The 55,004-nt window shown below is 64.6% G+C and carries 57 protein-coding genes and 1 riboswitch (1 of these 58 running past the window's edge); of the genes, 38 read left to right on the top strand and 19 right to left on the bottom strand.

Annotated features, from left to right (window positions below; all coding sequences use genetic code 11):
• Both QZ497_RS02680 and QZ497_RS02675 read right to left on the bottom strand, forming a co-directional pair.
• On the bottom strand, window positions 1-517 hold the 5' portion of the coding sequence (locus QZ497_RS02680; protein ID WP_295470809.1) for a Yip1 family protein. Its footprint begins 83 nt before the window's first position; 517 of the gene's 600 nt are visible here — the first part of the coding sequence; its start codon is at window positions 515-517; its stop codon lies beyond the left edge, outside the window.
• 122 nt (window positions 518-639) lie between these two features.
• Window positions 640-789 carry a hypothetical protein gene (locus QZ497_RS02675; RefSeq protein ID WP_295470807.1) on the bottom strand — a complete coding sequence of 50 codons (150 nt, stop codon included), beginning with the start codon at window positions 787-789 and terminating at the stop codon, window positions 640-642.
• On the opposite strand from QZ497_RS02675, the gene ttcA reads away from it, so the two are divergent.
• Window positions 788-1,612 carry a tRNA 2-thiocytidine(32) synthetase TtcA gene (ttcA, locus tag QZ497_RS02670; protein WP_295470805.1) on the top strand — a complete coding sequence of 275 codons (825 nt, stop codon included), beginning with the start codon at window positions 788-790 and terminating at the stop codon, window positions 1,610-1,612. The genes QZ497_RS02675 and ttcA overlap by 2 nt on opposite strands.
• 1 nt (window position 1,613) lies before the next feature.
• On the opposite strand, the gene QZ497_RS02665 is transcribed toward ttcA, so the two are convergent.
• The 3 genes from QZ497_RS02665 to arsC form a co-directional block, all read right to left on the bottom strand.
• On the bottom strand, window positions 1,614-2,285 hold the full coding sequence (locus QZ497_RS02665) for a DNA-3-methyladenine glycosylase I (protein WP_295470803.1): 672 nt from the start codon (window positions 2,283-2,285) through the stop codon (window positions 1,614-1,616).
• A 158-nt stretch (window positions 2,286-2,443) separates the two neighbouring features.
• Complete coding sequence (gene wrbA, locus QZ497_RS02660) at window positions 2,444-3,049, bottom strand: NAD(P)H:quinone oxidoreductase (protein WP_295470801.1); 606 nt, start codon at window positions 3,047-3,049, stop codon at window positions 2,444-2,446.
• Window positions 3,046-3,399 carry an arsenate reductase (glutaredoxin) gene (gene arsC, locus QZ497_RS02655; protein ID WP_295470800.1) on the bottom strand — a complete coding sequence of 118 codons (354 nt, stop codon included), beginning with the start codon at window positions 3,397-3,399 and terminating at the stop codon, window positions 3,046-3,048. Before arsC ends, wrbA begins: the two co-directional genes overlap by 4 nt.
• A 127-nt stretch (window positions 3,400-3,526) precedes the next feature.
• Between arsC and QZ497_RS02650 the strand changes: the two genes are divergently transcribed.
• Entirely contained in the window at window positions 3,527-3,994 is a 468-nt protein-coding gene (locus QZ497_RS02650) for a TlpA disulfide reductase family protein (RefSeq protein ID WP_295470798.1), read from the top strand.
• Window positions 3,995-4,260: 266 nt separating this feature from the next.
• Here QZ497_RS02650 and QZ497_RS02645 read toward each other — a convergent pair whose 3' ends face one another.
• From QZ497_RS02645 to QZ497_RS02635, 3 genes are all read right to left on the bottom strand, one after another.
• The gene (locus QZ497_RS02645; protein WP_295470797.1) at window positions 4,261-4,659 is read right to left on the bottom strand and encodes an META domain-containing protein; all 399 of its coding nucleotides are present in this window, start codon (window positions 4,657-4,659) and stop codon (window positions 4,261-4,263) included.
• Window positions 4,656-5,093 (bottom strand): hypothetical protein, encoded by a 438-nt coding sequence (locus tag QZ497_RS02640; RefSeq protein WP_295470795.1) that lies wholly within the window; start codon window positions 5,091-5,093, stop codon window positions 4,656-4,658. The genes QZ497_RS02645 and QZ497_RS02640 overlap by 4 nt, the downstream gene beginning before the upstream one ends.
• An 80-nt stretch (window positions 5,094-5,173) precedes the next feature.
• Window positions 5,174-7,927, bottom strand: coding sequence for a response regulator (locus QZ497_RS02635; protein ID WP_295470793.1), 2,754 nt, complete (start codon window positions 7,925-7,927; stop codon window positions 5,174-5,176).
• 358 nt (window positions 7,928-8,285) lie between these two features.
• On the opposite strand from QZ497_RS02635, the gene cysM reads away from it, so the two are divergent.
• The 5 genes from cysM to QZ497_RS02610 all read left to right on the top strand — a co-directional run bounded on the left by cysM (window position 8,286) and on the right by QZ497_RS02610 (window position 14,434).
• The gene (gene cysM / locus QZ497_RS02630) at window positions 8,286-9,188 is read left to right on the top strand and encodes a cysteine synthase CysM (protein ID WP_295470792.1); all 903 of its coding nucleotides are present in this window, start codon (window positions 8,286-8,288) and stop codon (window positions 9,186-9,188) included.
• Window positions 9,188-10,543 carry a 23S rRNA (uracil(1939)-C(5))-methyltransferase RlmD gene (rlmD, locus tag QZ497_RS02625; protein WP_295470790.1) on the top strand — a complete coding sequence of 452 codons (1,356 nt, stop codon included), beginning with the start codon at window positions 9,188-9,190 and terminating at the stop codon, window positions 10,541-10,543. The genes cysM and rlmD overlap by 1 nt, the downstream gene beginning before the upstream one ends.
• 166 nt (window positions 10,544-10,709) lie before the next feature.
• Window positions 10,710-12,950 (top strand): GTP diphosphokinase, encoded by a 2,241-nt coding sequence (relA, locus tag QZ497_RS02620; protein WP_295470789.1) that lies wholly within the window; start codon window positions 10,710-10,712, stop codon window positions 12,948-12,950.
• A 70-nt stretch (window positions 12,951-13,020) separates the two neighbouring features.
• Window positions 13,021-13,854 (top strand): nucleoside triphosphate pyrophosphohydrolase, encoded by an 834-nt coding sequence (gene mazG, locus QZ497_RS02615; protein ID WP_295470787.1) that lies wholly within the window; start codon window positions 13,021-13,023, stop codon window positions 13,852-13,854.
• A gap of 40 nt (window positions 13,855-13,894) precedes the next feature.
• Window positions 13,895-14,434: a DUF2058 domain-containing protein gene (locus QZ497_RS02610; RefSeq protein ID WP_295470786.1), complete on the top strand. Its 540-nt coding sequence runs from the start codon at window positions 13,895-13,897 to the stop codon at window positions 14,432-14,434.
• Window positions 14,435-14,552: 118 nt separating this feature from the next.
• On the opposite strand, the gene QZ497_RS02605 is transcribed toward QZ497_RS02610, so the two are convergent.
• The 4 genes from QZ497_RS02605 to purM all read right to left on the bottom strand — a co-directional run bounded on the left by QZ497_RS02605 (window position 14,553) and on the right by purM (window position 17,454).
• Window positions 14,553-14,741, bottom strand: a complete 189-nt coding sequence (locus QZ497_RS02605) for a DUF3110 domain-containing protein (protein ID WP_295470785.1) — start codon at window positions 14,739-14,741, stop codon at window positions 14,553-14,555.
• A 270-nt stretch (window positions 14,742-15,011) separates the two neighbouring features.
• Window positions 15,012-15,725, bottom strand: a complete 714-nt coding sequence (locus QZ497_RS02600) for a DUF3108 domain-containing protein (RefSeq protein WP_295470783.1) — start codon at window positions 15,723-15,725, stop codon at window positions 15,012-15,014.
• 8 nt (window positions 15,726-15,733) lie between these two features.
• Window positions 15,734-16,396, bottom strand: a complete 663-nt coding sequence (purN, locus tag QZ497_RS02595) for a phosphoribosylglycinamide formyltransferase (protein WP_295470781.1) — start codon at window positions 16,394-16,396, stop codon at window positions 15,734-15,736.
• Window positions 16,396-17,454, bottom strand: a complete 1,059-nt coding sequence (purM, locus tag QZ497_RS02590; protein WP_295470779.1) for a phosphoribosylformylglycinamidine cyclo-ligase — start codon at window positions 17,452-17,454, stop codon at window positions 16,396-16,398. The genes purN and purM overlap by 1 nt, the downstream gene beginning before the upstream one ends.
• Window positions 17,455-17,756: 302 nt before the next feature.
• Between purM and QZ497_RS02585 the strand changes: the two genes are divergently transcribed.
• The 6 genes from QZ497_RS02585 to QZ497_RS02560 all read left to right on the top strand — a co-directional run bounded on the left by QZ497_RS02585 (window position 17,757) and on the right by QZ497_RS02560 (window position 22,984).
• Window positions 17,757-18,803 (top strand): DUF2066 domain-containing protein, encoded by a 1,047-nt coding sequence (locus QZ497_RS02585; RefSeq protein WP_295470777.1) that lies wholly within the window; start codon window positions 17,757-17,759, stop codon window positions 18,801-18,803.
• Between the two features lie 98 nt (window positions 18,804-18,901).
• Complete coding sequence (locus tag QZ497_RS02580) at window positions 18,902-19,975, top strand: AI-2E family transporter (RefSeq protein WP_295470775.1); 1,074 nt, start codon at window positions 18,902-18,904, stop codon at window positions 19,973-19,975.
• Window positions 19,976-20,134: 159 nt separating this feature from the next.
• On the top strand, window positions 20,135-20,839 hold the full coding sequence (gene hda, locus QZ497_RS02575; protein WP_295470773.1) for a DnaA regulatory inactivator Hda: 705 nt from the start codon (window positions 20,135-20,137) through the stop codon (window positions 20,837-20,839).
• Window positions 20,833-21,609 (top strand): NAD-dependent deacylase, encoded by a 777-nt coding sequence (locus QZ497_RS02570; RefSeq protein ID WP_295470772.1) that lies wholly within the window; start codon window positions 20,833-20,835, stop codon window positions 21,607-21,609. Before hda ends, QZ497_RS02570 begins: the two co-directional genes overlap by 7 nt.
• A gap of 76 nt (window positions 21,610-21,685) precedes the next feature.
• The gene (locus QZ497_RS02565) at window positions 21,686-22,372 is read left to right on the top strand and encodes a C40 family peptidase (protein ID WP_295470770.1); all 687 of its coding nucleotides are present in this window, start codon (window positions 21,686-21,688) and stop codon (window positions 22,370-22,372) included.
• Between the two features lie 72 nt (window positions 22,373-22,444).
• The gene (locus QZ497_RS02560) at window positions 22,445-22,984 is read left to right on the top strand and encodes a C40 family peptidase (RefSeq protein WP_295470768.1); all 540 of its coding nucleotides are present in this window, start codon (window positions 22,445-22,447) and stop codon (window positions 22,982-22,984) included.
• 90 nt (window positions 22,985-23,074) lie between these two features.
• Here the strand turns inward: QZ497_RS02560 and QZ497_RS02555 are convergent, their stop codons facing one another.
• Window positions 23,075-24,394, bottom strand: coding sequence for a sorbosone dehydrogenase family protein (locus QZ497_RS02555; protein ID WP_295470767.1), 1,320 nt, complete (start codon window positions 24,392-24,394; stop codon window positions 23,075-23,077).
• A gap of 105 nt (window positions 24,395-24,499) precedes the next feature.
• Window positions 24,500-24,732: riboswitch (cobalamin riboswitch) on the top strand.
• An 88-nt stretch (window positions 24,733-24,820) separates the two neighbouring features.
• Here QZ497_RS02555 and cobO point away from each other — a divergent pair.
• From cobO to QZ497_RS02490, 13 genes are all read left to right on the top strand, one after another.
• Window positions 24,821-25,432, top strand: coding sequence for a cob(I)yrinic acid a,c-diamide adenosyltransferase (cobO, locus tag QZ497_RS02550; RefSeq protein ID WP_295470765.1), 612 nt, complete (start codon window positions 24,821-24,823; stop codon window positions 25,430-25,432).
• On the top strand, window positions 25,429-26,742 hold the full coding sequence (locus tag QZ497_RS02545; RefSeq protein WP_295470763.1) for a cobyrinate a,c-diamide synthase: 1,314 nt from the start codon (window positions 25,429-25,431) through the stop codon (window positions 26,740-26,742). The genes cobO and QZ497_RS02545 overlap by 4 nt, the downstream gene beginning before the upstream one ends.
• Window positions 26,739-27,389, top strand: coding sequence for a 5,6-dimethylbenzimidazole synthase (gene bluB, locus QZ497_RS02540; protein ID WP_295470761.1), 651 nt, complete (start codon window positions 26,739-26,741; stop codon window positions 27,387-27,389). The genes QZ497_RS02545 and bluB overlap by 4 nt, the downstream gene beginning before the upstream one ends.
• Complete coding sequence (gene cbiB, locus QZ497_RS02535) at window positions 27,386-28,294, top strand: adenosylcobinamide-phosphate synthase CbiB (protein ID WP_295470759.1); 909 nt, start codon at window positions 27,386-27,388, stop codon at window positions 28,292-28,294. Before bluB ends, cbiB begins: the two co-directional genes overlap by 4 nt.
• The gene (gene cobD / locus QZ497_RS02530; protein WP_295470757.1) at window positions 28,287-29,288 is read left to right on the top strand and encodes a threonine-phosphate decarboxylase CobD; all 1,002 of its coding nucleotides are present in this window, start codon (window positions 28,287-28,289) and stop codon (window positions 29,286-29,288) included. The genes cbiB and cobD overlap by 8 nt, the downstream gene beginning before the upstream one ends.
• On the top strand, window positions 29,285-30,760 hold the full coding sequence (locus QZ497_RS02525) for a cobyric acid synthase (protein ID WP_295470756.1): 1,476 nt from the start codon (window positions 29,285-29,287) through the stop codon (window positions 30,758-30,760). The genes cobD and QZ497_RS02525 overlap by 4 nt, the downstream gene beginning before the upstream one ends.
• Window position 30,761: 1 nt before the next feature.
• The gene (cobU, locus tag QZ497_RS02520; protein WP_295470754.1) at window positions 30,762-31,283 is read left to right on the top strand and encodes a bifunctional adenosylcobinamide kinase/adenosylcobinamide-phosphate guanylyltransferase; all 522 of its coding nucleotides are present in this window, start codon (window positions 30,762-30,764) and stop codon (window positions 31,281-31,283) included.
• Window positions 31,280-32,332, top strand: a complete 1,053-nt coding sequence (gene cobT, locus QZ497_RS02515) for a nicotinate-nucleotide--dimethylbenzimidazole phosphoribosyltransferase (RefSeq protein ID WP_295470752.1) — start codon at window positions 31,280-31,282, stop codon at window positions 32,330-32,332. Before cobU ends, cobT begins: the two co-directional genes overlap by 4 nt.
• Complete coding sequence (gene cobC, locus QZ497_RS02510; RefSeq protein ID WP_295470751.1) at window positions 32,329-32,895, top strand: alpha-ribazole phosphatase family protein; 567 nt, start codon at window positions 32,329-32,331, stop codon at window positions 32,893-32,895. The genes cobT and cobC overlap by 4 nt, the downstream gene beginning before the upstream one ends.
• Window position 32,896: 1 nt before the next feature.
• On the top strand, window positions 32,897-33,628 hold the full coding sequence (locus QZ497_RS02505) for an adenosylcobinamide-GDP ribazoletransferase (RefSeq protein ID WP_295470749.1): 732 nt from the start codon (window positions 32,897-32,899) through the stop codon (window positions 33,626-33,628).
• A gap of 120 nt (window positions 33,629-33,748) precedes the next feature.
• Entirely contained in the window at window positions 33,749-34,960 is a 1,212-nt protein-coding gene (locus tag QZ497_RS02500; protein WP_295470747.1) for an MFS transporter, read from the top strand.
• A complete protein-coding gene (locus QZ497_RS02495) occupies window positions 34,957-35,079 on the top strand; it encodes a hypothetical protein (RefSeq protein ID WP_295470836.1) in 123 nt (40 codons plus the stop codon). The genes QZ497_RS02500 and QZ497_RS02495 overlap by 4 nt, the downstream gene beginning before the upstream one ends.
• A gap of 59 nt (window positions 35,080-35,138) precedes the next feature.
• Window positions 35,139-35,702: a glutathione peroxidase gene (locus tag QZ497_RS02490; RefSeq protein WP_295470745.1), complete on the top strand. Its 564-nt coding sequence runs from the start codon at window positions 35,139-35,141 to the stop codon at window positions 35,700-35,702.
• A gap of 61 nt (window positions 35,703-35,763) precedes the next feature.
• On the opposite strand, the gene QZ497_RS02485 is transcribed toward QZ497_RS02490, so the two are convergent.
• From QZ497_RS02485 to QZ497_RS02475, 3 genes are all read right to left on the bottom strand, one after another.
• Window positions 35,764-37,038: an outer membrane protein transport protein gene (locus QZ497_RS02485; protein ID WP_295470744.1), complete on the bottom strand. Its 1,275-nt coding sequence runs from the start codon at window positions 37,036-37,038 to the stop codon at window positions 35,764-35,766.
• 153 nt (window positions 37,039-37,191) lie between these two features.
• Window positions 37,192-37,671: a hypothetical protein gene (locus tag QZ497_RS02480; RefSeq protein ID WP_295470742.1), complete on the bottom strand. Its 480-nt coding sequence runs from the start codon at window positions 37,669-37,671 to the stop codon at window positions 37,192-37,194.
• A 233-nt stretch (window positions 37,672-37,904) separates the two neighbouring features.
• Window positions 37,905-38,132 (bottom strand): hypothetical protein, encoded by a 228-nt coding sequence (locus QZ497_RS02475; protein WP_295470741.1) that lies wholly within the window; start codon window positions 38,130-38,132, stop codon window positions 37,905-37,907.
• A gap of 1,062 nt (window positions 38,133-39,194) precedes the next feature.
• Between QZ497_RS02475 and rmuC the strand changes: the two genes are divergently transcribed.
• Window positions 39,195-40,559 (top strand): DNA recombination protein RmuC, encoded by a 1,365-nt coding sequence (rmuC, locus tag QZ497_RS02470; RefSeq protein ID WP_295470834.1) that lies wholly within the window; start codon window positions 39,195-39,197, stop codon window positions 40,557-40,559.
• A 191-nt stretch (window positions 40,560-40,750) separates the two neighbouring features.
• Complete coding sequence (locus QZ497_RS02465) at window positions 40,751-40,876, top strand: PA1414 family protein (RefSeq protein WP_295470739.1); 126 nt, start codon at window positions 40,751-40,753, stop codon at window positions 40,874-40,876.
• A gap of 70 nt (window positions 40,877-40,946) precedes the next feature.
• Here the strand turns inward: QZ497_RS02465 and QZ497_RS02460 are convergent, their stop codons facing one another.
• Window positions 40,947-41,237 (bottom strand): hypothetical protein, encoded by a 291-nt coding sequence (locus QZ497_RS02460; RefSeq protein WP_295470737.1) that lies wholly within the window; start codon window positions 41,235-41,237, stop codon window positions 40,947-40,949.
• 146 nt (window positions 41,238-41,383) lie between these two features.
• Between QZ497_RS02460 and QZ497_RS02455 the strand changes: the two genes are divergently transcribed.
• Both QZ497_RS02455 and QZ497_RS02450 read left to right on the top strand, forming a co-directional pair.
• A complete protein-coding gene (locus QZ497_RS02455; protein ID WP_295470736.1) occupies window positions 41,384-41,974 on the top strand; it encodes a DTW domain-containing protein in 591 nt (196 codons plus the stop codon).
• Between the two features lie 157 nt (window positions 41,975-42,131).
• Window positions 42,132-43,091 carry a DMT family transporter gene (locus QZ497_RS02450; protein WP_295470735.1) on the top strand — a complete coding sequence of 320 codons (960 nt, stop codon included), beginning with the start codon at window positions 42,132-42,134 and terminating at the stop codon, window positions 43,089-43,091.
• Here the strand turns inward: QZ497_RS02450 and QZ497_RS02445 are convergent.
• Together QZ497_RS02445 and QZ497_RS02440 are read right to left on the bottom strand one after the other, a co-directional pair.
• Window positions 43,084-43,698, bottom strand: coding sequence for an NAD(P)H-dependent oxidoreductase (locus tag QZ497_RS02445; RefSeq protein WP_295470733.1), 615 nt, complete (start codon window positions 43,696-43,698; stop codon window positions 43,084-43,086). The two genes, QZ497_RS02450 and QZ497_RS02445, sit on opposite strands and share 8 nt — an antisense overlap.
• Entirely contained in the window at window positions 43,691-45,085 is a 1,395-nt protein-coding gene (locus tag QZ497_RS02440) for a class II fumarate hydratase (RefSeq protein WP_295470731.1), read from the bottom strand. The genes QZ497_RS02445 and QZ497_RS02440 overlap by 8 nt, the downstream gene beginning before the upstream one ends.
• Window positions 45,086-45,285: 200 nt before the next feature.
• On the opposite strand from QZ497_RS02440, the gene QZ497_RS02435 reads away from it, so the two are divergent.
• The 8 genes from QZ497_RS02435 to QZ497_RS02400 all read left to right on the top strand — a co-directional run bounded on the left by QZ497_RS02435 (window position 45,286) and on the right by QZ497_RS02400 (window position 54,822).
• Window positions 45,286-45,807, top strand: coding sequence for a DUF2059 domain-containing protein (locus QZ497_RS02435; protein ID WP_295470730.1), 522 nt, complete (start codon window positions 45,286-45,288; stop codon window positions 45,805-45,807).
• A 15-nt stretch (window positions 45,808-45,822) separates the two neighbouring features.
• Window positions 45,823-46,119, top strand: coding sequence for a BolA family transcriptional regulator (locus QZ497_RS02430; RefSeq protein ID WP_295470728.1), 297 nt, complete (start codon window positions 45,823-45,825; stop codon window positions 46,117-46,119).
• A gap of 282 nt (window positions 46,120-46,401) precedes the next feature.
• Window positions 46,402-47,346, top strand: a complete 945-nt coding sequence (locus tag QZ497_RS02425) for a rhodanese-related sulfurtransferase (protein WP_295470833.1) — start codon at window positions 46,402-46,404, stop codon at window positions 47,344-47,346.
• Between the two features lie 3 nt (window positions 47,347-47,349).
• Window positions 47,350-47,982: a DsbA family protein gene (locus tag QZ497_RS02420; protein WP_295470727.1), complete on the top strand. Its 633-nt coding sequence runs from the start codon at window positions 47,350-47,352 to the stop codon at window positions 47,980-47,982.
• Window positions 47,975-49,804 (top strand): ABC transporter ATP-binding protein, encoded by a 1,830-nt coding sequence (locus tag QZ497_RS02415; RefSeq protein WP_295470725.1) that lies wholly within the window; start codon window positions 47,975-47,977, stop codon window positions 49,802-49,804. The genes QZ497_RS02420 and QZ497_RS02415 overlap by 8 nt, the downstream gene beginning before the upstream one ends.
• Window positions 49,805-49,983: 179 nt before the next feature.
• Window positions 49,984-52,416: an EAL domain-containing protein gene (locus QZ497_RS02410; RefSeq protein WP_295470724.1), complete on the top strand. Its 2,433-nt coding sequence runs from the start codon at window positions 49,984-49,986 to the stop codon at window positions 52,414-52,416.
• Window positions 52,417-52,758: 342 nt separating this feature from the next.
• The gene (locus QZ497_RS02405; RefSeq protein ID WP_295470723.1) at window positions 52,759-53,544 is read left to right on the top strand and encodes a TenA family transcriptional regulator; all 786 of its coding nucleotides are present in this window, start codon (window positions 52,759-52,761) and stop codon (window positions 53,542-53,544) included.
• A 171-nt stretch (window positions 53,545-53,715) separates the two neighbouring features.
• A complete protein-coding gene (locus tag QZ497_RS02400; RefSeq protein WP_295470721.1) occupies window positions 53,716-54,822 on the top strand; it encodes an NADH:flavin oxidoreductase/NADH oxidase in 1,107 nt (368 codons plus the stop codon).
• Window positions 54,823-55,004: the final 182 nt, after the last annotated feature.

Raw genomic sequence — 55,004 nt, 5'->3', positions numbered from 1 at the left:
CCGAGAGCACCGCACTGGCGAACATGAAGCCTTCCTCGGGTGGGACCCTCATGAACGTCGGCAGGCCGGTGTACAGCAGGTACACCGTGTAGGCGATGGCCGCCGTCCCGGCCAGCATGCCCAGCCACAGGTGCGGATAGAGCGCCGCCAGGCCGCCGATGAACAAGGGTGTAGCGGTGTAAGTGGCAAAGGCGACGCAGCGCGCCAGGGTGGGATTGGCATCGTAGGTGCGCGCCATCCAGTGGATGAACCCGCCCATCACCGCGACCCCGGCGAGCATGGTCAGGTACGACAGCAAGGCCATCGTCAGCGCGCTACCCGGGGTCAGCAGCACCGCCGGGCGGTCGTCGATGACCCAGCCGACCTGCGTGGTGCCGATGAACGCACAGACCGGCGGGATGGCCGCCAGCACCAGCGTATGGGTCAGGTACAGGTGGCCGATGCTCTCGTCTTCCTGGCCGATGGCCCGCCATTCGCGTTGCGGATGGGTGAACAGGCCCCAGACATGATTGATCACGGTATCTCTCCTCACCGGCGCACCTTTTGGCCACCGATCGTCGGGTCACAGACTCCATTGGCAAGTATAGAAAGCGCGGCAATGCCCCGGAGCCAGGGCTTAGAGCGTTTGGCAATCGGTCGTCAGGCGCTAATAGCTGGCACCAAGCGTAGCGGCATGTTCAATGATGCGAAGGTTGTGCGTAAAATGTCGGCCCTTTCAGCGGCGCGGCGGCCAATTCCAGCCAGCGCTGCCATGTTGTCGAACCTTGCAGCGGAAACCACCAGCATCATGGGCACTCTTTCAGTCAATCAGAACAAACTGCAGAAACGCCTGCGTCGGCTGGCCGGCGAAGCCGTCGCCGACTACAACATGATCGAGGACGGCGACAAGGTCATGGTCTGTCTGTCCGGTGGCAAGGACAGCTACACCATGCTCGACGTGCTGATGCACCTGCAGAAGGTTGCGCCGATCAAGTTCGACATCGTGGCGGTGAACATGGATCAGAAGCAGCCGGGTTTCCCCGAGCACGTGCTGCCGGCTTACCTTGAGACCCTGGGCGTCGAGTACCACATCGTCGAGAAAGACACCTACTCGGTGGTCAAGGAGCTGGTTCCGGAAGGCAAGACCACCTGTTCGCTGTGCTCGCGCCTGCGCCGTGGCACCCTGTACACCTTCGCTGACGAAATCGGCGCCACCAAGATGGCCCTGGGTCATCACCGCGACGACATCGTCGAGACCTTCTTCCTCAACATGTTCTTCAACGCCTCGCTCAAGGCCATGCCGCCCAAGCTGCGCTCCGACGACGGGCGCAACGTGGTGATCCGCCCTCTGGCGTACTGCCATGAGAAGGACATCCAGGCCTATTCGAACTTCAAGCAGTTCCCGATCATCCCCTGCAACCTGTGCGGCTCGCAGGAGAACCTGCAGCGCCAGGTGGTCAAGGAGATGCTTCAGGAGTGGGAGCGCAAGACCCCGGGCCGGGTCGAGAACATTTTCCGCGCCCTGCAGAATGTCCAGCCGTCGCAGCTGGCCGATCGCAATCTGTTCGACTTCGCCAGCCTGCGCATGGACGAAAGCGCAGCGTCGCGCTTCGTCAACGTGGTCAACCTGTGATTCAGTGATTCACCGTGTAGGCCAGCATCGCCGATAGCTGGCACAGTGGCCGGCCGCTCTGCGCCTGCCACTGGTTGAACGCGGCCTGCACGATGGCCTGGTCGCGCTTGCTGGTCGGCACCTTGTCGATGATGTCCTGGGCGCGCAAGGCGGCCACCACGTCATTGCTCGGTACGAAGGTGTCCTTGCCGATCATGCGCAGGAAGCGCGGCGCGGACAGCCCGCCCATCTGGCTGCCGTGCTTGCCCAGGTATTGCCACAGGCCGGTGATGTCGTCCGTCGGCCACTGGGCGATGAAGCGCCCGAAGCTGCCATGTTCACGGGCGATGTCGAGAATCAGCTGGGCATTGCGCGGCACGCTCTTGAGCTTGCCCAGGTGACGGATGATGCGCGTGTCCTGCATCAGCCGCTCCAGGTGGTCGGCGCCCATCAATACGACCTTTTCCGGATCGAAACCAAAGAACACCTGCTCGAAGGCCGGCCACTTGGCGTCCACCAGGCTGTGCTTTAGTCCGGCGCGGAACACCCGTAGCGCCAGGGTGGACAGGTAGCGGTCATCGCCGAGGGCCTCCAGCTGCTGCGTGGTGCGCGGCACCGGCAACTGCGCCTCCAGGGCCTTGGCCGAACCGAAACGGTTCAGGCAGTACTCGTTGAGCCATTGGTAATCGAGCATCGGAACTCCAGGTCAGGGTTTGCACGGCAGGGCTGTCGGGTCGTACAGGCAACGGACGGGCAAGGTGGCATCAGCCGATGAAGCCTTCCCGGCCAAAGCCGGTCCTGCAGGGGGCGGGATCCAGCCCTGTCAGGCACGACTTCGACCAGGCGCTGTGCTCAGGCGGATTGGCCTGACAACGCCACGGCGATTTTCGCCAGGCGCTGGCCCAGTGCGCGGCACAGCTCGGTCTCATGCTTGTCCAGTGGGCGTTTGCCGTCCTGGCCGGCATGGTGACTGGCGCCATAGGGGGTGCCGCCGCCAGTGGTGTCCAGCAGGGCCGACTCGCTGTAGGGCAGGCCGGTGATCAGCATGCCGTGGTGCAGCAGCGGCAGCAGCATGGACATCAGCGTGGTCTCCTGGCCGCCGTGCAGGCTGGCGGTGGAGGTGAACACTGCCGCAGGTTTGCCCACCAGGGCACCGGTCAGCCACAGGTTGCTGGTGCCGTCCAGGAAGTACTTGAGCGGTGCGGCCATGTTGCCAAAGCGCGTCGGGCTGCCCAGGGCCAGCCCCGAGCAGTGCCTGAGGTCGTCGAGGGTGGCGTAGGGCGCGCCGCTTTCCGGTACATCCGGTGCACTGGCCTCGCAGTCGGCGGACACTGCCGGTACGGTGCGCAGCCGCGCTTCCATGCCGCCCATCTCGATGCCACGGGCGATCTGCCGGGCCATCTCGCTGGTCGAGCCGTTGCGGCTGTAGAACAGCACCAGAACGTAGGGCGTGGTCACGGCAGCAGCTCCAGCAGGTTTTCGGTGGGGCGACCAATCGCCGCACGTTCACCGGCGACCAGGATCGGCCGCTCGATGAGTTTGGGGTGGGCGACCATGGCGGCGATCAGTTGCTCGTCGCTCAGCGCCGGGTCGGCCAGGTTCAGGTCCTTGTATTCGTCTTCGCCGCTGCGCAGCAGCTGGCGCGGGGCGATGCCCAGTTTGCCGAGCAGGCTGCGCAACTGGGCGGCGTCCGGCGGGGTCTGCAGGTACAGCACCACCTGCGCGTGCAGGCCGCGGGATTCGAGCAGTTCCAGGGCCGCCCGGGATTTCGAGCAGCGCGGGTTGTGATACAGGGTCAGATCGGTCATTTCAGGTCGCATCTTGTCCAGGGTGGCGCGTATTCTACCCGCGCCATGGTACTGATCGACATAATCGGTGCCGATTGGTTGCATCGAGTGTCATATGCACAGTTCAGAGCGATAGAAGGAAACACAGATGGCAAGGCGATTGGCGGCGGTGGTAGCGCTGGTGGGCAGTATGCTGCTCAGCGGCTGTGGCGTAGACCTGGGCACTGACCAGAATGGCCAGAAGGTTGCCAGCGAGCGCATCGACAAACACTGGCTGGTCATCAATTACTGGGCCGAATGGTGCGGCCCTTGCCGGGTGGAGATTCCCGAGCTGAATCAGTTGGCCGAACAGGTGAAGGATCAGAACGTCACGGTGCTGGGGGTCAACTTCGACAACCTGCAGGGTGATGAGCTGAAAAAAGCCGCCGAGACCCTGGGGATCAAGTTCACCGTGCTGGCCCAGGACCCGGCTGAGCGTTACGACCTGCCCACCGCCGAAGCCTTGCCGGTGACCTACATCATCGATGACAAGGGCAAGATGCGTGAGCAGTTGCTGGGCGAACAGACCGCCGCCGGCGTTACTGCCCGCCTCAAGGCGTTGCGTGGGGAAGGCTAGTCAGTTTACCCGCCAGCCTTTTCGCGGCTGAAGCCGTTGCTACCGGGTAATGCGGTGGGAGAAGCGGATAGCTCCGGCTCTAGCCGCAGTACTGGCAAGTCAAGGCATCCGGGCTTTTGTTGGAGCGAGCTCGCTCGCGAAAAGTCCGGTGAAGCCAGCGAATCTGCTGGGAGCTTGAGGCAGCGATCGCGAGCAAGCTCCAACAAGGTCCGATTACGACCAACTGACCCGTGTTGGCGTCAGCCGGAGTATTTTCCTCTGGCCCGTCAAGGCCAGAAACGCAGCGGCTTGTCCTCGGCTGGCCAGAGGCGCAACTGGCCCATCGGCGAGATATCCCAGCGCTGGATCTTGGGCAGGGTGTCGATGAAGCGCTGCTCCTGTTCCATCAAGGCTTCCACGCACAGCTTGCGGGTGCGGCCGACCGGCCCGAAGGTGATCGACTGCCCCTGCAGGGTGTAGCTGGCGAACCAGTGGTTGCACCCGGCATTGCCATAGGCGCGGCCATCGGCGCCCAGGGTCATGGTCATGCCGCTGCGGTCCACCAGAGGGCGCTCACCGATCCATTCCAGCGCATAGCTGTGCTCATGTTCGATGCGTGGCGCCTCGCTGGCGCAGCCGGCCAACAGCAATGCGCCGGCCAGGAGGGTCAGCCCTACAGGTTTCATTGCGGTTGCACCTGGCACTGGCGGCACACATGGCGGTCGCCGTCGGTTTTCCAGCCCAGCTCGGCAATGCGTGCGACGGCGGCAGGTTTCTGCGCTTTGGCGCCCAGCTTGCTTTCCACCGAGAACTCGAACTTCAGCTCGGCATTGCAGCTGTCGCACTGCACGCTCCACTCATGGATCGCCAGCTCATCGAACACCGGGCCATTGGCCACTGCGACCCACTGCCCTGGCGGGTTGATCAGGTGGCGGACCTTTTCCACGGTGAGGCGCATGTAGAGGCTCTTGCTGCCCTTGAGGGTGACCAGCAGCTGGTCGCCGCCCTGGATCGACCCGCCGTTGCCGGTCACCTGGTAGCGGCCCGGCGCCAGGGTGCGGCACTCGGTGAGGGTGTGTTGAGGGTTGAGCATGCTGTAGCGGAAATCGTGTTCGACCATGGGTCCTCCAAAATGCGGCGGCATCTTAGCATGCCGTCGACCCTCGGGCTCGCCGCCGGACACCTGGCGGCGAGTCAGTCTCAGGCCGATACCCGGGCTTCGGCAGCCAGGCGGGCGATGGCCTTGTCCAGTTCGTCCAGTGCTTCGTCGGCATGCGGGTCGTCCTGCTTGAGCAGGGTCTCGGCACGCTGACAGGCGGCCCGCAATTGCGGTACACCGCAATAGCGGGTGGCACCGTGCAAGCGATGGATGCGTTCGATGAGCGCCTGGATGTCGGTGATCGAGCGGGCTGCGCGAATCGCCTCGCGATCGGCATCCAGCGAAGCCAGGAGCATGGCCAGCATGTCGGCGGCCAGGTCAGCCTTGCCAGCGGCCAGGCGCAGCCCTTCTTCGGGGTCGAGCACCAGCGGGCCCAAGTGAACGACGTCGTTGTCGACCTGGGCTTCCGGGGTGGGCGCGCGCAGCGCCAGGCCGGTCCACTTGAGCACCACCTGGGCCAGCTGGCGCTCGCTGATCGGTTTGGTCAGGTAGTCGTCCATGCCGCTTTGCAGCAGCGAGCGCTTTTCATTGGCCATGGCGTGGGCAGTCAGAGCGACCACCGGCAAGGCGCTGCTCTGCCGCTCGGCTTCCAGCTCGCGGATCGCTTCGGTGGCCTGGCGGCCATCCATGCCGGGCATCTGCACGTCCATCAGCACCATGTCGAAGCGCTCGTGCTGGACCGCCTGCACGGCGGCATAGCCGCTGTCCACCGCGAGTACGTTGGCGCCCATGTCCTCGAGCAGGGTCTGCACCAGCAGCAGGTTCGCCGGGTTGTCGTCCACGCAGAGGATGCGCGGTGCCCGGCTGGGCTGGGGCAGGGCGCTTTCGGTGCGCACATGGCGCGGCTGGATCAGGTCGGTCAGCGCCCGGCGCAGCTTGCGGTCGCAGGCCGGCTTGGCCTGCAGCTGGGTGTAGACATCCGGCACCGAGACCTGGAACAGCGACTGTTCGATGGTCGGGCACAGCACCAGCACCTTGCAGCCGAGATTTTCCAGGTCCCAGATGGACTGGCGCAGGCGTTCGGGCGGAATCTCGCAACTGGTCACGCCGATCACCGCCAGCTCGATGGCCGTGGGGCTCTGGTGCGCAGCCGTAACGCCATTGATCAGGGTTTCCAGGTTCTTGAACACCAGCGGCTCCAGGCCACAGTCCTCCAGCTGATGCTCCAGGGCCTGGCGCGCCAGTTCGTGGCGCTCCATGATCGCCACACGCACCCCTTGCAACGGCTGTACGACCGGGTCCTCGGAGTCGTCGCGGGCCTTGGGCAGCTTCAGGCTGATCCAGAATTCCGAACCCACCCCCGGCGTGCTCTCCACGCCGATCTCGCCGCCCATCTGCTCGATCAGACGCTTGGAAATCACCAGCCCCAGACCCGTACCGCCAGGCTGCCGGGACAGCGAATTGTCGGCCTGGCTGAAGGCCTGGAACAGGGCGCGCAGGTCGTCGCTGGACAGGCCCACGCCGGTGTCCTGCACGCTGATGCGCAGGTGCGCACTGTCGTCGGTCTCTTCCTCGACCATGGCGCGAGCGACGATGGTGCCCTCGCGGGTGAACTTGATGGCGTTGCTGACCAGGTTGGTGAGGATCTGCTTCAGGCGCAGCGGGTCGCCGCTCAGCGCCACCGGGGTGTCGCGGTAGACCAGGCTGACCAGTTCCAGGTGCTTGGCATGCGCAGCCGGGGCGAGGATGGTCAGGGTGTCCTGCAGCAGGTCGCGCAGGTTGAACGGAATGTCGTCGAGCACCAGCTTGCCGGCCTCGATCTTCGAGAAATCGAGAATCTCGTTGATGATGTTCAGCAGGCTGTCGGCGGACTTTTCGATGGTATTGAGGTAGTCGACCTGCCGCGGCGTCAGCTCGCTTTTCTGCAGCAGGTGGGTAAAGCCGACGATGCCGTTGAGCGGGGTACGGATTTCGTGGCTCATGTTGGCGAGGAATTCCGACTTGATGCGGCTGGCTTCCAGGGCCTCCTTGCGGGCCAGATCCAGTTCGATGTTCTGGATCTCGATGGTTTCGAGGTTCTGGCGCACGTCTTCGGTGGCCTGGTCGATGCTCTGCTGCAGTTCTTCCTGGGCATGCTGCAGGGTCGAGGCCATGCGGTTAATGCCCGAGGCCAGTTCATCGAGTTCCTGGCTGCCCAACGGCGGCAGGCGGGTTTCCAGATGGCCTTCCTTGAGCTGGCTGACCGCCTGCTTGATGCGGCTCAACGGCTCGTTGATGCTGCGGCTCATGCGCAGCGCCAGGATCGCGGTGATGCCCAGCCCCGAGAGGATCAGCAGCAGGCTGGCGAACAGGCTGCGATAGCCACGCAGCAGGGTGCCATTGTGCGAGATTTCCATTTCCACCCAGCCCAGCAGGCGGTCGGCCTCTTCGGGCACGATGGGGCTAGTGAGGTGCCGCTGGCTGCCGAACACCGGCAGCAGGTAACGGGTGGCGTCGCTGCCGGTGCTGTTGAGCAGTTGCGTGCCCTGGCCGGTGGGTGCCGGGTTGAGCATGCTGGGGCCCGCGTGAGCCAGGACGTTGCGGTCGGCATCCAGGAAGGTCACCGCGCGCACGTCGGTTTCTTCCAGGCACTGGGTGGCGATGCGGTTGAGGATGCTCTTGTCCTTGTGGCCCAGCGCCGGGGCCGCGAGGGGCACCAATTGGCGGGTGATCATCTCGCCGCGCACCAGCAGCTGGTTCTGCAATTCGTACAGTTGCATCCAGGTGAAATAGCCGCCCAGCACCATGGCCATCAGGCTGGTGGGCAGAATGGTCAGCAGCAGAACCCGGCTCTTGATTCCCAGCTTGGTCAGCACATGCGTTCTCCAGCGCTCCGGGCATTCCGGAAGGTCATGTTCGTGCCGCATGCCGAGGGTCGCGGACCGCCGGCACAGGGCAGTGTAGCCATTGAATGGCAGGCATATTACATGCCTGGCCGCCTGGCAGTCGCATCCTTGGACGGCTCGGTAACCACCGGTCGTATGGCGGACGGCAGCCGGTGTGCCGGCGACTCTCGCCGGGTGGCGGGACAGCGGGGGCCAGAGCGGGCGCGTCGTGGAATTGGCGCAGGCCGTTATGTCGTTTGGTGATAAGCGCCTCACTTTGCGTGATATGGGCTTTGGGCGTTTGCCGGTATGATAGGCGGCCCCCGCAGTCTGGATTGCGAAAGACGCCATGACCCTGCCGTATCAAACCATTGCCGATTGCGTCGGCAACACCCCGCTGGTGCGCCTGCAGCGCCTCGGCGGCGAGACCAGCAATACCCTCCTGGTGAAGCTCGAAGGCAACAACCCGGCCGGTTCGGTGAAAGACCGCCCGGCGCTGTCGATGATCACCCGCGCCGAGCTGCGTGGCCAGATCCAGCCGGGTGACACCCTGATCGAAGCCACCTCCGGCAACACCGGTATCGCCCTGGCCATGGCTGCTGCCATCAAGGGCTACCGAATGATCCTGATCATGCCCGACAATTCCAGTGCCGAGCGCAAGGCGGCGATGACCGCCTATGGCGCCGAGCTGATCCTGGTCAGCAAGGACGAAGGCATGGAAGGCGCTCGTGATCTGGCCGAGCGCATGCAGGCCGAAGGCCGCGGCAAGGTGCTGGACCAGTTCGCCAATGGCGACAACCCCGAGGCGCACTACGCCGGCACCGGCCCGGAAATCTGGCGGCAGACCGGCGGCACCGTCACCCATTTCGTCAGCTCGATGGGCACCACCGGTACCATCATGGGCAATTCGCGCTACCTCAAGGAGCAGAATCCCAACGTGCAGATCGTCGGCCTGCAGCCGATGGAAGGCGCGGCCATTCCGGGTATCCGTCGCTGGCCTGAAGAGTACCTGCCGAGCATCTACCAGGCTTCGCGGGTCGACCGGATCATCGACATGGGGCAGGCCGAAGCCGAGGACGTCATGCGCCGCCTGGCCCGTGAAGAAGGCATCTTCTGCGGCGTGTCCTCTGGCGGCTCGGTGGCCGGCATGCTGCGCCTGAGCCGCGAGGTAGAAAACGCCGTGATCGTCGCCATCATCTGTGACCGCGGCGACCGCTACCTGTCGACCGGCGTCTTCGACGCGCCCAACTGATGGCCCGTCAGCAACGAGGGCTGCGTTTTCAGCCCGCTGGTGGAGTCAAGAGTGCCCAGGTGCCGACCGGCAAGAAACAGCGCCTGGTCGTCGAGCGGCTGGCCAATGACGGCCGTGGCATCGCCTTCGCCGAGGGCAAGACCTGGTTCGTGGCCGGCAGCCTGGCCGGTGAAGAAGTCGAGGCGCGGGTGCTGGGCGCGCGCGGCAAGGTGGTCGAGGCGCGCACCGAAAGGGTGCTGAGTGCCAGCGCCGCGCGCCGTGCCCCGGCCTGCGAATACTTCGGCCGCTGTGGCGGCTGCAGCGTGCAGCACATGCCTCACGACCAGCAGCTGGCGTTCAAGCAGGCCATGCTTGCCGAACAGTTGCAGCGCGTGGCCAGCGTGGAACCCGAACAATGGGCCGCACCGCTGGTCGGCAGCGAGCTGGCCTACCGCCGTCGTGCACGGGTCGCCGTGCGCTGGGACCCGAAGGCCCGTCAGCTGGACGTCGGCTTTCGCGCCGCCGCCAGCCAGGACATCGTCAATGTCCGCCACTGCCCGGTGCTGGTCGCCGAGCTGCAGCCGCTCATGGCACAGCTGCCTGAGTTGTTGCGCGGACTCGGCAAGCCGCAGGCAGTCGGTCATGTCGAGCTGTTCAGTGGCAGCGCCCTGGCGCTGCTGGTGCGACACACCGCGCCATTGTCCGACGCTGACCTGCAAATCCTTCACGATTTTTGCACGCGCAACCGCGTACAACTCTGGTTGCAAGGCGAGGGTGAACCTCGGCCGGCCGATCCGGTCCATGCCCTGGGTTATCGCCTGGAGCCCTGGAATCTGCAACTGGCCTGGCGGCCGGGGGATTTCATCCAGGTCAATGCCCAGGTCAACGAGGCGATGATCCGCCAGGCACTGGAGTGGCTGGCGCCACAGCCGGGCGAGCGGGTCATGGACCTGTTCTGCGGGCTGGGCAACTTCGCCCTGCCGCTGGCCGCACAGAGCGGCGAGGTGGTGGCGGTGGAAGGCGTGCAGGCGATGGTCGAGCGTGCGGCGCTCAATGCCCGGGACAACGGCCTGGAGAACGTGCAGTTCTTCCAGGCTGACCTTTCCCGGCCATTGACGCAGGCTGACTGGTCTGTAAAAGGATTTTCTGCGGTACTCTTGGACCCGCCGCGTGATGGCGCCTTCGAGGTGGTTCGGCAGATCGGCCAGTCCGGTGCCCGGCGGTTGCTGTATGTATCCTGCAACCCCGCCACGCTGGCGCGTGACACCCTTGAGCTGGTCAACCAGGGTTACCGCTTGAAACGAGCCGGGATTCTCGACATGTTTCCTCAGACGGCGCATGTCGAGGCTATGGCGTTATTTGAAATGAAAGAATGAGTGAGTGGGTGGCGGTTCAGTGGAACGAACCGGCTGCCGACAGGGAATCTCGTTTAATCAGACCGGCCCGCGAATGCCGGTACTTGCTGGCCCTGCAAGTGGCATTCGCATCAAAAGGCCGGCGACTTTCGGCGCCATTCATCGCGCCGTAGGGAAGGTAAGCAGCATGGTACAGGTGAGAGCACACCAGCCGGTCAACACCGACGGCAGTATCAACCTCGACGCTTGGCTCGACCATATCGTCAGCGTCGACCTGATTCTCGATCGTCAGGCCATGAAAGAGGCCTGCGAATTTGCCAGACAGGCCGAGGCGCAGAGCAACACCCGGCGCAACGACTGGGCCGATGGTACTTCCACGTTCCAGACCGGCCTGGAGATCGCCGAAATCCTCGCCGACCTCAAGCTCGACCAGGATTCGCTGATCGCTGCGGTCATCTACCGCGGCGTGCGCGAGGGGCTGATTCCCCTGCCCCAGGTCGAGGAGCGCTTCGGCGCCACCGTAGCCAAGCTCATCGAGGGCGTGCAGCGCATGGCGGCCATCAGCGCCAGCCTCAGCCCGCGCCAGTCGCTGGTGCTGGGCAGTCAGACGCAGGTCGAGAACCTGCGCAAGATGCTAGTGGCCATGGTCGACGACGTCCGCGTCGCGCTGATCAAGCTGGCCGAACGCACCTGCGCGATTCGTGCGGTGAAGAACGCCGATGAGGAAAAACGCAACCGCGTCGCCCGCGAAGTCTTCGACATCTACGCCCCCCTGGCCCATCGCCTGGGCATCGGCCACATCAAGTGGGAACTGGAAGACCTGTCGTTCCGCTATCTGGAGCCTGATCAGTACAAGCAGATCGCCAAGCTGCTGCACGAACGGCGCCTGGATCGCGAGCGCTTCATCACCGACGTGATGACCCAGCTCGACAACGAACTGCAGGCCACGGGCGTCAAGGCCGACATCAGCGGCCGGGCGAAACACATCTATTCCATCTGGCGCAAGATGCAGCGCAAGGGCCTGGCCTTCAGCCAGATCTACGACGTGCGCGCCGTGCGCGTGCTGGTGCCGGAAATGCGCGACTGCTACACCGCGCTCGGCATCGTGCACACCCTGTGGCGGCACATTCCCAAGGAGTTCGACGACTACATCGCCAACCCCAAGGAGAACGGCTACCGTTCCCTGCACACGGCGGTGATCGGCCCGGAGGGCAAGGTGCTGGAGGTGCAGATCCGTACCCACGCCATGCACGAGGAAGCCGAGCTGGGGGTCTGCGCGCACTGGCGCTACAAGGGCACCGACGTCAAGTCCAGCTCCAACCACTACGAAGAGAAGATCTCCTGGCTTCGCCAGGTGCTGGAGTGGCACGAAGAACTGGGCGACATCGGCGGCCTGGCCGAGCAGCTGCGCGTCGATATCGAGCCCGACCGCGTCTACGTGTTCACCCCCGACGGCCACGCCATCGACCTGCCCAAGGGGGCCACGCCACTGGACTTCGCCTATCGCGTGCACACCGAGATCGGCCACAACTGCCGGGGCGCGAAGATCAACGGGCGCATCGTGCCGCTCAACTACAGCCTGCAAACCGGCGAGCAGGTGGAGATCATCACCAGCAAGCAGGGCACGCCGAGCCGCGACTGGCTGAACCCCAACCTGGGCTACATCACCACCTCGCGGGCGCGCGCCAAGATCGTTCACTGGTTCAAGCTGCAGGCCCGCGACCAGAACGTCGCTGCCGGGCGCAGCCTGCTGGAGCGTGAGCTGGCGCGCATGGCGCTGCTGCAGGTCGACTTCGAGAAGCTGGCCGAGAAGGCCAACTACAAGACCGGCGAAGACATGTTCGCCGCCCTGGGCGCCGGCGACCTGCGCCTGACCCAGCTGGTCAACCTCGCCCAGCAGCAGGTCGAACCCGAGCGCATGGATGCCGTGGAGCTGATCCCGCGCAAGGCCACTGGCTACAAGCCGGGCAAGCGTGGCGACATCCAGATCCAGGGCGTGGGCAACCTGTTGACCCAGATCGCCGGCTGCTGCCAGCCGGTGCCGGGCGATGCCATCGTCGGTTACATCACCCAGGGGCGCGGAGTCACCATTCACCGTCAGGACTGTGCCTCGGTATTGCAGCTGGGCGGCAAGGAGCCGGAGCGCATCATCCAGGTCAGTTGGGGGCCGGCGCCGGCGCTTACCTACCCGGTGGATATCCTCATCCGGGCCTACGACCGTTCGGGGCTGCTGCGTGACGTCACCCAGGTGCTGCTCAACGAGCGTATCAACGTGCTGGCGGTCAACACCCGCTCCAACAAGGAAGACAACACCGCACTGATGTCGCTGACCATCGAGATCCCCGGCCTCGACGCCCTGGGGCGCTTGCTGGGGCGGATTTCCCAGCTGCCCAACATCATCGAGACGCGGCGCAACAAGACGCCATGAACGACAGCTTCAAGGGGGCGGCGGATCGTAATCGGCCGGCCCCTTGAAGCTGGCGACCTCGGGAGCCCACATGTACACACTCGACGACCTGCTGCACCTCATGGCCCGTTTGCGCGACCCGCAGTACGGCTGCCCGTGGGACTTGAAGCAGACCTACGCCAGTATCGTGCCGCACACCCTGGAAGAAGCCTACGAAGTGGCCGACGCCATCGAGCGCGGCGATTTTGCTCATCTGCAGGGTGAGTTGGGCGACCTCATGTTCCAGGTGGTGTTCTATGCCCAACTGGCCCGGGAGGAGGGGCGCTTCGACTTCAATGCGGTGGTCGATGGCATCACCCGCAAGCTGCTGCGCCGCCATCCCCATGTGTTTCCCACCGGCGAGCTGCATGCTGCACCGGAAGCCCCGCGCCTGAGCGAAAGCGAGATCAATCGCCGCTGGGACGAAATCAAGGCCCAGGAGCGCGCTGAGCAGGCCACGGCACCTGAACAGCTTTCCCTGCTCGATGACGTGCCGAGCGCGTTGCCGGCGTTGTCGCGGGCCAGCAAGCTGCAGAAGCGCGCCGCTCAGGTGGGCTTCGACTGGCCGGAGGCGCTGCCGGTGGTCGACAAGGTCCGCGAGGAACTCGACGAAGTGCTGGAGGCCATGGCTGGCGGTGCAACGGCTGAGATGGCCGAGGAAATCGGCGATCTGCTGTTTTCGGTGGTCAATCTGGCCCGGCACCTTAAAGTCGACCCGGAAACTGCGCTACGCTCCGCCAACGGCAAGTTCGACCGGCGTTTTCGTTTCATCGAGTCGGTGGTGCGTGACCAGGGGCGGGCTCTCGAAGGCTGCAGCCTGGAAGAACTCGACGCCCTGTGGGGCGAAGCCAAACGACAGGAAAAGAACCCCGCCGCTTGCGGTTGACCGAACTGCAAGCGGCTGTACTGTATCAAGCGAGTAGACAATGAGCCTTTCCCTACGCGACCAGCTGCTCAAGGCTGGCCTGGTCAACGAAAAGCAGGCCAAACAGGTCAGCAAAGCCAAGCAGAAAGAACAGCGTCTGGCCCACAAGGGGCAGATCGAGATCGACGACTCGCAGAAGCGCGCCGCCCAGGAAGCCATGGCCGAAAAAGCCAAGCGCGACCAGGAACTCAATCGCCAGCAGCAGGAGAAGGTCGAGGCCAAGGCGCGCGCTGCGCAGATCAAGCAGTTGATCGAAGTGTCGCGCCTGCCCAAGATCAACAGCGAGGATTACTACAACTTCGTCGATGACAAGAAGGTCAAGCGCATTGCGGTGAATGCCTTGATGCGTAACAAGCTGAGCAGCGGCTCGCTGGCCATCGTGCATCACGGTGGCGGCTACGAGATCATCCCTCGCGAAGCGGCGCTGAAGATCCAGGAACGCGACCCGAAGCGTATTGTGCTGCTCAATACGCCTACCGAGGCCCCGGATGCCGACGATCCGTATGCGGCCTACCAGATTCCAGACGATCTGATGTGGTAACCACCTCGCCAGAAGCGCGCTGAACCTGTAGGGGCGACTGCAACCGCGAAGCTCTTCGCGGCTGCAGTCGCCCCTTTGAATGGCTGGCAGGGCCGGGGCCCTACGCACGCAGCAGAATTCAGCGGTGTTCGGCGTGGGCTTGATTCTCCTGCGCTTCGAGTTCTTCTTTGTAGCGCTGCGCGTCGGCTTCGTCGTGGAACATTCCGACCAGCTGGTCCTGCTGGCGCACATCCCAGATATGGATGCCGTGGCCGATGGCCTCATGAGAGAGGTGGGCTTCGTCGCGTTCAGTCACTGTTACGGTCATGGTGTGATCTCCCGATTCTGATAACTGCGGCGAGATGTCGCAGGCCTTTTTTATAGTTTTTATTAGCTTGCTAAGTAAATAGCCTCATAAAGTTCCCAGTCCGCTCGAAAGGCTGGACGCCTTGAATGACAAGGCCTTGAGCCACTATGAATGTTTCTTCATGTTTCATGAATTCGCTTCCCGCTCGCCGCGGCACTGGCGCCTGCTTTTCCAGCGCCCACAAAAAAGCCCCTGGTATCGCTACCAGGGGCTTTTCACTGCTATCCCGGTTTAGCGGCCTTTGACCGCCTTGCCGTTCACCGTACCGTCCTGGAGCATGATGTTGTACTCCTTGCCGTCGGTCTCGACCTGTTGCAGGCGCACCAGCAGGTAGTCCCAGTCCTTGGCGAACCAGAGCACGGTGATGCGCTTGCTCTGCGTGGGGTCGCGGACCCGTTCGACCTTGATCGCGTCGATCTGGCCGGCCTTGGTGGACACGGTTTCCGAGCCCAGTACGCGGAAGTCGTAGGTGTCCAGTTCGTCACCGTCGACCACTTGGTAGCTCATGCTTTTCTTGCCGGCGGCCACGTCATGCTGCAGGGCCAGCTGGTAAGTGGATTTGTCCAGCACGCCGCGGTTGATCGGCAGCTTGATCGCGTCGCCGCGGTCGCTGCCGGTCACCACCTTGTTGGTCCAGTCGAAGGCCAGGTCGACCTTTTTCGACTTGCCCAGGCCACTGCGCTCGAAGCTGTAGGTCTGGGGCACCATCACGTCCTTGTCGACCTTCAGGGTGCTCGACTCGGTGAGGCTGGCGATGACCATGGAAGCCTTGAAGTTGAGGTTCCAGGTGCCGTTGGGGCCGGCTTCCAGGCTGCGCTCGGCGGTGCCGCTCATGGGCAGCTGCTTCCAGTCGGCGGTGTAGCTGGCGGAGAACGGCTGAAGTTCGGCTGCCTGGGCAGCAGGCAGGGCGAGCAGGGCGAAAGCGAAGAGCAGTGCGCGACGCATGGGATCTCCTAGTTTCGAATCAGGTGGCCGCTGGCCGGAAGCAACTGGCCATCCAGGCGTGCGCCCTGTTCATCGAGGCGCAGACGGCCTTCGGCGAACCAGCGAATGGCCAGTGGGTAAATCCGGTGTTCCTGGGCGTGGACACGTTGTGCCAGGCTGGCGGGCGAATCATGCAACTCTACCGAAATCACTGACTGTACGACCAGTGGTCCGCCGTCGAGTTCCTCGGTGACGAAGTGCACGCTGCAGCCGTGCTCCCGGTCGCCAGCTTCCAGGGCGCGCTGGTGGGTATGCAGGCCCTTGTAGCGCGGCAGCAGCGAAGGGTGGATGTTCAGCAGGCGGCCCTGGTAGTGGCTGACGAAGCCGGCGCTGAGAATGCGCATGAAACCGGCCAGCACCACCAGGTCGGGGGCGAAATCGTCGATCAGCGCCATCAGCGCCGCGTCGAAGGCTTCGCGGCCATCGAACGTCGCGTGCTCCAGCACGCGGGTTTCGATGCCGGCGTCCCGCGCGCGTTGCAGCCCCAGGGCGTCGGCGCGGTTGGAAATCACCGCGCGAATGCGCGCCGGGCTGTCGCTGTCCTTGAAGCTGTCGATCATGGCCTGCAGGTTGCTGCCGGTACCCGACAGCAACACCACGACATTGCAGGGCGTCTGGGTCGAAGCCGGCATCAATGCGCCTTGAGGTTGTTCAGCTCGACTTGCGCGGCGCCTTCGGCAGCGGCGCCGATCTGGCCGATCACCCACGGCTGTTCGCCGGCTTCACGCAGCACGTTCAGGGCCTGTTCCACCTGGTCCTGCGCCACGCAGATGACCATGCCGACGCCGCAGTTCAGCACGCGATGCATTTCGTGCTCGTCGACGTTGCCTTTTTCCTGCAGCCAGTCGAACACCGCCGGGCGCTCCCAGCTGGCGACATCGATGACCGCCTGGGCGCCGGCTGGCAGTACCCGCGGGATGTTGTCCAGCAGGCCGCCACCGGTGATGTGGGCCATGGCCTTCACCGCGCCGGTTTGCTTGATCAGCTTGAGCAGCGGCTTGACGTAGATGCGCGTCGGGGCCATCAGCAGGTCGGCCAGTGGCTTGCCGCCCAGTTGGGTGCTTTCGATGTCGGCACCAGAGACTTCGATGATCTTGCGGATCAGCGAGTAGCCGTTGGAGTGCGGGCCGGAGGAGGGCAGGGCGATCAGTGCGTCACCGGTGGCGACCTTCGAGCCGTCGATGATCTCGGCCTTTTCCACCACGCCTACGCAGAAGCCGGCCAGGTCGTAGTCTTCGCCTTCGTACATGCCTGGCATCTCGGCGGTCTCGCCACCCACCAGGGAGCAGCCAGCCAGTTCGCAGCCAGCGCCGATGCCGGTGACCACGGTGGCGGCGACGTCGACATTCAGCTTGCCGGTGGCGTAGTAGTCGAGGAAGAACAGCGGCTCGGCGCCGCACACCACCAGGTCATTGACGCACATGGCGACCAGGTCCTGGCCGATGCTGTCGTGCTTGTTCAGGTTCAGCGCCAGACGCAGCTTGGTGCCTACGCCGTCGGTGCCGGAGACCAGTACCGGCTGCTTGTAGCCGGCGGGGATTTCGCAGAGCGCGCCGAAACCTCCCAGGCCGCCCATGACTTCAGGGCGCGCAGTGCGCTTGGCCACGCCTTTGATGCGTTCGACCAATGCTTCACCGGCGTCGATGTCCACACCGGCGTCTTTGTAGCTCAGGGAGGGTTGCTTGCTCATAAAAAATCCAGGCCTTTAGGGGGGATTCGGAAAGAGAATCGACCGCTGCGGTTGGGTCCGGGCCAGTGGCGCGGTGCTGCGCTGCACTGTTTCGGAACCGGTACCATGGTCGGTCTGCGAAGGCGCGCGATTTTAGCAGGCTTGCCGCGCTGGAGCCATCCTTGGCCCGACGGGCAGGGGCTGGCGCACATGAAAGCCGGGGTATGTACAGGCCGGCGCTCTGTACAATCGCGACCCGAATGTGAATGATTGAGCGCATGCTGCTGTCTAGAGCCTGCTTTCTTTCCTTTCAGGACCTGCCCATGCGTTTTTCCAGATTCCTCTTCCTCGGCTGCCTGAGCCTGGCGAGCCTGCCGGTTTTCGCGCAGACCGTGAATGACCTCTACCAAGTACGCGAACCGGTGAGCAGCCAGTCGCCGGACGAGCGCGAGCGCGCTACCCAGGCAGCGCTGCAGACGCTGGTGGGACGTCTCACCGGTAGCACCAAGGCCGCCGAGGGCGCGGCACTGGCCGAAGTGCGCAAGAACCCGCAACAGATCATCAGCCAGTACGGCTACGAGGCCGGGCCGCCGCAGACCCTGCTGGTGGACTTCGACCCGGCCAGCACCGACCGCAGCCTGCGCCAGGCCGGGCTGCCGATCTGGGGCAGCAACCGCCCGAGCATGATCGGCTGGTGGCTGATTGATTCCACCGAAGGTTCCAACCTGGTCGGCGACGGCCAGCCTGCTGCCGAGCCGCTGCGCCGCGCAGCCCAGCACCGTGGGTTGCCTCTGCACCTGCCATTGGCAGACCTCTCCGAGCAGAGCGTGGCGAACGCCAAGAGCCTTTCCGCTGCGGACCCTGCCGAACTCAAACAAGCCTCCGAGCGCTACGGCACCGATGCCATCCTGGCGGTGCATGCCCGTGAAGACGCTGGCAAGTGGCAAGGTGAATGGCGGCTCTGGCTGGGTGACCAGCGCGAGCAGGGCAAGGCTACGGCCGATACCTCTGAAGCCCTGGCCGATGCGGTGCTGCTCGCGGTGAGCGAGCGCCTTGCACCGCGCTTCGCGGTCAAGCCCGGCAGCAGTGCCAGCAGTCAGACGCTTCAGGTGCAAGGCATGAACCTGGAGCGCTACGCGCAGCTGATGCGCCTGCTGGAGCCCTTCGGTGGCAAATTGCTGCTGGTCGAGGGCGACAAGGCCAGCTTCGAGGTCGGTGCCAGTGCCGAGCAGTTGCGCAGCCAACTGTCCCTGGCCCACCTGCAGGAAGTACCCGCCAGTGAGGCCGCCCCGGTTAATGCCGCCGCCACCCCGCAGGCGCCAGGCGCCCCCGTACCTGCCGCAAGCAACACGCTGTATTTCCGCTGGTGATCCGGCGGTGCTGAGCCGGTGTCGCCTGTTGCGGCACTGGCTGCCTGTGCAAGGCCGTCCAGGCCTTGGTTCAAGGGACATCCGATGCAAGGAACATCATGACCGACACTAAACGCTGGTACTGGCTGGGCGGCGCGGCGCTGCTGGTCGCCTTCATCTTTCTGCTGCACCCGATCCTCATGCCGTTCCTGGTGGCGTTGCTGCTGGCTTACATGGGTGACCCGCTGGTCGATCGCCTGGAGCGTCTGCGCCTGTCCCGCTCCTTGAGCGTGGTGGTGGTATTCGGCCTGTTCACCCTGGTGCTGCTGGCCTTGCTGCTGATTCTGGTGCCGATGCTGGTCAAGCAACTGGTGCGCTTGTACGAGCTGGCGCCACAGATCCTCGACTGGCTGCAGCACACCGCCTTGCCCTGGGTACAGGCCAAGTTCGGCCTGGCCGATGGCTTCTGGCGCTTCGACAAGATCAAGGCGGCCCTGGCCGGGCACATGGGCCAGGCTGGGGACATCGTCAGTGTGGTGCTCTCGCAGGCGACGGCGTCGAGCCTGGCGCTGATCGGCTGGCTGGCCAACCTGGTGCTGATTCCGGTGGTGGCCTTCTACCTGCTGCGCGACTGGGACCTGATGATGGCGCGCATCCGCGGCTTGCTGCCGCGTCAGCGTGAGGCGCAGATCGTGCAACTGGCCGGCGAGTGTCATGAGGTGCTGGGGGCGTTCATTCGCGGGCAGCTGCTGGTGATGGTCGGTCTGGGCGTCATCTATGCGGCAGGCCTGATGCTGGTCGGGCTGGAGCTGGGCCTGCTGATCGGCATGATCGCCGGCCTGGCGGCCATCGTGCCGTACATGGGCTTCGTCATCGGCATTGGCTCGGCGCTGATCGCCGGGCTGTTCCAGTTCGGCGGCGACCTCTACCCGATGCTCGGCATCGTCGCGGTGTTCATGGTGGGTCAGGCCCTGGAAGGCATGGTGCTTACGCCGTTGCTGGTCGGTGATCGCATCGGCCTGCACCCGGTGGCAGTGATCTTCGCCATCCTGGCGGGTGGCGAGCTGTTCGGTTTCACCGGCATCCTTCTGGCGCTGCCGGTGGCGGCGGTGATCATGGTGCTGCTGCGCCATCTGCATGCGCTGTACAAGGAATCGCAGATGTATGCCGGCGACCGCGACCCGGAACTTTGAAACCGAATGCTGGCGCGTGCCGACACTGTCGTTGCGGCGATTTCGCAAGCCTTTGATTTTGCTTGAAGTCCGTCGCATTGTGCGGTCCGGCCAGCGGGTATAGACTTTGCTATCTTTGTTCAGAGGTCACCGCTTGCTTCCGGGAAGCGCCCAGCCAGCATGAAACCCGTTCAGCTGCCCCTGAGTGTGCGTCTGCGCGATGACGCCACCTTCATCAATTACTACCCGGGCGCCAATGCAGCGGCGCTCGGCTATGTCGAGCGCCTGTGCGAAGCGGACGCGGGGTGGACCGAAAGTCTCATCTATCTATGGGGCAAGGACGGCGTAGGACGCACCCACCTGTTGCAGGCGGCGTGCCTGCGCTTCAAGCAGCTGGGCGAGCCGGCGGTCTACCTGCCGCTGGCCGAGTTGCTGGAGCAGGGCGTCGAGCTGTTCGACCATCTGGAGCAGTACGAGCTGGTGTGCCTGGACGACCTGCAGGCCATCGCCGGCAAGCCGGACTGGGAAGAAGCGCTGTTCCACCTGTTCAATCGCTTGCGCGACAGTGGCCGACGCCTGTTGATCGCGGCCTCCAAGTCGCCCCGCGAATTGCCCATCAAATTGCCAGACCTCAAGTCGCGGCTGACCATGGCGCTGGTGTTCCAGATGCGTGGCCTGTCCGATGAAGACAAGCTGCGTGCCCTGCAACTGCGTGCCTCACGGCGTGGCCTGCACCTCACCGACGAAGTCGGGCACTTCATTCTGACCCGTGGCACGCGCAGCATGAGCGCGCTGTTCGAACTGCTCGAACGCCTTGACCAGGCCTCGCTGCAAGAAAAGCGCAAGCTGACCATTCCTTTCCTCAAGGAAACCCTGGGTTGGTAGCCGCTACGCCGGACCCGCAACTGATTCGCCAGGCGGCCGCCGCCCTGCGTCATGCGCAGCGCATTCTGGTGATCACCGGGGCCGGGTTGTCGGCCGATTCCGGGTTGCCGACCTATCGTGGTGTCGGGGGGCTCTACAACGGCCATACCGACGATGGCCTGCCTATCGAGATGGCGCTGTCCGGGCCGATGCTGCGCCGTGACCCGGCGCTGTGCTGGAAATACATCGCCCAGTTGGGCAAGGCCTGCCTGGCTGGCGAGCCCAACGTCGCCCATTACGCCATCGCCCAGTTGCAGCGCCGCAAGCCCGAGTGCTGGGTGCTGACGCAGAATGTCGACGGCTACCACCGCGCGGCGGGCAGCCCGGTCGAGCGGCTGATCGAGATCCATGGGCAGTTCTGGCCCCTGTACTGCCAGGCATGCAACGCCCAGGAGGCGGAACTCGCCGTGCATCTGGACGGTCCATTACCACCGTTGTGCAAGGCGTGCTGCGGTGTGCTGCGCCCGCCGGTCACGCTGTTTCAGGAAATGCTCCCCGCCGAAGCACTGCGTACCCTGGAGCGGCAGATGACCCTGGGCTTCGACGCGGTGCTGAGCATTGGCACCACGGCGAGCTTTCCTTACATCCACGAGCCCATGCTGCGCACCCGGGTGTCGGGCGGCTTTACCTTGGAAATCAATCCTCAGGCCACCGATCACAGCGCGTCGATGGATATTTTCCTGCAGGGCAGGGCGGCACATGTCATGCCCGAGCTGATAAGTCACATTTAATTCAATAGAATTTGCAAATTGCCATGATAGTGGGCATAGTCTGCGCTCCTCATCATTTCCAGCCACGGTCGTGCCCATGCAGGTTGTTCGCTTCGCACCCCTCGTGCCACTCGCTTTCGTGACTTTCCTGTTCGGTTGCTCCACCCAGTCATCGGTGACCCAGCAGCCCCAGCAGTACCAGAATTCCGTTACCGCCCAGTCCAGCGCCCGTCAGGCGTTGCATGCGCAATCCCGGCAGAGCCTGGAAAGCGAAGAAGAACTGGCCGAGTTCTCCGACGACACCAGCTATCAGTTGCCGCTGCTGGCCGACAGCATCCTCGAACGTGGCAAGTCGCTGATAGGCACCCGCTATCGCTTTGGCGGTAATTCCACCGCCGGTTTCGACTGCAGCGGCTTCATCGGCTATCTGTTCCGCGAAGAGGCCGGCATGAATCTGCCGCGCTCCAGCCGCGAAATGATGAATATCGACGCACCCCAGGTGTCGCGCCGCGACCTCAAGCCAGGCGACCTGCTGTTCTTCAGCACCGCCGGCCGCGGTCGCATCAGCCACGCCGCCATCTACCTGGGCGATGACCAGTTCATCCACTCCAGCAGCCGCCGCAGCGGGGGTGTGAGAATCGACAGCCTGGACGACTCCTACTGGAGCAAGACCTTCGTCGAAGCCAAGCGCGCATTGGCGCTGGTACCGGCAACGGGGGACGCGCAGACCACTGCGATGACCACCACCAGCGTCAAGCCAGCTAACATCAAGCGTCACAAGTAATCTGAACCCGGTCCCTGACCGGGTTTTTTGAATTTCGGCAACAGGCCGCATCCGAAGGGAGTTGTTGTGGTGATGTCGATGACCTTGCGTGTAACCGTGATTTCCCTGGCGGCCTTACTGGGTGCGTGCGCCAGTGCGCCGCCACCGCAGCCCAAGGTCGTGCAGCGCCCTGTCATCATCGCCCCGGCGGTCATGTCTTCTCCTGTCGTTGAAGATGTGCTGTTCCGCGCCCTGGGCCTGGTCGGTACGCCCTATCGCTGGGGTGGCAACACCCCGGATTCCGGGTTCGATTGCAGCGGCCTGATCGCCTACGTGTACCGCGACATGGCCGGTATCAGCCTGCCGCGCTCGACCCGCGACATGATTGTGATGAATGCCCCCAGCGTCAGCCGTGAACAGCTGCAGACCGGTGACCTGGTATTCTTCGCCACCTCGGGCGGCTCGCAGGTGTCCCATGCCGGTATCTATGTCGGCGAAGGGCGCTTCGTGCATGCTCCCGCCACCGGTGGCACGGTGAAGCTGGACAACATCGGCTCGCCTTACTGGCAGAAGGCGTACCTGAATGCCAAACGCGTGCTGCAGCCTTCGAGCCTGGCGCAGAACGCTCGCTGAGCGCGCAAGCAGTGCGGCTCCGGTCGTAGCGGCATAAGCTGGGAGCTAAGCGGCTGAAGCCGCTCAGGGCCGTACGGGGCCATCTATCACCTAAGGCGCCGATGTCACTCGCCAGATCGTATTGCCCACGTCATCGGCCACCAGCACACCGCCGTGCTTGTCCTGCACTACGCCAACCGGGCGGCCCATGGCCTGGCCTTCTGCGTCGAGAAAGCCGGTCAGCAAATCCAGTGGCTGGCCGGCGGGTCTGCCATCCCTGAACGGAATGAACACCACCTTGTAGCCGCTGTGCGGCTTGCGATTCCATGAGCCATGCTGGCCGACGAACAGGCCTTGGTCGAAGGGCGCGGCCAGGCTCTTGCCGTTGGAGAAGGTCAGGCCCAGCGACGCGGTGTGCGGGCCGACCGCGTAGTCGGGTACAAGGGCCTTGGCCACCTGTGCCGCGTTCTGCGGTGTTACTCGCTGGTCCACGTGCTGGCCATAGTAGCTCCAGGGCCAGCCATAGAAACCGCCGTCCTGCACTGAAGTCACGTAGTCGGGCACCAGGTCGCTGCCGATCTCGTCACGCTCGTTCACGGCCGTCCACAGCTTGCCGGTATGGGGCTCCCAATCCATGCCATTGGGGTTGCGCAGGCCGGTAGCGAACAGGCGCTTCTGGCCGCTGGCCCGGTCCACTTCCCAGATCGCTGCACGGCCCTGTTCCTGATCCAGGCCGTTTTCACCCACGTTGCTGTTGGAGCCCACCGTCACGTACAGCTTGCGGCCGTCCGGGCTGGCGATGACGTTCTTGGTCCAATGGTGGTTGAGCGGCCCGCCGGGTAGTTCGGTGACCAGGGTAGGCGCTGCGCTGATGCGAGTCTGGCCGCTTTCGTAGGGGAAGCTGATCAGCCGGTCGGTGTCGGCCACGTAGAGGGTATGGCCCACCAGCGCCATGCCGAACGGAGAGTTCAGGTTTTCCAGCAGGACCGAGCGGGTGTCGGCCACGCCGTCGTTGTCTTCATCGCGCAACAGGGTAATGCGGTTGGCGCTCGGCACGCCGGCGCCGGCACGCTGCATGATCTTGCTGGCGATCCACTCGCGCAGGCCGCCCGATGACGACGCCTTGGCCGGCGCGTTGGATTCGGCGACCAGCACATCGCCATTGGGCAGCACGTATAGCCAGCGCGGGTGATCCAGGCCATTGGCGAAGGCCACCACTTGGGTGCCGGGTGCGGCGAGCGGTTTTGCCCCCGCCGGCCAGCCGACCGCCGGAGCGATGTTCACGGTGGGGATCAGGGTCTTGTTCGGTTCCGGCAGCCGGGGGCTGGGGCCGGTGCCGTCGGCGACCTGCAAGCGGGCGGTTTCGCCACAGGCTGCCAGGCCGCCCGCGACCAGCAAAGTGAGGATCAGGCGTGGAGCGGATCTGGACATGCTGGACTCCTGGTTCGGCAGCGCCGGAGGGGATGACTGATAGAGGCAGGGCGAGCGGCCAGGTTCAATCCGATACTGTTTGACGCTCCCAGCCCAACACTCTACCCTTCGCGGTTCGTTTCAGGTGCCTTGCAATCATCGATTGGCAAGGTGAAACAGGGAAGCCGGTGGGAAGAGACTTTTTTCGATTCCGGCGCTGCCCCCGCAACGGTAGATGAGCCAACCCCATGCCTTATGCCACTGACGCACGTCGGGAAGGCGCATGGTCGGGCCTAGCCCGAAGAAGCCCCGTGCTTCGCTCATGAGCCCGGAGACCGGCCTGTCACTTATTCACGGCATCACGGCGGGCGATGCTATGCGCAAGGCCGCCGTCTGCCTTGTCGTCCTGTCGTCTGCTTTCGCCTGTGTGACCAGCGGAGAGCTGAGATGAACGAATCCCCCGAGCGCGACGAGCGCCACCTGGCGCGCATGCAGCGCAAGAAAGCCATTATCGACGAACGCATTGCCAACTCGCCCAACGAGTGCGGCCTGCTGCTGGTGCTCAGCGGCAACGGCAAGGGCAAGAGCAGTTCGGCGTTCGGCATGCTGGCCAGGGCCATGGGCCATGGCATGCAGTGCGGCGTGGTGCAGTTCATCAAGGGCCGCAATGCCACCGGCGAAGAGCTGTTCTTCCGGCGCTTTCCCGAGCAGGTGCGCTATCACGTCATGGGTGAGGGCTTTACCTGGGAAACCCAGGACCGCCAGCGTGACATCGCCGCTGCCCAGGCCGCCTGGGAAGTGTCGCGGCAGATGCTCGCCGACCCTGGCGTCAACCTGGTGATCCTCGATGAACTGAACATCGCCCTCAAGCATGGTTACCTGGATCTCGACCAGGTGCTTGCTGACCTGCAGGCCCGCCCGCCGATGCAGCACGTAGTGGTCACCGGGCGCGGCGCCAAGCCTGAGCTGGTCGACCTCGCCGACACCGTGTCGGAGATCGGCATGGTCAAGCACGCCTTCCAGGCTGGTATCCGCGCGCAAAAGGGTATCGAACTGTGAGTGATGCCTCTCGCCAGTGCCCGGCGGTCCTGATCGCCGCACCGGCGTCCGGTCAGGGCAAGACCACCGTCACCGCCGCCCTGGCGCGCCTGCACCGCAATCAGGGCCGCAAGGTCCGAGTGTTCAAGTGCGGCCCGGACTTTCTCGACCCGATGATTCTCGAACGCGCCAGCGGCGCGCCGGTGTACCAGCTCGACCTGTGGATGGTCGGCGCCGGGGAGAGCCGCCGCCTGTTGTGGGAGGCGGCGGCAGAGGCGGACCTGATTCTTATCGAAGGGGTCATGGGGTTGTTCGACGGCACGCCCTCCAGTGCCGATCTGGCGCGGCATTTCGGCGTGCCGGTGCTCGGCGTGATCGACGGCACGGCGATGGCCCAGACCTTCGGCGCCCTTGCCCTGGGCCTGGCGCGCTACCAGCCGGACCTGCCATTCGCCGGGGTACTGGCCAACCGCGTCGGCACCGTGCGTCACGCGCAATTGCTGGAAAACAGCCTGACCGAGGGGCTGCGCTGGTATGGCGCACTGTCCCGCGAGACCGGCATCGAACTGCCCAGCCGCCACCTGGGCCTGGTTCAGGCCAGTGAACTGAACGACCTGGACATGCGTCTGGATGCCGCCGCGCAGGCGCTGGCCAGCACTTGCGAGGTGCCGCTGCCGCCGCCGGTCAGCTTCGCCGCGCCGCCGCTCGAGGCCGCCGAGCCGTTGCTGGCCGGTGTGCGCATTGCCGTGGCGCGTGACGAGGCGTTCGCCTTCACGTATGGCGCCAGCCTCGACCTGCTGCGCGCCATGGGGGCCGAGCTGAGTTTCTTTTCGCCGATCCACGACAGCGCGCTGCCAGAGGCCGACAGCCTCTACCTGCCCGGCGGTTACCCGGAGCTGCATCACCTGGCGCTGCAGGACAACCGGGCGATGCGTGGCGCCATCGCCGCTCACCATGCCGCCGGCAAGCCGCTGCTGGCCGAGTGCGGCGGCATGCTGTACCTGCTCGATGCGCTGACCGATGTCGATGGCACCCGCGCCGAGCTGGTCGGCCTGCTGCCTGGCGAAGCGGTGATGCAGAAACGTCTCGCTGCCCTGGCCCTGCAGGCCGTGGAGCTGCCCGAAGGCCTGCTGCGCGGGCACACCTATCACCATTCGCTGACCAGCACCGAGTTGCAGCCCATCGCCCGCGGTGTCAGCCCCAACGGCGGGCGCGGCGCCGAGGCGGTGTACCGCGTGGGGCGGCTCACCGCCTCTTACGTGCATTTCTACTTTCCGTCCAATCCGCAGGCCGTGGCCGCGCTGTTCCACCCTGACGAGGCGCGCCCATGAGCGACGTGCCGTTCAGTGCCGAAGAACGCGCCGCGGTGTACCGCGTCATTGCCGAGCGCCGTGACATGCGCCACTTCAGCGGCGGCAGCGTGGCGCCCGAGGTGCTGGCCCGTTTGCTGGAGGCCGCGCATCACGCGCCCAGCGTCGGCCTGATGCAGCCCTGGCGGTTCATCCGCATCCGTGACACTCAATTGCGTGGCCGCCTGCAGGCCCTGGTGGAGGACGAGCGGGTACGCACCGCCGAAGCTCTGGGCGAGCGCTCCGACGAGTTCATGAAGCTCAAGGTCGAGGGCATCAGCGATTGCGCCGAAGTGATCGTCGCGGCCTTGATGGACGGTCGCGAGGCCTATGTGTTCGGCCGCCGTACCCTGCCGGAAATGGACATCGCTTCGCTGTCCTGCGCCATCCAGAACCTGTGGCTGGCGGCCCGTGCCGAAGGCCTGGGCATGGGCTGGGTGTCGCTGTTCGACCCGCAGGCGCTGGCCGACCTGCTGGGTATGCCCGACGGTGCGCGGCCCCTGGCGATTCTCTGCCTGGGGCCGGTGCAGGGGTTCTACCCGGCGCCCATGCTGGTGCTCGAAGGCTGGGCGCAGGCGCGCCCGCTGGAACAACTGGTATATGACAACCAATGGGGAGTGCAGCCATGAGTGTGGCGTTGTTGAGCGTGGCGGGCGTGGCGCTGGATGCGCTGCTCGGCGAACCGAAACGCTCGCATCCGCTGGTTGCGTTCGGCAATTATGCCGGGCGTATCGAACAACGCTTCAACGCCGGCGGGCGCGGCTGGCGCAGCCACGGCGTGACGGCCTGGGTGCTGGCGGTGTTGCCGCTGACCCTACTGGTCACCCTGCTGAGCTGGCTGCCTTATCTAGGCACCCTGGTGGAAATCCTTGCCCTGTACTGTGCCCTGGGCCTGCGCAGTCTTGGCGAGCACGTGATGCCGGTGGCTGCTGCACTGCGCGGTGGCGACCTCGCTGAAGCGCGGCGACGGGTCAGCTACCTGGTCAGCCGCAAGACCGACGACCTGGAGGCCAACGGCGTGGCGCGGGCGGCCACCGAGTCGGTGCTGGAGAACGGCAGCGATGCGGTGTTCGCTGCGCTGTTCTGGTTCGTGGTCGCCGGCGCTCCGGGCGTGGTGCTGTATCGCCTGAGCAATACCCTGGATGCCATGTGGGGCTACCGCAACGAACGTTTCGAACGCTTCGGCTGGGCAGCGGCGAAGATCGACGACCTGCTCAACTATATTCCGGCGCGGCTGGTGGTGCTGACCTACGCCGTGCTGGGCCATACCCGCGGTGCGCTGCGCTGCTGGCGCAGTCAGGGGCCGACCTGGGACAGCCCGAATGCCGGCCCGGTGATGGCGGCCGGTGCCGGGTCCCTGCAGGTGCAACTCGGTGGTGCGGCGATCTATCACGGCGAGTTGCACGAGCGCCCGGCGCTGGGCGAAGGTCGGCCAGCCGATGCCCAAGCCATCGAGGCCGGCTGGCAACTGGTGCAGCGCGGTGTGTGGCTGTGGCTGCTGGTCCTTTGTCTGGGAGGTGCGTTCTATGCTTGAGCATGGTGGCCGGCTGCGCGCCGCCGCGCAGCGCTATGGGATTGCTCAAGCGCAATGGCTCGACCTGTCGACCGGCATCGCGCCCTGGGCCTGGCCGATTCCGCCAATCGAAGCGCGCGACTGGGCGCGCCTGCCGGAAACCGATGACGGTCTGGAAGCCGCCGCCTGTGCCTACTACGGTGCCGCACAACTGCTGCCGGTAGCCGGTTCCCAGGCGGCGATCCAGGCCCTGCCGCGCTTGCGCGGCACCGGCAGGGTCGGGGTGTTGTCGCCGTGCTATGCCGAGCACGCGCATGCCTGGCGCAAGCACGGTTTTCTGGTGCGCGAAGTGCTCGAACCTGAGGTCGAGCATTTCCTCGAAACCCTGGACGTACTGGTGGTGGTCAACCCCAACAACCCCACTGGCCGCCTGCTGCCGACCGAGCGCCTGCTGGAGTGGCATGCGCGCCTGGCCGAGCGCGGTGGCTGGCTGGTGGTCGACGAAGCCTTCATGGATAACACCCCGACCCTCAGCCTGGCCGCCGAGACCGGGCGCAGCGGGCTGATCGTGCTGCGCTCGTTCGGCAAGTTCTTCGGCCTGGCCGGGGTGCGTCTGGGTTTCGTGCTGGCCGAGCCTGGCCTGCTCAAGGCCCTGGCCAGCGAGCTAGGTCCCTGGACGGTCAGCGGCCCGAGCCGCAAGGTGGGCTTGGCCTGTCTCAGCGACCGCGAGGGCCAGCAACGTCAGCGTGAGCGTACCGAACAGGCTGCCGCCCGCTTGCAGGCGTTGCTGACGGCCCACGGGCTGCCACCCGATGGCGGTTGCGCACTCTTCCAGCGCTGCGTGACCGACCAGGCGGCGGCGCTTTACCAATTCGCGGCGCAGCGCGGTGTGCTGCTGCGCCTGTTCAGCGGCGAGGGTGCGCAGAGCAGCCTGCGCTTCGGCCTGCCTGCCAGCGAAGCGGACTGGCAGCGCCTGGAAAGCCTGTTGCTCGACTACCGCAAGGACCTTCGATGACCACCCTCATGGTGCAGGGCACCACTTCCGATGCCGGCAAGAGCACCCTGGTGACCGGCCTGTGCCGCTGGCTGCGTCGCCAGGGCGTCAACGTGGTGCCGTTCAAGCCGCAGAACATGGCACTCAACAGTGCCGTCACCGCCGACGGCGGTGAAATCGGCCGCGCCCAGGCGGTGCAGGCCCAGGCCAGTGGTTTGGTACCGCACACCGACATGAACCCGGTGCTGCTCAAGCCCAACACCGACACCGGTTCGCAGGTGATCATCCACGGCCGAGCCGTGACCACCATGAATGCCGTGGCCTACCACGGCTACAAGGCCATCGCCATGCAGGCGGTGCTGGAGTCGCACCAGCGCCTGCGCGACGCCTACCAGGTGGTGATGGTCGAAGGTGCCGGCTCGCCGGCGGAGATCAACCTGCGCGAGAACGATATCGCCAACATGGGTTTCGCCGAGGCGGTGGATTGCCCGGTGCTGCTGATCGCCGACATCAACCGTGGCGGGGTCTTTGCCCATCTGGTCGGTACACTCGAGCTGCTGTCGCCCAGCGAACAGGCGCGGGTCAAGGGCTTCATCATCAATCGCTTCCGGGGCGATGTCGCCCTGCTGCAACCCGGTCTGGACTGGCTGGAGCAGCGCACCGGCAAACCGGTGGTCGGCGTGCTGCCGTACCTGATGGACTTGCATCTGGAGGCCGAGGATGGCCTGGACCGTCGTCAGGGCGACAAGGCCGGGCAGTCGCTACGCGTGGTGGTGCCGGTGTTGCCGCGTATCAGCAACCATACCGATTTCGATCCTTTGCGCCTGCATCCGCAGGTCGACCTGCAGTTCGTCGGGCCTGGTCAGCCGATTCCCCCCGCTGACCTGATCATCCTGCCGGGCTCCAAGAGCGTGCGCAGTGACCTGGCCTACCTGCGCGCCAATGGCTGGGAGACGGCTATCACCCGCCACCTGCGCTATGGCGGCAAGCTGCTGGGCATTTGCGGCGGCTTGCAGATGCTTGGCCAGCAGGTCCACGACCCGCTGGGCCTGGAGGGCGCGCCGGGCAGCAGCGACGGCTTCGGCCTGTTGGCGCTGAGCACCGTGCTGGAGGCCGAGAAGCAACTGCGCAACGTGCGCGGCCGGCTGGGCTTGGAGGGCGCCGAGGTCAGCGGGTACGAAATTCACGCCGGGGTCACGTCCGGGGCGGCCCTGGAGAATCCGGCGGTGCGCTTGGACGACGGTCGTTGCGACGGTGCGCAGAGCACCGATGGCCAAGTGCTGGGTACCTACCTGCACGGGCTGTTCGAGTCGCCCGCCGCCTGTGGTGCCTTGCTGCGCTGGGCCGGGCTTGAGGATGTGCAGAGCGTCGATTACCACGCCTTGCGTGAGCGCGACATCGAGCGCCTGGCCGATCTGGTGGACCAGCATCTGGACGCCACGCTGCTGCGCCAGCTGTGTGGCCTGGATGCATCTGATAGGGAAGCGCGCTGACATGCTGCAACTGATTCTCGGCGGCGCCCGTTCGGGCAAGAGCCGCCTGGCCGAAAGCCTGGCGAGTGGCTCGGGCCTGGCCGTGACCTACATTGCGACCAGCCAGCCAGTGGATGGCGAACTCGATGCCCGGGTGGCCCTGCACCGCCAGCGCCGCCCCGCTGAATGGGGGCTGGTGGAAGAACCGCTGGAGCTGGCCCGAGTGCTGCGCGAGCAGGCTGCACCGGGGAACTGCCTGCTGGTCGACTGCCTGACCCTGTGGCTGACCAATCTATTGATGCTCGATGATCCGCAGCGTCTGGCTGCCGAGCGGCAGGCGCTGCTCGAAGAGGTGGTCGACCTGCCCGGCGAGATCATCTTCGTCAGCAACGAGACCGGCCTGGGTGTGGTGCCCCTTGGCGAACTGACCCGCCGTTACGTCGACGAAGCCGGCCTGCTGCATCAGGCCCTGGCCGAACGTTGTCAGCGCGTCGTGCTGACCGTGGCCGGCCTGCCCATGACCTTGAAAGGAACCGCTCCATGACTCAATCCTGGTGGCTTGCGCCTGCCCGTGAAATCGACGTGCCGGCCCGCGAAGCGGCCCTGGCGCGTCAACAGCAACTGACCAAGCCGGCCGGCTCGCTGGCCCAGCTCGAGCGCCTGGCGGTGCAGCTCGCCGGCCTGCAGGGCCGCGAGAAGCCCAGTGCCGAGCGGCTGTGGATCGCCATTTTTGCCGGTGACCATGGCGTGGTCGGCGAAGGCGTTTCGGCCTATCCGCAGGCTGTCACCGGGCAGATGCTCGGCAACTTCGTCAACGGCGGCGCGGCAATCAGCGTCCTGGCCCGGCAATTGGACGCGCAGCTGGACGTGGTCGACCTCGGCACGGTCAGCCCCATGGACCTGCCCGGCGTGCGTCATCTGCGCCTCGGCGCCGGTACCGCGAGCTTCGTCGACGGCCCGGCCATGCACGCCGACCAGGGCCATGCCGCGCTGCTGGCCGGGCGCGACAGCGTGCTGCGGGCCAAGGCCGCAGGGTGCGAACTGCTGGTCGGCGGTGAAATGGGCATCGGCAACACCACGGCGGCCAGCGCCGTGGCCTGCTCGCTGCTGGAGTGCGCCGCGCCCTTGCTGGTCGGTCCCGGCACTGGCCTGAATGCCGAAGGTGTGTTGCACAAGACCGCCGTCATCGAGCGCGGCCTGGCGCGCCATGCCGAATACGCTGGCGATCCACTGGGCAGCCTGTTCAGCCTGGGCGGTTTCGAGATCGCTGCCCTGGCCGGCGCCTACCTGGCCTGCGCCCAGGAAGGTATCGTCGCCGTGGTGGATGGTTTCATCTGCAGCGTCGCAGCGCTGGTCGCCGTGCGTCTCAACCCTTCCGTGCGGCCCTGGCTGCTGTTCGGGCATCGCGGTGCCGAACCGGGCCACCGCCATGTGCTGGAAGTGCTGCAGGCCGAGCCGCTGCTCGACCTGGGTCTGCGTCTGGGCGAGGGCAGCGGAGCGGCCCTGGCGGTGCCGCTGGTGCGTCTGGCCTGCGAGCTGCACAACGGTATGGCGACCTTCGCCGAGGCGGCGGTGGCGGACCGCCCGGCATGATCGTCGATCTGCTGCGCCACGGCGAAACCGAGCTGGGTGGCGGCCTGCGCGGCAGCCTTGACGATGCACTGACCGAGGCCGGCTGGGCGCAGATGCACGCGGCCACCGAGGCTGCCGGGCCGTGGACGCGCATCGTCAGTTCGCCACTGCAACGTTGCGCCCGCTTCGCCGAGGCCCTGGCGGCACGCCTGGACCTGCCGTTGCGCCTGGAACCCGAGATGCAGGAGCTGCATTTCGGCGATTGGGAAGGGCGCAGCGCGGCGCAGATCATGGCCATCGATCCCGAGGGGCTGGGCGCCTTCTGGGACGATCCTTACGCCTTCACTCCGCTTGGCGGCGAGCCGGTGAGTGCCTTCGCGGCGCGGGTCGAGGCGGCGCTGCAACGTATGTATCAGGCTCATGCCGGCGAGCGGGTGCTGCTGGTCTGTCACGGCGGGGTCATGCGCCTGCTGCTGGCGCGTGCCCGGGGCCTGCCACGCGAGCAACTGTTGCAAGTGGGGGTGCCGCATGGTGCGTTGCTCAGCGTACGGGTCGCTGCGGCCGGCCAGTTGGAGGAGTGCTGACGTGCTGCCATTCTGGATCGCCCTGCAATTTCTCAGCAGCCTGCCGGTGCGCCTGCCGGGTATGCCGGCGCCCGAGCAGATGGGCCGTTCGCTGCTGTTCTATCCGCTGGTCGGCGTGCTGTTCGGGGTGTTGCTGAGCGGGCTTGGCCTGCTGTTGCACGGTGCGCCGCTGTTGCTGCAGGCGGCCTTGCTGCTCAGTGCCTGGGTGATGCTCAGCGGCGCGCTGCACCTGGACGGGTTGGCCGACAGTGCCGATGCCTGGCTGGGGGGCTTTGGCGACCGTGAGCGCACCCTGACGATCATGAAGGATCCGCGCAGCGGGCCCATCGCCGTGGTGACCCTGGTGCTGGTGCTGCTGCTGAAATTCTGCGCCCTTTTCGCGCTGCTGGAGCAGGGGCGGTGGGCCGGGCTGCTGCTGGCCCCCGTGATCGGTCGTGCGGCGCTCTTGGGGCTGTTCCTCACCACCCCTTATGTGCGTGCCGGTGGGCTGGGCCAGGCGCTGGCCGAGCATTTGCCTCGCCGTGCGGCGCGCGGTGTGCTGGGCGCCGTGGCGCTGGCCTGCGTGGCGTTGGCTGGCGTCGAAGGGGGGCTGGCCCTGCTGGTTGCTGCCGTGACGTTCTTCTGGTTGCGCCGGGTGATGCTCCTGCGGCTCGGGGGGACCACCGGCGACACCGCCGGGGCGTTGCTGGAGTTGCTGGAACTGGCCGTCCTGCTGGCCTTGGCGCTGCGTTGACGGCCCGAGAAATATCTTGCAACACCGCGCGCTGCGCCTATATACAAGGACAGTAACGAGCATGGCGTGGCGCCAAGACCTACAAGAACGGGAAGCACCCGAACACACGAGGGAATGACAATGACATCAGCCTGGCGAACCAGTGGCTGGATCATGGCCGGCAGTGCGCTGATCCTGGCGCTGTCACTGGGGATACGGCATGGCTTCGGGTTGTTCCTGGCGCCGATGAGCAGTGATTTCGGCTGGGGGCGCGAGGTGTTCGCCTTCGCCATTGCCTTGCAGAACCTGCTCTGGGGCCTGGCCCAGCCGTTTGCCGGGGCGCTGGCCGACCGCTACGGTGCGCGACGCATCGTGGTCATCGGTGGCGTGCTGTATGCCGCCGGCCTGGCGCTGATGAGCGTCGCCGATTCGCCCTGGAGCCTGTCGCTCAGTGCCGGTGTACTGATTGGCATCGGTTTGTCCGGCACGTCCTTTTCCATTCTGCTGAGCCTGGTAGGGCGCTCGCTGCCGCCGGAAAAACGCAGCATGGGCATGGGCATCGCCAGTGCCGCAGGTTCCTTCGGTCAGTTCGCCATGCTGCCCGGCAGCATGGGGCTGATCAGCGGGCTGGGCTGGTCCGGTGCGCTGCTGGTGCTCAGCCTGCTGGTGGCGTTGATCCTGCCGTTGGCCGGCATGCTGCGCGAGCAGCGCCAGCCCGAGGCCCAGGGGCCGCAACAGAGTCTGGGCGAGGCATTGCGCGAAGCCTGTTCGCATTCCGGTTTCTGGCTGCTGGCGCTGGGCTTCTTCGTGTGTGGTTTCCAGGTGGTGTTCATTGCCGTGCATATGCCGGCTTACCTGGTGGATCAGCACTTGCCGGCGCAGGTCGGGACCACGGTGCTGGCCCTGGTGGGGTTGTTCAACATCTTCGGCACCTACACGGCGGGCTGGCTGGGTGGGCGGATGTCCAAGCCGCGCCTGTTGAGCCTGCTCTATCTGCTGCGCGCGGTGGCGATCGTGGCGTTCCTCTGGGTGCCGCTCAGCCAGACCTCGGCCTACCTGTTCGGCATGGCGATGGGGCTTCTGTGGCTGTCCACCGTGCCGCTGACCAATGGCACCGTGGCGGTGATCTTCGGCGTGCGCAACCTGTCGATGCTGGCGGGTATCGTGTTCCTGTTCCACCAGTTGGGTTCGTTCATGGGCGGCTGGCTGGGCGGGGTGGTCTATGACCGCACCGGCAGCTACGACCTGGTCTGGCAGATCGCCGTGCTGCTCAGCCTGCTTGCTGCCGCGCTGAACTGGCCGGTGCGCGAGCGCCCGGTGCAGCGCCTGCAGGCGGCCGGGGTGGCGGTGTGATCCGCCTGGCGCCCTGGGTGCTGGCCGGCCTGGTCGGTGTGGCACTGCTGGCGCTGGCCTGGTGGGGTTGGCAGCGCATGGGGCTGGCGGCGCTGCAACTGGGTATGGGCAACTGTTGAGCCACGCCCTGTTCTGGGAGTAACGTGTGGGGCATCGTGACCCCACAAGGATGCCCCCGATGATGATTCGCTGGATTTCCCTGCCGCTGTTGCTGGGTGCCTTGGCTGGCCCGGCAATGGCCGCCGACTGCCCGGTATTGTTGAAGGGACAGGGCGAACTGCCGAAGTTGCGCGCCAAGGAGAGCATCGACCTGTGCCAGCGCTTTGCCGGCAAGCCGATGCTGGTGGTCAACACCGCGAGCTTCTGTGGCTTCACCTCGCAGTTCAAGGGGCTCGAAGCCCTGAACCAGAAGTACAAGGCGCAAGGGCTCGAAGTGCTGGGCGTGCCGTCCAACGATTTCAAGCAGGAATCCAAGGACGGTGAGGAGACCGCCAAGGTCTGCTACGTCAACTATGGTGTGACTTTCACCATGACCGAGCCGCAACCGGTCAGGGGCGACGACGCCATTCCACTGTTCCGCAACCTGGCCGAGCAGAGCGACGGCACTGCGCCGCGCTGGAACTTCTACAAGTACGTGGTCGACCGTCAGGGTAAGGTCATCGCTCACTTTGGCAGCACCACCAAGCCGGATGACCCGGACTTGGTCGCGGCCATCGAGAAGGCCATCGCCTCCAAACCCTGAACACTGGACATGAAAAAGCCCGCTGCCCTTTCGGGGAGCGGGCTTTCTTGTGGCTGACCGCTTAGAACTTGTAGGTCAGCGAGGTGCCCAGGGTGTGGGCGCTGTTGCGGAAGTCAGCGCTATAGGCGCCTTTGGTGGCGCTTGCATCACGGATCTTGGCTTCGTCCTCACGCAGGTACAGGTAGGCGAAGTCGATGGTGATGTCGTCGGTCGGGCTGTAGGCTGCGCCCAGGCTGAAGATCTTGCGGTCTCCGGTCGGGATGCGTGGCGAGCGGTGCGAGTTGCTCACCGGCGACTGATCCATGGCCAGACCGGTGCGCAGGGTCCATTGGTTGTTCACCTTGTAAGCCGCGCCAATGGCGTGGTACCAGGTGTCGCGCCATTCCTGCACTTCGCTGATGCGACCGACCGGGCCGGCTGCGCCGCCAAGCTGGGCCGGTACGCCGCTGTTGATCACGTTGAGGGATTCCAGGCGGCTCCAGCGGGTGAAGGTGCTGCCGGCGTAGAGCGTCCACTGGTCGTCGAGCTTGTGGGTAATCGACAGTTCCGCCGATTCAGGCGTCTCGATATCCAGCGAGGCCTTGTATTTCTGTCCGCTGAAGACGCTGAAACCCGGGCCTTCGACCTTGGTCTTGCCGGTCAGCTTGTAATCGACCTTGGAACGGTAGGCCAGGCCCACGCGGGTGGAGTCGGTGGCCTGAATCATCAGGCCGACGTTGAAGCCCACGGCGGTGTCGTCGCCCTGGATGGTCACCTTGCCGTCGTTGAGACCTGGTGATGCAGCATTCAGCGTCCGGGAGCTGAGCTCGCCTTCGATGCGGTTGAAGGTCGGGCCGAAGCCGATCGACACACGGTCGTTGAACGCGTAGCTGATGGTCGGCTGCACGGTGACGACCTTCACTTCGCTCTTGTCGGCCCAGTAACGGCCAGCGAAGCCGCCTTCATAGTCGGTCAGCAGACCGAACGGGGCATAGACGCCCAGGCCGAAGGTCCACTGCTCGTTAAGGGGTTTGACGTAGTAACCCATGGGTACCGCAATGGCCGGAACCATGTCACCGTCGTTGCTGCCGCCAAAGGTGCCACGGCCGTCATGAATATCGGTCTTGGCGAAAATGGCTGCCGCACCCAGATTGATCTGCTCGCGTTTGATGAACGCCATACCGGCCGGGTTGCCGGACACTGTGCTGGCATCTTCGGCCGACGAGGCCCGACCGGCGAAGGCGGAGCCCATGCCGCTGATGCTCTGTTCGTTGAGTGCGAAGCCGGATGCGAGGAGGTGGGAGGAGGCGAGACAGGCGGTGAATCCGAGTGTGGTCTTGAGCATTGCTTTTTTCATTATTAGTACTCCATGAGAATCACGCGGTCGAAAGTATCAATATTTCCTACGCCGCGCCATAGGCTGAAAAGGCCGAATTAGAGCCTTTTTTTTGTCTGACAATCTGACATTGGGGGTGATCTTCGCCGAATCGGCCTGTTTACGGGCAAGCGCTCATACACTAGCGAAGAGTGGGGCGACATTGTTCTGCCAGGTTATGACGAAATCTCTCAGGCGACCTTGTGGCTGAAATATCTGTCGCCAGATACGTGCCATCGCCAGAGGGTCGTCTTCGCTGGGCAGTGCTCGGTACTGGGCCTGGATCATCAGCCAGGCGATGGCCGTGGCGTAACGCAGGTTGACCGTGAGTTCCAGATGCGGGCCGCTGAGAAATGCGTGCTGGCTGGCCAGGCCGCGGACCAGGCTGGCCAGGTCGGGATCCTTGGCCAGGTAGTGATCCCACAGGGCTTGGTGACGCTGCTCGGAGATCCGGTACAGGCCATGCCCGCGCCGGCTGTCCAGCGCTGCACCCAGGGCCGACTGGCTGGCAGCGATGCCGAGCAGCAAGGCTTCGGCGACGGAGTCGCGGTGGCCCAGATAGGCCAGGGTGGGGCGAATGACGTGACGGTGCAAATGTACGGCTGCAATACCCATGAGACAGTCCGCTCACTATGAAGTGGCCGCTGGACCCTCACGCTTGGCAGCGGTGGATGAGGTAGGGTCCGGCGGAAGCGGCAGGCCGCTTGAGTTCAAGTGTAGTGTCATATTTACGATGTAAAGGCCTGTTTTTACATCGTTTGCCATTATCACCCGAGGTCCATAGAACCCTTGGTGATTAGCCATCGCCCATTGGCAGGCTCGGCCTGCCTGGTCATGCCGACCTTGAGTCAGGCAACCAGCGCCTGACGCGTACGGTCGATCACGGCTTGCAGCGGTGCCGGGCTGGCGTATTGTTCCGGGTAGAGACGTTCGCTGTGGCGGGCGATGCCATGCTCGTTGACCAGCGTGAAGCTGAAACTGCCCTTGCGTGCGGCGTGAATCAGGCAGTGCATGGGGGCGAAGGCGTGGGTGAGGGTGCGAATGGCTTCCTGGGTATGAATGTTTTGAGTGGTCATGATCACGATATTTTCCTGAGTACGGCATATCCGATGCCGTGCATCCATGAGAATTCCAGTAAACGCCGGCCACGCAGAACAATGGCGCGTGGCAGGGCGCAGAACCTGACTGGAAGAAGACAGCCAGTGGCAGCGCATTACAGTGGAGCGCCTTGGACTGACCGGTAGGTACGTGGGATGTCAGGCAACACGCAGGAGCAAAGGTTCTGGCTCGAGGTGAAGTTCCTGATCAATTGCAGAGGGGTCGGCGGAGCATGGGCCTTGGCGGGCTGAGCGTGGTGTCAGCGCAGCGAACAAGGTGAGTGCCCGGAAAAACCATCGAGGTGGTCCGATTCCGGGGCCGCTGCCTGAAGGCGAAGGGGCTGGAATCTGATCGACCGGCGTGAATTGATCTTCAGCTTGGTACTAACGGCGGCGACTCTGCCGGAAATGTTCCGCTCATGCAAGGCTGACGTCTGCTTTCCGATGAACGGCCTGTTGTCCACCTGCAGAGAGGAAGGCGTGTCGCACGCCACAGCCAAAATTGTAACGCCCCTTTGACAACCAAGTGACCGGTATGCATGCCTTGTACACATTAGCGCAAGAAGCTGCCACATCACTGTCACACAAACCGCTAAAGGCTTGATTTACCTCGTCGAGTAAATAAGTCAATGAAAAACATCGCTTTTTTTTGCCTGGTGAAAAAATCGACAGTTTGAGCGCAAGCCCCACCCCATCTGCGTTTGCGGAGGGTGAGGGGGGGTTGTCCACTGAGTTATCCACAGCTTCTGTGGATTGTCCCGGTCTTGTGGGGGGCGTAAAGCGGGCTTTACGCGGCTGAAAAATGGCGTAGAGTGGTTTCCCCCTCACGTGATCGCTCTATATCGGTGGTTGGCGCTGGCCTTGGCTTTTCTTCCCTGCGCGTTCGCGCATAATGCCGCTGATTGAAATCCCATCCATGGAGTCGTTATGGCGCTGGACCTGAACAGCCTGTTGCTTGGGCTTGGCATGGCCGCAGTGCCATTGGTTGCGTTGGCCTGGCAACTGCAGCGCCGCCTGGCCAGCCGCGAGGCCGAGCGGTTGTTGCTCGAGGAGCGTCTGAACATGGCGCAACTGGCCCAGGATGGCCTCAATGCCCAGCTCGATGCCTGCCGCGATGAAGTCAGCGACTTGAGCGAGGCCAACTCTGCACGACAAGCAGAATTGGCGGCCCTGCGCCGAGAAGTCGAGCTGTTGCGCCAGGAGTGCGACGACCGTCGCGACGCCGCCGAAGGCTGGAGCGTCGAGCGCAGCGCCAGAGAAGCCGAACTGCGTCGTCTTGAGGCTCAATGTGCCGCGCTGCAGGCGGAACTGCGTGAGCAGCAGGAAGGCCATCAGCAGCGGCTCAATGACCTGCAGGACTCACGTAACGAGTTGCGCGCGCAGTTCGCCGAGCTGGCTGGCAAGATCTTCGACGAGCGCGAACAGCGCTTCGCGCAGACCAGCCAGGAACAGCTCGGCCAATTGCTCAACCCGCTGAAGGAACGCATTCAGTCCTTCGAGAAGCGTGTCGAGGAAAGTTATCAGAACGAAGCGCGGGAGCGTTTTTCCCTGGCCAAGGAACTGGAGCGGCTGCAGCAGCTGAACCTGCGTCTGAGCGACGAAGCGACCAACCTGACCCAGGCCCTCAAGGGGCAGAAGACCCAGGGTAACTGGGGTGAGCTGATTCTCGAGCGGGTACTGGAGCATGCCGGGCTGGAGAAGGGGCGCGAGTACCAGACCCAGGTCAGCCTCAAGGGCCCGGAGGGTGAGCGCTTCCAACCTGACGTGCTGATCATGCTGCCGGGCGACAAGCAGGTGGTGGTGGATGCCAAGGTCAGCCTTACGGCTTACCAGCAGTTCGTGGGCGCCGCCGACGAGGTGATCGGCCAGGCGGCTCTCAAGCAGCACGTGCAGTCGCTGCGCAACCATGTCAAAGGCCTGTCCGGCAAGGACTACAAGCGCCTCGAAGGCTTGCACAGCCTGGATTTCGTGCTGCTCTTCGTGCCCATCGAAGCGGCCTTCGCCGCCGCCTTGCAGGCTGAGCCGAACCTGTTCCAGGAAGCCTTCGACCGGCATATCGTGATTGTCAGCCCGACGACCCTGCTGGCCACCCTGCGGGTCATCGACAGCCTGTGGAAGCAGGAGCGACAGAGCCAGAACGCCCGGGAGATCGCCGAGCGTGCCGGTTGGCTGTATGACAAGTTCGTGCTGTTCATCCAGGACCTGGACGAGGTCGGCAACCGCCTGCAACAACTTGACAAGGCTTATGCGGCCGCGCGTAACAAGCTGACCGAGGGACGTGGTAACCTCGTCAGCCGTAGCGAGCAATTGCGGTTGCTGGGCGCTCGTGCCAGCAAGAGTCTGCCGAGCGACCTGCTGGAGCGGGCCATGACCGATGAAGACGGTCTGATGCGTCTGCCCGACTAGCTGTTCAGCAAGGGCGCGTTCAGCAATCAGGCGACCGGCCATTCATCGCCCGATGATGAAGATTGCGGCAATAGATGTCACATTGCCCTGGTCAGAAACCTGAAGGTCCTGCCAGTTGCTCAATGGGCTCTAGAATCTGTAGGGGCGGCCGATAATCAGTAAGTCGCCAGCTTTTCCCTGAAGGGGGCGTTATGAACGGTAAATTGCAGGAATGGCTTCATGACCTCGGTGTTGCGCTGGGCCTGATCGAGCGGCCCAAATTGCAACCGGTGCCAGTACGACACGACGACGAGCGCCGTCGCCAGCGTCGTCGATGAGCCCTTCGGCCAGGGCTGCCAACTGCTGGCCAGTGGTTCGCACCGTTTGACGGGCTGATGCCCGGATGCCTCACGGCTTGCCGGGCTTATCGTCATCTGCCTTGCCGTATGGCTGCAGCAGCATGACAAGATCGACGATCATCGGCAGTGAAACGTGCCGAGGTCGGCTTCTTGCCTTGTTCCTGAAGAATGCCGGAAACTCGCATTCCAGGGTCCGCTCCAGGCGTCCGAACAGTTCGTTCACGTCTTCTTCATCCAGCATCAGCTCGCCTAGCGTCGCCTCATCGCGGATCTGCGACTTGTCCACCAGAATGATGCCTAGCGCGTCCATGACGCGTTGCCTGACCTGCTCTCTGTCCATGTTTCCCCCGCCGCCAGCCGGAAACTCCCGCGCAGGCTATATCAGGCGCGACGCATCTCTGGGCCAGCCCCGACGGACGAGACCGATCTGCTAGACTGCGCCGCTCGGGCCTGACTCGCCAGGCCGACTACGTATCGAGGTCGATGATGTCCCGCCCGCGTTGCGAGCGCTGCCAACGCCCTGCCAGTCACTGTCTGTGCGCCCTGATTCCCAGCCTGGACAGCCGCACCCGCGTGCTCATCCTGCAGCACCCCAGCGAAGCCGGTCATGCACTGAATACGGCGCGGCTCGCCGCGTTGGGGCTACGTAATGCGCAACTGCGCGTCGGGGAGATCTTCGAGGATCTGCCCGAGTTGCTGACCCCGCCAGGTTATCGGGGGTGTCTGCTGTTTCCGGGCGATGGCGCCATACCTGTGCAGCCATTCAATGACGACGACCTGCCGCTTCTGTTGGTAGTGCCGGATGGCACCTGGCGCAAGGCGCGCAAACTGCTGCACCTCAACCCGGCGCTGGCGGCACTGCCGAAAGTCTCTTTGCAGGGCGCACCGGCGTCGCGCTACCGCCTGCGCAAAGCGCCCGGCCCGGAAGCCTTGTCGACCCTGGAGTCCATTGTGCTGGCCTTGCAAACGCTGGAGCCCGAACGCAGCTTCCAGGCCTTGCTCGACCCCTTCGAGGCGTTGATCGACAGGCAGATCCAGGCGATGGGTGAGGATACCTATCAGCGTAACCATGGTTGAACGTGTATGTTCAAGCGCTCGAGGTCTGTAGGCTTCTTGGGCTGAAACCGCTTATCTTGCGCTGTTGTGACGCATCCATCAGTAGCTGTAACTGTCTGCACAACGCTCGATTGCCTAGAATGACCGGCGTGCAATTCTGCCAATCTGGAACCTTCTCATGCACATCTCTTCCGGCCGCTGGCTGCTGGGCCTCGGTCTGGCGCTTTTGACGGCGCTGCTGTGGGGCATTCTGCCCGTCAAGCTCAAACAGGTCCTGCACTTCATGGACCCTGTCACGGTCACCTGGTATCGCCTGCTGGTCTCCGGTGCACTGTTGTTCATCTGGTTGCGGGCAATCGGCCGCTTGCCAAGCTTCAAACCGCTCGGCCACAAGGGTAAAGGGCTGGTGGCGCTGGCGGTCCTGGGGCTGGTGGGCAATTACGTGCTCTATCTGATCGGTCTCAAGCTGTTGAGCCCGGGCACCACCCAGCTGTTGATCCAGACCGGTCCGATCATGCTGCTGGTGGGCAGCATCCTGGTGTTCAAGGAGCGCTTCACCCTGGGGCAGGGGCTAGGGCTGGTCATCATGCTGGCCGGCTTCGTGCTGTTCTTCAATCAGCGCCTGGCCGAGCTGTTCACCTCGTTGGGTGCCTACACCATGGGGGTGCTGACCGTCCTGCTGGCATCGCTGGTCTGGACCTTCTACGGCCTGAGCCAGAAGCAGTTGCTGACCGTGTGGGATTCCCGCCAGGTGATGATGGTCATCTACCTGTTCTGCGCCTTGCTGATCACTCCATGGGCGCATCCGCTGCAGATCCTGCAGCTTGACCCGGTGCACCTGCTGCTGCTCGCCGCCTGCTGCCTGAACACCCTGGTGGCCTATGGCGCGTTCGCCGAGGCCCTGGTGCATTGGGAAGCCTCTCGGGTCAGTGCGACCCTGGCGCTTACGCCGCTGGTCACCCTGGCCACGGTCGCCATCACGGCCATGCTCTGGCCAGAGCATGTGCAGGCCGAGCAGGTCAATCTGCTCGGATATGGCGGCGCGTTGCTGGTGGTGGTGGGGTCGGCGTTCACCGCCCTGGTGCCTTCGCTGGTGTCCGGGTGGCGGGCCAGGAAGGCCGCCCGGGCCATTATCTGACGCCCAACTGCTGCGCCTGGCGTACCCATTGCTGGCGTTGCGCCTCGCTGGCCCCGCGTACTGGGGCGAACTCGGTGAGGCGTGTGGTGCGGATGCCACAGAAGCCCAGGATGCTGCGGCTCATCTGCCGATGTGCCGGGGCGCCGAAGATCCAGCGGAAGTAGCGCGGCGGCGTATCCAGGGTCACCAGCAGTTCGGCGCTGCGGCCTTTGAGCAGTTCATTCGCCGGGTCCCGGCGGCCATGCACCTTGAAGGCGAAACCGGGCGTCAGCACCCGGTCGAAGAAGCCGCTGAGCAAGGCCGGAATGCCGCCCCAGCACACCGGGTAGACGAACACCAGGTGCTCGGCCCAGTGGATCTGCCGCTGAGCGTCCAGCAGGTCGGCCTCCAGCACCTGGCCCTGTTCGTAGCCGCCGCGCAGGATCGGGTCGAACTGCAGGCTGGCCAGCTTCAGGCTGCGTACCACATGGTCCTGGCTGCGTGCGCCCTCGGCGTAGGCATCGCCGAGGGCGTGGCACAGGCCGCTGCTCTTCGGCGTGCCGTAGATCAGCAGAATGCGCTTGCCGTTGCCTTCCAGGGGCGTTGCGCCGCTCCTGGCTTCAGCCATGGCTGCCGGCCTCGAGCATGTTTTCCGGGCGTACCCAGGCGTCGAACTGCTCGTCGGTCAGGTAGCTTAGGTCCAGCGCCGCCTGGCGCAGGGTCAGTCCCTCGCTGTAGGCCTTCTTGGCGATTTGTGCGGCTTTGTCGTAGCCGATGTGCGGGTTCAGCGCGGTGACCAGCATCAGGCCGCGCTCAAGGTGCTCGGCCATTTTCGCGGTATCCGGCTCCATGCCAGCGATGCAGTGCTCGTTGAAGTTCTGGCAGCCGTCGGCCAGCAGCTCGATGGATTCCAGCAGGTTATGAATGATCACCGGCTTGTAGACATTGAGCTGCAAGTGCCCCTGGCTGGCCGCGAAGCCGATGGTCACGTCGTTGCCCATCACCTGGCAGGCGAGCATCGACAACGCCTCGCACTGGGTCGGGTTGACCTTGCCCGGCATGATCGAGCTGCCCGGTTCGTTGGCCGGCAAGCGCACTTCGGCCAGGCCGCCGCGCGGGCCGGAGCCCAGCAGGCGCAGGTCGTTGGCGATTTTCATCAGGGTCGTGGCGAGGGTCTTCAGTGCGCCGGACAAGGCTGCCAGCGGCTCATGGCCGGCGAGGGCTGCGAACTTGTTCGGCGCGGTGACGAACGGCAGGCCCGACAGCGCCGCCAGCTCCGAAGCGACCGCTTCGGCGAAGCCCTTGGGGGCGTTCAGGCCGGTACCTACGGCGGTACCGCCCTGGGCCAGCTCGTAGACCGCCGGCAGGGCAGCCTGAATGGCCTTGCGCGAGTAGTCCAGTTGCGCGACGAAGCCCGACAGCTCCTGGCCGAAGGTGACCGGTGTCGCGTCCATCATGTGGGTGCGACCGGTCTTGACCAGCTTCATGTGTCGTGTGGCCTGCTCGGCCAGGCCGTCGGACAGCGCGGCGATGGCTGGCATCAGCTGGTCCTTCACGGCCTGGGCCGCCGCGATGTGCATGGCGGTCGGGAAGCAGTCGTTGGAACTCTGCGAGCGGTTGACGTGATCGTTGGGGTGTACCGGCGACTTGCCGCCGCGGCCCTGGCCGGCCAGTTCGTTGGCCCGCCCGGCGATCACCTCGTTGACGTTCATGTTGCTCTGCGTACCGCTGCCGGTCTGCCAGACCACCAGGGGAAACTGGTCGTCGAGCTGGCCGTCGAGGATCTCGTTGGTGGCCTGTTCGATCAGGCGGGCGATGTCGGCGGGCAGGTCGCCGTTACGGTCGTTGACCCGCGCGGCGGCTTTCTTGATCAGCGCCAGGGCGTGTACTACCTGCAGCGGCATGCGCTGGCGACCGATGGCGAAGTTGATCAGCGAGCGCTGGGTCTGCGCACCCCAATAGGCGTCTTCCGGGACTTCGATGGGACCGATGCTGTCGGTTTCGGTACGGCTCACTGGACGGCTCCTTGTGGGTTCTTCATTTGCCCAGGTGGCATGACGCACCTGGCAGATACCTGAGTTTAGTCGTCGGGAACGCCTGCGGGTTCCCCGCATGAGGCGGGCCGGGAAAGTCCGGGGGGTTGAGGGCGAGGGGAGGATGCGCGCAGAATGATCGGCCTTGAGGCGCAAGCCTCGTCTGCCGAAAAGGAAAACCGATGATCCGTCTTCGCGCCATGTTCACCGTGCTGGCCCTGGCTTGTGCCAGCGGTCAGGTTCTCGCCGACACCGCCAGCCAAAACGCCAGTGCCGAAACGCTTCTGAAGCTGACCAACGCTGACAAGCTCACCACGCCGATCTACGCCCAGGTCCAGCAGCTGTTCGCCCAGCGCTTCGCCGAGGCCAAGGCGCCGGCCTCCAAGAAGGCCCTGCTGGAAACCTACCAGGCCAAGGCCAATGCCGCCCTGGACCAGGCCGTAGGCTGGAACAAGCTCAAGCCCGAACTGGTGAAGATCTACACCACCAACTTCACCGAGGCCGAGCTCAAGGAGCTGGTGAGCTTCTACCAGTCGCCAGTGGGCAAGAAGGTCCTGAGCAAGATGCCCGAGCTGTCCCAGCAGTCCGTACAACTGACTCAGAGCCGCCTGGAAACCGCAGGCCCGGTGGTCAACAAACTGCTCGCCGACATGAGCGCGGAGCTCGAGCCGGCCAAGGCTGCTGCACCTGCCAAGAAACCTTGAGGCCACGCACCTGAAATGAACATGCAACAACGAATCGAAGCGGCCCTTACCGGGTTGCAGCCGCAGCACGTCGAGGTGCTGAACGAGAGCCACATGCACAGCCGTGGCCAGGAGACCCACTACAAGGCGGTGCTGGTCTGCGAGCAGTTCCAGGGGCTCAATGCGGTCAAGCGCCACCAGAAGGTGTATGCCACGCTGGGTGGGCTGATGCAGGAGTTCCACGCCCTGGCGTTGCACACCTACACCCCCGAAGAGTGGGCGGTCATCGGCCAGGCCCCGGCGTCACCGACCTGCGCCGGCGGCCACGCCTGAACGCTGCCGAGCCGGCAGGGGCGGCCTTGAGCCGCGAAGCGATCTCATGTTCACAGCCGATGCAGTGAATTTCAGGGCTCTTTCGCGGCTGAAGGCGCTTCAGCCCAATATGGTGGGGCTGTACCGATATTGACCCAGGTCAATTTCCGCTGCTGTCTCCCCCCTGACCATTTTGTTAGAATCCGCGCCGCGCAGGCCCTGCCGGCGCGTTTTCATTTCCGTTTTGCCCGGTAGGCCCTTTGCGAGGGTCACCCACTGGAGACCTACATGACCCAAGCGTCGATGACCCAGCCGATCGTCGTGGCTGCGCTATACAAGTTCGTGACCCTCGAAGACTACGTCGCCCTGCGCGAGCCGCTGCTCAAGGCCATGCTCGATAACGGCGTAAAGGGCACCCTGCTGCTCGCCGAAGAGGGGATCAACGGCACCGTTTCGGCCAGCCGCGAAGGTATCGACGGCCTGCTGGCCTGGCTGCGCAGCGACCCGCGCCTGACGGACATCGACCACAAGGAATCCTACTGCGATGAACAGCCGTTCTATCGCACCAAGGTCAAGCTCAAGAAAGAGATCGTCACCCTGGGCGTGCCGGGCGTCGACCCGAACAAGGCGGTGGGCACCTACATCGAGCCCAAGGACTGGAACGCGCTGATCAGCGACCCGGAAGTGCTGCTCATCGACACACGCAACGACTATGAGGTGGCGATTGGCACGTTCGAAGGTGCGATCGATCCGAAAACCACTACGTTCCGCGAATTTCCCGACTACATCAAGGCCAACTTCGACCCTTCCGTCCACAAGAAAGTGGCCATGTTCTGCACCGGCGGCATCCGCTGCGAAAAAGCCTCCAGCTACATGCTCGGGGAAGGCTTCGAAGAGGTTTATCACCTCAAGGGTGGCATTCTCAAATACCTCGAGGAAGTGCCCCAGGACGAGACCCTGTGGCGGGGCGACTGCTTCGTGTTCGACAACCGTGTCACCGTGCGTCATGACCTCAGCGAAGGCGACTATGACCAGTGCCATGCCTGCCGCAACCCGATCAGCGTCGAAGACCGTGCCAGCGAGCATTACAGCCCCGGCATCAGCTGTCCGCACTGCTGGGACACCTTGAGCGAGAAGACTCGGCGCAGCGCCATCGACCGCCAGAAGCAGATCGAACTGGCCAAGGCGCGCAACCAGCCGCACCCGATCGGCTACAACTATAAGCAGCCATCTGAAACGGAGGCCTGAGCCATGTCCGCTCGCCTGGTGTATGTCATGGACCCGATGTGTTCATGGTGCTGGGGCTTCGCGCCGGTGGCCGAGGCTCTGGCGCGCCAGGCGGCGGATAGCGGCTTGCCTGTGCACCTGGTGGCCGGCGGCCTGCGGGCCAACGACACGGCGCTGGACGCTTCTACCCGGCGCTACGTGCTCGACCACTGGCAGGCGGTGGCCCAGGCCACCGGCCAGCCGTTTCGTTTCGAAGGCGCGCTGCCCGACGGCTTCGTCTACGACACCACGCCGGCCTGCCGGGCCTTGGTGACGGCACGGCAGCTCGACGCGCTGGCAGCCTGGCGCCTGCTGGGCCTGATCCAGGAAGCGTTTTATGTCCAGGGCGAAGACGTTACCCAGGCAGCGCTGCTGGCGAGTCTGGCCGAGCAGGCTGGCCTCGATCGCCAGCGTTTCGCCGAAAGCTTCGACAGCGCCGAGCTGAAGGCCGCCACGGCGGCGGATTTCGCCTGGGTCCAGGGCCTGGGTATCGCCGGATTTCCCACCCTGCTGGCTGAGCGTAACGGCCAGCTCGCTTTGCTGACCAACGGTTATCAGCCCGTGGAGGCCCTGGCCCCCTTGCTCGGCCGCTGGCTGGAGCGTGCTGCCAGTGCCTGAGCCAGCCGGCGAACCGGCCGCGGTCGACGCCACATCGAGCGCCACCGACCGGCTGGACTGGGCGTATATCCGCGCCCTGGTGCTGCGCCACAAGAAGGCGCTGTGGAGCGCCAACGGCGTCGCCATTCTTGCCACGCTGTGCAGTGTGCCCATTCCCCTGCTGCTGCCATTGCTGGTCGACGAAGTACTGCTCGGTCATGGCGACGCCGCGCTGCGCTTCATGAATCACCTGTTGCCGGAGAGCCTGCACAAGGCTGTCGGCTACATCGGCCTGATGCTCTTCGCCACGCTGCTGCTGCGCCTGGGCGCTCTGGCCTTCAACGTCTTGCAGGCGCGGCTGTTCGCGCGGCTGTCCAAGGACATCGTGTATCGCATTCGCCTGCGCCTGATCGAACGCCTCAAGCGTATTGCCCTGCGCGAATACGAAAGCCTCGGCAGCGGTACGGTGACCACGCATCTGGTCACCGATCTGGACACCCTCGACAAGTTCATCGGCGAAACCCTCAGCCGCTTCCTGGTGGCGATGCTGACCCTCACCGGCACGGCGGCGATCCTGGTGTGGATGCACTGGAAGCTGGCGCTGCTGATCCTGCTGTTCAACCCGCTGGTGATCTTCGCCACGGTGCGCCTGGGCAAGCGCGTCAAGCACCTCAAGAAGCTGGAGAACGACAGCACCTCGCGCTTTACCGAAGCCTTGAGTGAAACCCTGGAAGCCATCCAGGAGGTGCGTGCCAGCAATCGCCAGGGTTTCTTCCTCGGCCGTCTGGGTCAGCGCGCCCGTGAAGTGCGCGACTACGCGGTCAATTCGCAATGGAAAAGCGATGCTTCGGGGCGTGCCAGCGCGCTGCTGTTCCAGTTCGGCATCGATATCTTCCGCGCCGCAGCGATGCTCACCGTACTGTTCTCCGACCTGTCCATCGGCCAGATGCTGGCGGTGTTCAGCTACCTGTGGTTCATGATCGGCCCGGTGGAACAGCTGCTCAATCTGCAATACGCCTGGTACGCCGCTGGCGGGGCCCTGGCGCGCATCAACGAGTTGCTGGCGCGCACCGACGAACCCCGCTATGCGGGTGGCGCCGCGCCGTTCGCGGGCCGCCAGACCGTGGGTATCGAGGTGCGTGGCCTGAGTTTCGGCTACGGCGCCGAGCGGGTCCTCGACCAGCTCAACCTGAGCATCGCGCCCGGCGAGAAGGTCGCCATCGTCGGCGCCAGTGGCGGCGGCAAGAGCACCCTGGTGCAGCTGTTGCTGGGCCTCTACAGCGCCGACAGCGGCAGTATCCGTTTTGGCGAGGCGACACTTGAAGAGATTGGGCTGGAGTCGCTGCGTGAGCACGTTGCGGTGGTGCTGCAGCATCCTGCGCTGTTCAACGACAGCGTGCGTGCCAACCTGACCATGGGCCGCGACGCCACGGACGAAGCCTGCTGGCGGGCGTTGCAGATCGCCCAGCTGGAAGGCACCGTGCGCAGCATGCCGCAGGGGCTGGACACCGTGGTCGGGCGCTCCGGTGTGCGCCTCTCCGGCGGCCAGCGCCAGCGCCTGGCCATCGCCCGTATGGTGCTCGCCGAGCCCAAGGTGGTGATCCTCGATGAAGCCACTTCGGCCCTCGATGCAGCCACCGAATACAACTTGCATCAGGCGCTGGGGCGTTTCCTGCAGGGTCGTACCACGTTGATCATCGCCCATCGGCTTTCCGCCGTTAAACAGGCCGACCGGGTGCTGGTGTTCGATGGCGGGCGTATCGCCGAAGACGGTGATCATCAGCAGTTGATCGCTGAGGGGGGCCTGTACGCACGGCTCTACGGGCACCTGCAACAGGTGTGACGGCTTTTCATGTGCTTGTGCTGCCCGGTGTCCAGCGGCGGGTCGGTGTGATGCTCGTCATGCCGGTCACGTTGTGTACTCGCTGACTTGCCGCACAGCGCCTAATCTGTGTACGAAAATCGTGGGCAGTGAGTCTGTACCGCCCGGAATCATCAGTCTTGCAGTCGGTGAAGCCGTTCATGAAGCCAGTGCGTCAATTGGCCAAGCCCCGTCTCACGGGGCTGGTGTGGCCGTTCATCCTGGTGGCTCTGTTGCAGATGCTGCTGGGGTGTTTCAGCCTGTACATGCTGTCGACGATGCGCAGCTACGTGGGCGGGGAAAGCCTGTGGTCGAAGGGCCAGAAAGACGCCGTTCATGCGCTGGACCTCTACGCCCTCAGCCAGGATGAAGGTGACTATACCCGCTACCGGCAGGCCATGGCCGTGCCCCAGGGCGTGCATCACCTGCGTGAGGCTCTGGATCGCCCCGAAGCCGATCTCGAAGCGGCGCGCGCCGCGATTCTGCAAGGTGGCAACCACCCTGACGACGTTCCCGGCATCATCTGGCTGTACCGTAACTTCCGTGACACCGGGATCATGCGCGAGGCCCTGCAGCGCTGGGAGCTGGGCGATACCTTGCTGGGGCAGCTCGACGCGCTCGCCGAGCACATGCGGGCACGTATTGCCGATGGGCCGCCCAGCCTGCCGGAGGTCGCCGCCTGGCGTGCGCAGATCGAAAGCCTCAACGCTCAGCTCACCGCTGCGGCGAAGGCCTTCAGTGATGCGCTAGGCCAGGGTTCGCGCCTGCTATTGCGGGTGCTGATCGTGGTCAACCTGTGCAGTGCGCTGACCCTCGTTGCCCTGGCCCTGTGGCGGACCCATAAGCTGCTGGAAATGCGCCGTGGGGTGGCCGATGCCCTGCAACTGGAGAAAGAGCGTGCCCAAGTCACGCTGGAGGCGATCGGGGAGGGGGTGATCAGCACCGATGTGGAGGGGCGCATCGTCTACCTGAATCCGGCGGCCGAGCAACTGACCCATTGGCAGGACCGGCAGGCGACCGGTATGCCGCTCGCGGCGCTGTTCAACCTGCTCGACGAACATGCCCGGCGCGACAGCTCGACGCTTATCGAGCACATCCTCGAAGGCCGGCTCAAGCGCGGCAGCGTGCACTGCAAGCTTATCCAGCGCCTGGATGGCAGCACCGTGCCGGTGGCGCTGGTCGGTTCGCCGATCCTCAACGAAGGCCGCATCAATGGCACGGTGCTGGTGCTGCATGACCTGACCCAAGAGCGCCAGTACATCGCGAACCTGTCCTGGCAGGCCGCGCATGACCCGCTGACCGGCCTGGTGAACCGCAGCGAATTCGAATACCGGCTCGAACAGCTGTTCAGGCAGCCGATACCCGGCGGCGCCGGCCGCGCCCTGATTCTGCTGGATCTCGACCAGTTCAAGCTGATCAACGACAGCTACGGGCATGCCGCCGGCGACAGCCTGCTGCGCCATCTGTGCAGCGTAATGGCGGCGGGGCTGCGCGATGGCGACACCCTGGCGCGCCTGGGCGGCGATGAGTTCGCCATCCTGCTGCATGATTGCGCCGCATCGGCGGTTCTGGGCATCGCCGAAGACCTGCGTGCCACCGTCGAGCGGCTGGGCTTCGTCTGGAAAGGCCAGCCGCTGGTGACCACCGCAAGCATTGGCGTGGTGCTGATCGACGATACCTCTGCCAGTCAGGAGGATGCGCTGCGGGCCGCTGATCTGGCCTGCTACATGGCCAAGGAAAAAGGCCGCAACCGCGTGCAGTTGTACCGACCCGACGACCTGGCGTTGTCATTGCGTTCAGGTGAGATGGCCTGGATCCAGCGGCTGCATCGAGCCCTGGAAGAAAACCGCTTCTGCCTCTACGCGCAGGAAATCGCCGCCCTTGGCCGCGACGGCCAGGACATTCGCCACATCGAGATTCTCCTGCGTCTGCGCGACGAGTCCGGTTCGCTGGTGGTTCCCGACCGGTTCATCCCCGCCGCCGAGCGTTTCGGCCTGATGACCACGCTGGATCGCTGGGTGGTGCGCAGCGTGTTCCAGCTGATTGCCGATTGCAGGCGCGATGAACGACACCCTGATCCCCGGGCGATTTGTGCTATTAATCTGTCGGGGGCCAGCATTGGTGATACTGCATTCCTGGGGTATCTCAAAGAGCAGTTCAGTGTGCATGGCGTGACGCCGCAGACGATCTGCTTCGAGATTACCGAGACCGCGGCCATCGCCGACCTGGGCAGTGCGATTGTCTTCATCAACGAACTCAAGGCGCTGGGTTGTCTGTTTTCGCTGGATGACTTCTGTGCGGGCATGTCGTCTTTCGCCTACCTGAAGCACCTGCCGGTGGATTTCGTGAAGATCGACGGCAGTTTCGTCAAGGACATGCTCGACAATCCCGTCAATCGCTCGATGGTCGAGGTGATCAACCATATCGGGCATGTCATGGGCAAGCAGACCATCGCCGAGTACGTGGAGACCCCGGTGATCGAAGCGGCATTGCGGGACATGGGCGTAAACTTCGCCCAGGGCTACCTGATCGGTCGCCCGGAGTTGCTGACCTGCGAAAGCCTCTGCAAGGAACCCGTGCGCTGTGGCCCTTAGGTTTTGTACGAAAAGTCGGCGAGCGAAGGTCAGGCAAGGCGCAACGAGCGAAGCGAGTAACAGCCGTAGGCTGACCCGAAGGGCGAGCGCCAGCGAGTCAAAACAGGCGAGGAACGGTCGGAGTCGCGGGCGACTTTACTGGAGTAAATGAGCACTCCGACCGGGTGGCGATCCACCGGGCTGGCGATCCAGCCTGTTTTTAACGCAGCATGGCCGAGCGCAGGCACTTTTCGTACAAAACCTAGGCCGTACGTACATGCACCGGCCTGTCCGGGAGATCGACCCGTGCCAGGCCAGACTGAAATGCAGCGCCAGTCAGGCGTCATTAAAAGGAGTTATACAGTGACCGATACTTTCGTCAGAACTGGCCCGCTCATGGAAGCCGACAGTTACCCAGCCTGGGCACGGCAATTGATCAATGACTGCAGCGCGGCCAAGGCCAGGGTGGTCGGCCACGAGCTGTACCAGCGGATGCGCGATGGCGTGCTGAGTCCGGCGGTCATGCGCCAGTACCTGATCGGCGGCTGGCCGGTGGTCGAGCAGTTCTCCGTGTACATGGCCCATAACCTCACCAAGACCCGCTTCGGTCGCCATCCGGGCGAGGACATGGCGCGTCGTTGGCTGATGCGCAATATCCGCGTCGAACTCAACCATGCCGACTACTGGCTGCACTGGTGTGAAGCCCACGACGTCAGCCTGGCCGATCTCAAGGCCCAGCGTGTGGCGCCCGAGCTGCATGCCCTGAGCCACTGGTGCACGCAGACCTGCACCACCGACAGCCTCGCCGTGGCGATGGCGGCGACCAATTATGCGATCGAAGGCGCCACCGGCGAATGGGCGGCGCTGGTCTGCTCCAGGGAAGTCTATGCCGAGGGCTTTCCAAGCGACACGCGCAAGCGGGCCATGAAATGGCTGAAAATGCACGCCCAGTACGATGATGCGCATCCCTGGGAAGCGCTGGAGATCATCTGCACCCTGGTGGGTAACCGCGCCACCGAGGCCCAGCAGTACGAGCTGCGCCAGGCCATCACTCGCAGCTATGACTACATGTACCTGTTCCTGGAGCGCTGCATGCAGCTGGAGCGCAGCAGCCGGCCGCAGCGCGAGTTGAACGCGTTACCGGCCTGACACCCCGGGAGGGGCGCCTGCTGGGCACAGACTGAACCCGGTGCCCTCGGTGATTGTCGACTAGGCTCTTGTTGAGAAGAAAGGAAAGGCCGCCGCGTGCGCTCCACGCGTACGGCCTTTCCCCTCCATCCAGGAGCGCTGGACGCCTGACTGTCACCATGAGAGGTCGCCATGAGTCTGCTGCTAGAACCCTATACCCTGCGCCAATTGCAACTGCCCAACCGCATCGCCGTTTCGCCGATGTGCCAGTACTCCAGCGTCGACGGGCTGGCCAATGACTGGCATCTGGTCCATCTGGGCAGTCGTGCAGTGGGCGGTGCCGGCCTGGTCTTCACCGAGGCCACTGCAGTGACCGCCGACGGACGGATCACACCCCAGGACCTTGGCCTGTGGCATGACGAGCAGATCGCCCCGCTGCAACGCATTACCCGTTTCATCACCGCCCAAGGCGCGGTGCCGGCGATCCAGCTGGCCCACGCCGGGCGCAAGGCCAGTACCTGGCGGCCCTGGCTGGGCAAGCACGGCAACGTGCCGGTCGAGGAGGGCGGCTGGCAGCCCTGGGGGCCGTCGGCCATCGCCTTCGACCCTGAGCACGTCGCCCCCCAGGCCCTCAGCGCGGACCAGATCAACGACGTCATCGATGCTTTCGTCGCCGCCACCCGGCGTGCCCTGACGGCCGGCTTCAAGGTGGTCGAGGTGCATGCCGCGCATGGCTACCTGCTGCATCAATTCCTTTCGCCATTGAGCAATCGGCGCAACGACCGTTACGGTGGGTCATTCGAAAACCGCATCCGCCTGACCTGCCAGGTCACCGAGGCGGTGCGCGAAGTCTGGCCGGCCGAGCTACCGCTGTTCGTCCGTGTTTCGGCCACCGACTGGGTCGAGGACGGCTGGAACCCGGATGAAACCGTGGAACTGGCGCGGCGCCTCAAGGCGCTGGGGGCTGACCTGATCGATGTCTCGTCGGGCGGTACTTCGGTCAATGCCGAGATTCCGGTGGGGCCGGGGTATCAGACACGTTTCGCCGAACGCATCCGCAAGGAATCGGAGATCGCCACCGGCACCGTGGGCATGATCACCGAACCCGCCCAGGCCGAGCACATTCTGCGCACCGGGCAGGCCGATATCATCCTGCTGGCGAGAGAACTGCTGCGCGACCCGTATTGGGCGCTGCACGCCGATGACGACCTGGGCAGCCGCCAGGCGGTCTGGCCGGCGCAGTACCAGCGGGCCACCCACCGCGACCAGCCGATCCATGAATCCGACCTGCGCGACTGAGGCGGACCGGGTTCTGCTCAGTGACTGGTCTGGGCCGCGTTAACCGCAATACTGGTGGTAATTGGATGGACTCGCCCCCGCCGAGGCGTCTATGCGCCACGGTGGCATCCTATAGATGTCAGCGACAGCGAGGGCGAGACCATGAGCAAGAATACTTCCAAAAAGACCGCTTTGCCTGCAAC

Origin of the sequence: uncultured Pseudomonas sp., from assembly GCF_913777995.1 — a bacterium.
GTDB lineage: Bacteria > Pseudomonadota > Gammaproteobacteria > Pseudomonadales > Pseudomonadaceae > Aquipseudomonas.
The sequence above is the reverse complement of the archived record's forward strand: the minus strand, read 5'-3'. Positions and strand labels throughout refer to the sequence as shown.

Coding starts and splice junctions, on each gene's coding strand:
- purN (WP_295470781.1), bottom strand. CDS start 16,396: ATGCCGGCTTCGACCCAGACGCCCTGCAATGTCGTGGTGTTGCTGTCG.
- QZ497_RS02480 (WP_295470742.1), bottom strand. CDS start 37,671: ATGGGTATTGCAGCCGTACATTTGCACCGTCACGTCATTCGCCCCACC.
- QZ497_RS02500 (WP_295470747.1), top strand. CDS start 33,749: ATGACATCAGCCTGGCGAACCAGTGGCTGGATCATGGCCGGCAGTGCG.
- cobU (WP_295470754.1), top strand. CDS start 30,762: ATGCTGCAACTGATTCTCGGCGGCGCCCGTTCGGGCAAGAGCCGCCTG.
- QZ497_RS02610 (WP_295470786.1), top strand. CDS start 13,895: ATGAGCCTTTCCCTACGCGACCAGCTGCTCAAGGCTGGCCTGGTCAAC.
- QZ497_RS02435 (WP_295470730.1), top strand. CDS start 45,286: ATGATCCGTCTTCGCGCCATGTTCACCGTGCTGGCCCTGGCTTGTGCC.
- cobO (WP_295470765.1), top strand. CDS start 24,821: ATGAACGAATCCCCCGAGCGCGACGAGCGCCACCTGGCGCGCATGCAG.
- QZ497_RS02420 (WP_295470727.1), top strand. CDS start 47,350: ATGTCCGCTCGCCTGGTGTATGTCATGGACCCGATGTGTTCATGGTGC.
- cobC (WP_295470751.1), top strand. CDS start 32,329: ATGATCGTCGATCTGCTGCGCCACGGCGAAACCGAGCTGGGTGGCGGC.
- QZ497_RS02460 (WP_295470737.1), bottom strand. CDS start 41,237: ATGGACAGAGAGCAGGTCAGGCAACGCGTCATGGACGCGCTAGGCATC.
- QZ497_RS02555 (WP_295470767.1), bottom strand. CDS start 24,394: ATGTCCAGATCCGCTCCACGCCTGATCCTCACTTTGCTGGTCGCGGGC.
- QZ497_RS02445 (WP_295470733.1), bottom strand. CDS start 43,698: ATGGCTGAAGCCAGGAGCGGCGCAACGCCCCTGGAAGGCAACGGCAAG.
- hda (WP_295470773.1), top strand. CDS start 20,135: ATGAAACCCGTTCAGCTGCCCCTGAGTGTGCGTCTGCGCGATGACGCC.
- QZ497_RS02640 (WP_295470795.1), bottom strand. CDS start 5,093: ATGGTCGAACACGATTTCCGCTACAGCATGCTCAACCCTCAACACACC.
- QZ497_RS02410 (WP_295470724.1), top strand. CDS start 49,984: ATGAAGCCAGTGCGTCAATTGGCCAAGCCCCGTCTCACGGGGCTGGTG.
- purM (WP_295470779.1), bottom strand. CDS start 17,454: ATGAGCAAGCAACCCTCCCTGAGCTACAAAGACGCCGGTGTGGACATC.
- QZ497_RS02585 (WP_295470777.1), top strand. CDS start 17,757: ATGCGTTTTTCCAGATTCCTCTTCCTCGGCTGCCTGAGCCTGGCGAGC.
- bluB (WP_295470761.1), top strand. CDS start 26,739: ATGAGCGACGTGCCGTTCAGTGCCGAAGAACGCGCCGCGGTGTACCGC.
- QZ497_RS02455 (WP_295470736.1), top strand. CDS start 41,384: ATGTCCCGCCCGCGTTGCGAGCGCTGCCAACGCCCTGCCAGTCACTGT.
- QZ497_RS02525 (WP_295470756.1), top strand. CDS start 29,285: ATGACCACCCTCATGGTGCAGGGCACCACTTCCGATGCCGGCAAGAGC.
- QZ497_RS02665 (WP_295470803.1), bottom strand. CDS start 2,285: ATGCTCGATTACCAATGGCTCAACGAGTACTGCCTGAACCGTTTCGGT.
- QZ497_RS02645 (WP_295470797.1), bottom strand. CDS start 4,659: ATGAAACCTGTAGGGCTGACCCTCCTGGCCGGCGCATTGCTGTTGGCC.
- QZ497_RS02600 (WP_295470783.1), bottom strand. CDS start 15,725: ATGCGTCGCGCACTGCTCTTCGCTTTCGCCCTGCTCGCCCTGCCTGCT.
- arsC (WP_295470800.1), bottom strand. CDS start 3,399: ATGACCGATCTGACCCTGTATCACAACCCGCGCTGCTCGAAATCCCGG.
- QZ497_RS02425 (WP_295470833.1), top strand. CDS start 46,402: ATGACCCAGCCGATCGTCGTGGCTGCGCTATACAAGTTCGTGACCCTC.
- QZ497_RS02465 (WP_295470739.1), top strand. CDS start 40,751: ATGAACGGTAAATTGCAGGAATGGCTTCATGACCTCGGTGTTGCGCTG.
- QZ497_RS02560 (WP_295470768.1), top strand. CDS start 22,445: ATGTCGATGACCTTGCGTGTAACCGTGATTTCCCTGGCGGCCTTACTG.
- QZ497_RS02450 (WP_295470735.1), top strand. CDS start 42,132: ATGCACATCTCTTCCGGCCGCTGGCTGCTGGGCCTCGGTCTGGCGCTT.
- QZ497_RS02580 (WP_295470775.1), top strand. CDS start 18,902: ATGACCGACACTAAACGCTGGTACTGGCTGGGCGGCGCGGCGCTGCTG.
- QZ497_RS02605 (WP_295470785.1), bottom strand. CDS start 14,741: ATGACCGTAACAGTGACTGAACGCGACGAAGCCCACCTCTCTCATGAG.
- QZ497_RS02430 (WP_295470728.1), top strand. CDS start 45,823: ATGAACATGCAACAACGAATCGAAGCGGCCCTTACCGGGTTGCAGCCG.
- cobD (WP_295470757.1), top strand. CDS start 28,287: ATGCTTGAGCATGGTGGCCGGCTGCGCGCCGCCGCGCAGCGCTATGGG.
- QZ497_RS02400 (WP_295470721.1), top strand. CDS start 53,716: ATGAGTCTGCTGCTAGAACCCTATACCCTGCGCCAATTGCAACTGCCC.
- QZ497_RS02475 (WP_295470741.1), bottom strand. CDS start 38,132: ATGACCACTCAAAACATTCATACCCAGGAAGCCATTCGCACCCTCACC.
- ttcA (WP_295470805.1), top strand. CDS start 788: ATGGGCACTCTTTCAGTCAATCAGAACAAACTGCAGAAACGCCTGCGT.
- cbiB (WP_295470759.1), top strand. CDS start 27,386: ATGAGTGTGGCGTTGTTGAGCGTGGCGGGCGTGGCGCTGGATGCGCTG.
- QZ497_RS02675 (WP_295470807.1), bottom strand. CDS start 789: ATGATGCTGGTGGTTTCCGCTGCAAGGTTCGACAACATGGCAGCGCTG.
- QZ497_RS02485 (WP_295470744.1), bottom strand. CDS start 37,038: ATGAAAAAAGCAATGCTCAAGACCACACTCGGATTCACCGCCTGTCTC.
- cobT (WP_295470752.1), top strand. CDS start 31,280: ATGACTCAATCCTGGTGGCTTGCGCCTGCCCGTGAAATCGACGTGCCG.
- cysM (WP_295470792.1), top strand. CDS start 8,286: ATGACCCTGCCGTATCAAACCATTGCCGATTGCGTCGGCAACACCCCG.
- QZ497_RS02565 (WP_295470770.1), top strand. CDS start 21,686: ATGCAGGTTGTTCGCTTCGCACCCCTCGTGCCACTCGCTTTCGTGACT.
- relA (WP_295470789.1), top strand. CDS start 10,710: ATGGTACAGGTGAGAGCACACCAGCCGGTCAACACCGACGGCAGTATC.
- rlmD (WP_295470790.1), top strand. CDS start 9,188: ATGGCCCGTCAGCAACGAGGGCTGCGTTTTCAGCCCGCTGGTGGAGTC.
- QZ497_RS02650 (WP_295470798.1), top strand. CDS start 3,527: ATGGCAAGGCGATTGGCGGCGGTGGTAGCGCTGGTGGGCAGTATGCTG.
- mazG (WP_295470787.1), top strand. CDS start 13,021: ATGTACACACTCGACGACCTGCTGCACCTCATGGCCCGTTTGCGCGAC.
- QZ497_RS02490 (WP_295470745.1), top strand. CDS start 35,139: ATGATGATTCGCTGGATTTCCCTGCCGCTGTTGCTGGGTGCCTTGGCT.